This window comes from Methyloversatilis universalis FAM5, from assembly GCF_000214035.2.
Taxonomy (GTDB): domain Bacteria; phylum Pseudomonadota; class Gammaproteobacteria; order Burkholderiales; family Rhodocyclaceae; genus Methyloversatilis; species Methyloversatilis universalis.
On sequence record NZ_AFHG01000041.1, the window covers coordinates 1 to 55030 of the forward strand.

General features: G+C 67.1%; 55 protein-coding genes. 32 read left to right on the forward strand and 23 right to left on the reverse strand.

The window, feature by feature from the left end; translation table 11 throughout:
• Positions 1-414: 414 nt before the first annotated feature.
• Positions 415-1386 (reverse strand): quinoprotein relay system zinc metallohydrolase 2, encoded by a 972-nt coding sequence (locus METUNV1_RS06655; RefSeq protein WP_242059656.1) that lies wholly within the window; start codon positions 1384-1386, stop codon positions 415-417.
• Between the two features lie 71 nt (positions 1387-1457).
• On the opposite strand from METUNV1_RS06655, the gene METUNV1_RS06660 reads away from it, so the two are divergent.
• The 3 genes from METUNV1_RS06660 to METUNV1_RS06670 all read left to right on the forward strand — a co-directional run bounded on the left by METUNV1_RS06660 (position 1458) and on the right by METUNV1_RS06670 (position 7519).
• A complete protein-coding gene (locus METUNV1_RS06660; protein WP_008060109.1) occupies positions 1458-2840 on the forward strand; it encodes a TolC family protein in 1383 nt (460 codons plus the stop codon).
• Positions 2837-3883 (forward strand): hypothetical protein, encoded by a 1047-nt coding sequence (locus METUNV1_RS06665; RefSeq protein ID WP_008060111.1) that lies wholly within the window; start codon positions 2837-2839, stop codon positions 3881-3883. Before METUNV1_RS06660 ends, METUNV1_RS06665 begins: the two co-directional genes overlap by 4 nt.
• 489 nt (positions 3884-4372) lie before the next feature.
• Positions 4373-7519, forward strand: coding sequence for an efflux RND transporter permease subunit (locus METUNV1_RS06670; RefSeq protein WP_008060114.1), 3147 nt, complete (start codon positions 4373-4375; stop codon positions 7517-7519).
• Positions 7520-7544: 25 nt separating this feature from the next.
• Here METUNV1_RS06670 and METUNV1_RS06675 read toward each other — a convergent pair whose 3' ends face one another.
• The 4 genes from METUNV1_RS06675 to METUNV1_RS06690 form a co-directional block, all read right to left on the reverse strand.
• Complete coding sequence (locus tag METUNV1_RS06675) at positions 7545-8672, reverse strand: ABC transporter permease (RefSeq protein WP_008060116.1); 1128 nt, start codon at positions 8670-8672, stop codon at positions 7545-7547.
• A gap of 247 nt (positions 8673-8919) precedes the next feature.
• Entirely contained in the window at positions 8920-11688 is a 2769-nt protein-coding gene (gene rbbA / locus METUNV1_RS06680; RefSeq protein WP_008060119.1) for a ribosome-associated ATPase/putative transporter RbbA, read from the reverse strand.
• On the reverse strand, positions 11685-12776 hold the full coding sequence (locus METUNV1_RS06685; RefSeq protein ID WP_008060120.1) for an HlyD family secretion protein: 1092 nt from the start codon (positions 12774-12776) through the stop codon (positions 11685-11687). The genes rbbA and METUNV1_RS06685 overlap by 4 nt, the downstream gene beginning before the upstream one ends.
• Positions 12777-12891: 115 nt before the next feature.
• Complete coding sequence (locus METUNV1_RS06690; RefSeq protein ID WP_008060122.1) at positions 12892-13317, reverse strand: hypothetical protein; 426 nt, start codon at positions 13315-13317, stop codon at positions 12892-12894.
• Positions 13318-13429: 112 nt separating this feature from the next.
• Here METUNV1_RS06690 and METUNV1_RS06695 point away from each other — a divergent pair, with 112 nt between their 5' ends.
• Complete coding sequence (locus METUNV1_RS06695; RefSeq protein WP_008060124.1) at positions 13430-13846, forward strand: ISAs1 family transposase; 417 nt, start codon at positions 13430-13432, stop codon at positions 13844-13846.
• 25 nt (positions 13847-13871) lie between these two features.
• Positions 13872-14054: a hypothetical protein gene (locus METUNV1_RS06700; RefSeq protein WP_139026307.1), complete on the forward strand. Its 183-nt coding sequence runs from the start codon at positions 13872-13874 to the stop codon at positions 14052-14054.
• A gap of 214 nt (positions 14055-14268) precedes the next feature.
• On the opposite strand, the gene METUNV1_RS06705 is transcribed toward METUNV1_RS06700, so the two are convergent.
• The 3 genes from METUNV1_RS06705 to METUNV1_RS06715 form a co-directional block, all read right to left on the reverse strand.
• The gene (locus METUNV1_RS06705; RefSeq protein WP_139026308.1) at positions 14269-14982 is read right to left on the reverse strand and encodes a PEP-CTERM sorting domain-containing protein; all 714 of its coding nucleotides are present in this window, start codon (positions 14980-14982) and stop codon (positions 14269-14271) included.
• Between the two features lie 23 nt (positions 14983-15005).
• Positions 15006-15998 carry a hypothetical protein gene (locus tag METUNV1_RS06710; RefSeq protein WP_139026309.1) on the reverse strand — a complete coding sequence of 331 codons (993 nt, stop codon included), beginning with the start codon at positions 15996-15998 and terminating at the stop codon, positions 15006-15008.
• Between the two features lie 450 nt (positions 15999-16448).
• Complete coding sequence (locus METUNV1_RS06715) at positions 16449-16634, reverse strand: hypothetical protein (protein WP_008060129.1); 186 nt, start codon at positions 16632-16634, stop codon at positions 16449-16451.
• Between the two features lie 292 nt (positions 16635-16926).
• Here METUNV1_RS06715 and METUNV1_RS06720 point away from each other — a divergent pair, with 292 nt between their 5' ends.
• From METUNV1_RS06720 to METUNV1_RS06745, 6 genes are all read left to right on the forward strand, one after another.
• Positions 16927-18087, forward strand: coding sequence for a helix-turn-helix transcriptional regulator (locus METUNV1_RS06720; RefSeq protein WP_232416239.1), 1161 nt, complete (start codon positions 16927-16929; stop codon positions 18085-18087).
• Positions 18084-19253 carry a helix-turn-helix transcriptional regulator gene (locus tag METUNV1_RS06725; RefSeq protein WP_008060133.1) on the forward strand — a complete coding sequence of 390 codons (1170 nt, stop codon included), beginning with the start codon at positions 18084-18086 and terminating at the stop codon, positions 19251-19253. Before METUNV1_RS06720 ends, METUNV1_RS06725 begins: the two co-directional genes overlap by 4 nt.
• A gap of 39 nt (positions 19254-19292) precedes the next feature.
• Entirely contained in the window at positions 19293-19682 is a 390-nt protein-coding gene (locus METUNV1_RS06730) for a hypothetical protein (protein WP_008060135.1), read from the forward strand.
• Positions 19683-19684: 2 nt separating this feature from the next.
• Entirely contained in the window at positions 19685-20440 is a 756-nt protein-coding gene (locus METUNV1_RS06735; RefSeq protein WP_157257856.1) for a helix-turn-helix transcriptional regulator, read from the forward strand.
• A gap of 224 nt (positions 20441-20664) precedes the next feature.
• Positions 20665-21081, forward strand: coding sequence for a putative toxin-antitoxin system toxin component, PIN family (locus tag METUNV1_RS06740; RefSeq protein ID WP_008060139.1), 417 nt, complete (start codon positions 20665-20667; stop codon positions 21079-21081).
• Entirely contained in the window at positions 21078-21311 is a 234-nt protein-coding gene (locus tag METUNV1_RS06745) for a toxin-antitoxin system HicB family antitoxin (RefSeq protein WP_008060140.1), read from the forward strand. The genes METUNV1_RS06740 and METUNV1_RS06745 overlap by 4 nt, the downstream gene beginning before the upstream one ends.
• A gap of 225 nt (positions 21312-21536) precedes the next feature.
• On the opposite strand, the gene pqqA (METUNV1_RS06750) is transcribed toward METUNV1_RS06745, so the two are convergent.
• Entirely contained in the window at positions 21537-21611 is a 75-nt protein-coding gene (gene pqqA, locus METUNV1_RS06750; protein WP_008060142.1) for a pyrroloquinoline quinone precursor peptide PqqA, read from the reverse strand.
• A 180-nt stretch (positions 21612-21791) separates the two neighbouring features.
• Complete coding sequence (locus METUNV1_RS06755) at positions 21792-22220, reverse strand: organic hydroperoxide resistance protein (protein WP_008060144.1); 429 nt, start codon at positions 22218-22220, stop codon at positions 21792-21794.
• A gap of 134 nt (positions 22221-22354) precedes the next feature.
• Here METUNV1_RS06755 and METUNV1_RS06760 point away from each other — a divergent pair, with 134 nt between their 5' ends.
• The 6 genes from METUNV1_RS06760 to yddG all read left to right on the forward strand — a co-directional run bounded on the left by METUNV1_RS06760 (position 22355) and on the right by yddG (position 31100).
• A complete protein-coding gene (locus tag METUNV1_RS06760) occupies positions 22355-23212 on the forward strand; it encodes an AraC family transcriptional regulator (RefSeq protein ID WP_008060145.1) in 858 nt (285 codons plus the stop codon).
• A gap of 292 nt (positions 23213-23504) precedes the next feature.
• Positions 23505-25250: a cation:proton antiporter domain-containing protein gene (locus METUNV1_RS06765; protein ID WP_008060147.1), complete on the forward strand. Its 1746-nt coding sequence runs from the start codon at positions 23505-23507 to the stop codon at positions 25248-25250.
• 22 nt (positions 25251-25272) lie between these two features.
• A complete protein-coding gene (locus tag METUNV1_RS06770; protein WP_008060149.1) occupies positions 25273-27993 on the forward strand; it encodes a cation-translocating P-type ATPase in 2721 nt (906 codons plus the stop codon).
• Between the two features lie 18 nt (positions 27994-28011).
• The gene (locus tag METUNV1_RS06775) at positions 28012-28947 is read left to right on the forward strand and encodes a universal stress protein (protein WP_008060150.1); all 936 of its coding nucleotides are present in this window, start codon (positions 28012-28014) and stop codon (positions 28945-28947) included.
• A gap of 53 nt (positions 28948-29000) precedes the next feature.
• Entirely contained in the window at positions 29001-29969 is a 969-nt protein-coding gene (locus METUNV1_RS06780; RefSeq protein ID WP_008060151.1) for a calcium/sodium antiporter, read from the forward strand.
• A 213-nt stretch (positions 29970-30182) separates the two neighbouring features.
• On the forward strand, positions 30183-31100 hold the full coding sequence (gene yddG, locus METUNV1_RS06785; RefSeq protein ID WP_051165271.1) for an aromatic amino acid DMT transporter YddG: 918 nt from the start codon (positions 30183-30185) through the stop codon (positions 31098-31100).
• Between the two features lie 90 nt (positions 31101-31190).
• Here yddG and pqqA (METUNV1_RS06790) read toward each other — a convergent pair whose 3' ends face one another.
• Together pqqA (METUNV1_RS06790) and METUNV1_RS06795 are read right to left on the reverse strand one after the other, a co-directional pair.
• Complete coding sequence (pqqA, locus tag METUNV1_RS06790; protein ID WP_008060153.1) at positions 31191-31265, reverse strand: pyrroloquinoline quinone precursor peptide PqqA; 75 nt, start codon at positions 31263-31265, stop codon at positions 31191-31193.
• Between the two features lie 106 nt (positions 31266-31371).
• Complete coding sequence (locus tag METUNV1_RS06795; RefSeq protein ID WP_008060154.1) at positions 31372-32526, reverse strand: Eco57I restriction-modification methylase domain-containing protein; 1155 nt, start codon at positions 32524-32526, stop codon at positions 31372-31374.
• An 87-nt stretch (positions 32527-32613) separates the two neighbouring features.
• On the opposite strand from METUNV1_RS06795, the gene pip reads away from it, so the two are divergent.
• The 4 genes from pip to METUNV1_RS06815 all read left to right on the forward strand — a co-directional run bounded on the left by pip (position 32614) and on the right by METUNV1_RS06815 (position 36937).
• Positions 32614-33585 carry a prolyl aminopeptidase gene (pip, locus tag METUNV1_RS06800; protein ID WP_008060155.1) on the forward strand — a complete coding sequence of 324 codons (972 nt, stop codon included), beginning with the start codon at positions 32614-32616 and terminating at the stop codon, positions 33583-33585.
• Positions 33582-34928 (forward strand): ATP-binding protein, encoded by a 1347-nt coding sequence (locus METUNV1_RS06805; protein ID WP_008060156.1) that lies wholly within the window; start codon positions 33582-33584, stop codon positions 34926-34928. Before pip ends, METUNV1_RS06805 begins: the two co-directional genes overlap by 4 nt.
• Before the next feature lie 22 nt (positions 34929-34950).
• Positions 34951-35589 carry a response regulator gene (locus tag METUNV1_RS06810; RefSeq protein ID WP_026188076.1) on the forward strand — a complete coding sequence of 213 codons (639 nt, stop codon included), beginning with the start codon at positions 34951-34953 and terminating at the stop codon, positions 35587-35589.
• A gap of 538 nt (positions 35590-36127) precedes the next feature.
• The gene (locus METUNV1_RS06815; protein WP_008060158.1) at positions 36128-36937 is read left to right on the forward strand and encodes a S1 family peptidase; all 810 of its coding nucleotides are present in this window, start codon (positions 36128-36130) and stop codon (positions 36935-36937) included.
• A gap of 30 nt (positions 36938-36967) precedes the next feature.
• Here the strand turns inward: METUNV1_RS06815 and METUNV1_RS06820 are convergent, their stop codons facing one another.
• From METUNV1_RS06820 to METUNV1_RS06860, 9 genes are all read right to left on the reverse strand, one after another.
• Entirely contained in the window at positions 36968-37897 is a 930-nt protein-coding gene (locus tag METUNV1_RS06820; protein ID WP_232416238.1) for an amidohydrolase family protein, read from the reverse strand.
• 288 nt (positions 37898-38185) lie between these two features.
• Positions 38186-40345 carry a sodium-translocating pyrophosphatase gene (locus METUNV1_RS06825; protein WP_008060160.1) on the reverse strand — a complete coding sequence of 720 codons (2160 nt, stop codon included), beginning with the start codon at positions 40343-40345 and terminating at the stop codon, positions 38186-38188.
• A gap of 174 nt (positions 40346-40519) precedes the next feature.
• A complete protein-coding gene (locus METUNV1_RS06830) occupies positions 40520-41776 on the reverse strand; it encodes a 6-phosphofructokinase (RefSeq protein WP_008060163.1) in 1257 nt (418 codons plus the stop codon).
• Between the two features lie 5 nt (positions 41777-41781).
• On the reverse strand, positions 41782-42435 hold the full coding sequence (gene adk, locus METUNV1_RS06835; RefSeq protein WP_008060165.1) for an adenylate kinase: 654 nt from the start codon (positions 42433-42435) through the stop codon (positions 41782-41784).
• Positions 42436-42557: 122 nt separating this feature from the next.
• The gene (kdsB, locus tag METUNV1_RS06840; RefSeq protein ID WP_008060167.1) at positions 42558-43322 is read right to left on the reverse strand and encodes a 3-deoxy-manno-octulosonate cytidylyltransferase; all 765 of its coding nucleotides are present in this window, start codon (positions 43320-43322) and stop codon (positions 42558-42560) included.
• A gap of 16 nt (positions 43323-43338) precedes the next feature.
• Complete coding sequence (locus METUNV1_RS06845) at positions 43339-43548, reverse strand: Trm112 family protein (RefSeq protein ID WP_008060169.1); 210 nt, start codon at positions 43546-43548, stop codon at positions 43339-43341.
• Positions 43529-44536 carry a tetraacyldisaccharide 4'-kinase gene (gene lpxK, locus METUNV1_RS06850; RefSeq protein WP_008060170.1) on the reverse strand — a complete coding sequence of 336 codons (1008 nt, stop codon included), beginning with the start codon at positions 44534-44536 and terminating at the stop codon, positions 43529-43531. Before lpxK ends, METUNV1_RS06845 begins: the two co-directional genes overlap by 20 nt.
• Positions 44533-44961, reverse strand: coding sequence for an ExbD/TolR family protein (locus METUNV1_RS06855; RefSeq protein ID WP_008060173.1), 429 nt, complete (start codon positions 44959-44961; stop codon positions 44533-44535). The genes lpxK and METUNV1_RS06855 overlap by 4 nt, the downstream gene beginning before the upstream one ends.
• Positions 44962-44970: 9 nt before the next feature.
• On the reverse strand, positions 44971-45582 hold the full coding sequence (locus METUNV1_RS06860; protein WP_008060175.1) for a MotA/TolQ/ExbB proton channel family protein: 612 nt from the start codon (positions 45580-45582) through the stop codon (positions 44971-44973).
• A gap of 253 nt (positions 45583-45835) precedes the next feature.
• Here METUNV1_RS06860 and xseA point away from each other — a divergent pair, with 253 nt between their 5' ends.
• The 4 genes from xseA (at position 45836) to METUNV1_RS06880 (ending at position 49699) form a co-directional block, all read left to right on the forward strand.
• Positions 45836-47197: an exodeoxyribonuclease VII large subunit gene (xseA, locus tag METUNV1_RS06865; RefSeq protein ID WP_008060177.1), complete on the forward strand. Its 1362-nt coding sequence runs from the start codon at positions 45836-45838 to the stop codon at positions 47195-47197.
• 113 nt (positions 47198-47310) lie between these two features.
• The gene (locus METUNV1_RS06870) at positions 47311-47898 is read left to right on the forward strand and encodes a superoxide dismutase (RefSeq protein WP_008060179.1); all 588 of its coding nucleotides are present in this window, start codon (positions 47311-47313) and stop codon (positions 47896-47898) included.
• Between the two features lie 206 nt (positions 47899-48104).
• Positions 48105-48494, forward strand: a complete 390-nt coding sequence (locus METUNV1_RS06875; protein ID WP_008060181.1) for a 4a-hydroxytetrahydrobiopterin dehydratase — start codon at positions 48105-48107, stop codon at positions 48492-48494.
• A gap of 20 nt (positions 48495-48514) precedes the next feature.
• Positions 48515-49699: a GNAT family N-acetyltransferase gene (locus tag METUNV1_RS06880; RefSeq protein WP_008060182.1), complete on the forward strand. Its 1185-nt coding sequence runs from the start codon at positions 48515-48517 to the stop codon at positions 49697-49699.
• On the opposite strand, the gene ppa is transcribed toward METUNV1_RS06880, so the two are convergent.
• Both ppa and dmeF read right to left on the reverse strand, forming a co-directional pair.
• A complete protein-coding gene (ppa, locus tag METUNV1_RS06885) occupies positions 49693-50241 on the reverse strand; it encodes an inorganic diphosphatase (RefSeq protein WP_008060184.1) in 549 nt (182 codons plus the stop codon). The two genes, METUNV1_RS06880 and ppa, sit on opposite strands and share 7 nt — an antisense overlap.
• Positions 50242-50268: 27 nt before the next feature.
• The gene (gene dmeF / locus METUNV1_RS06890; RefSeq protein WP_008060187.1) at positions 50269-51225 is read right to left on the reverse strand and encodes a CDF family Co(II)/Ni(II) efflux transporter DmeF; all 957 of its coding nucleotides are present in this window, start codon (positions 51223-51225) and stop codon (positions 50269-50271) included.
• Between the two features lie 214 nt (positions 51226-51439).
• Here dmeF and hemP point away from each other — a divergent pair, with 214 nt between their 5' ends.
• The 7 genes from hemP to METUNV1_RS06925 all read left to right on the forward strand — a co-directional run bounded on the left by hemP (position 51440) and on the right by METUNV1_RS06925 (position 54835).
• Positions 51440-51625 carry a hemin uptake protein HemP gene (hemP, locus tag METUNV1_RS06895; protein ID WP_008060188.1) on the forward strand — a complete coding sequence of 62 codons (186 nt, stop codon included), beginning with the start codon at positions 51440-51442 and terminating at the stop codon, positions 51623-51625.
• 6 nt (positions 51626-51631) lie between these two features.
• Positions 51632-51847 carry a (2Fe-2S)-binding protein gene (locus METUNV1_RS06900; protein WP_008060190.1) on the forward strand — a complete coding sequence of 72 codons (216 nt, stop codon included), beginning with the start codon at positions 51632-51634 and terminating at the stop codon, positions 51845-51847.
• A gap of 93 nt (positions 51848-51940) precedes the next feature.
• Complete coding sequence (gene bfr, locus METUNV1_RS06905) at positions 51941-52420, forward strand: bacterioferritin (RefSeq protein WP_008060192.1); 480 nt, start codon at positions 51941-51943, stop codon at positions 52418-52420.
• A gap of 79 nt (positions 52421-52499) precedes the next feature.
• Positions 52500-52694 carry a hypothetical protein gene (locus tag METUNV1_RS06910; protein ID WP_008060194.1) on the forward strand — a complete coding sequence of 65 codons (195 nt, stop codon included), beginning with the start codon at positions 52500-52502 and terminating at the stop codon, positions 52692-52694.
• A 66-nt stretch (positions 52695-52760) separates the two neighbouring features.
• The gene (locus METUNV1_RS06915) at positions 52761-53564 is read left to right on the forward strand and encodes an energy transducer TonB (protein ID WP_008060196.1); all 804 of its coding nucleotides are present in this window, start codon (positions 52761-52763) and stop codon (positions 53562-53564) included.
• 76 nt (positions 53565-53640) lie between these two features.
• On the forward strand, positions 53641-54399 hold the full coding sequence (locus METUNV1_RS06920; RefSeq protein ID WP_008060198.1) for a MotA/TolQ/ExbB proton channel family protein: 759 nt from the start codon (positions 53641-53643) through the stop codon (positions 54397-54399).
• Positions 54400-54415: 16 nt separating this feature from the next.
• Positions 54416-54835 carry an ExbD/TolR family protein gene (locus METUNV1_RS06925; RefSeq protein WP_008060199.1) on the forward strand — a complete coding sequence of 140 codons (420 nt, stop codon included), beginning with the start codon at positions 54416-54418 and terminating at the stop codon, positions 54833-54835.
• Positions 54836-55030: the final 195 nt, after the last annotated feature.

Here is a 55030-nt window from a genome sequence, read left to right on the forward strand (position 1 = left end):
CGTCACTCACCCGTCGGGAGCGGNGCCCCCGCCGCGATGCGGCCTCAATCAATCGCCACGCTCATTCCACCGCCCGTCGCGACGAGGCGTCGNTCCCNCAAAACCCCGTCGCGCATCACTCGCACTCGGGACCCGCGCTCCAGCCGCGCATCGATCACCCGTGGGAGCGGCGCCCCCGCCGCGATGCGGCCTCAACCACCCGCCACGCTCATTCCACCGCCGCATCGCGACGAGGCGTCGCTCCCACAAAACCCCACCGCGCGTCACTCGCACTCGGGATCCGCGCTCCACCACGCGTCGCTCGACTGTGGGAGCGGCGCCCTCGCCGCGATGCGGCCTTCAATCAGGCTCTATCTCCGTTCAACCGCCCTATCGCGGCGAGGGCGCCGCTCCCACGAAAACACCGTCGGCCGATCAATCCTCCCACTCCAGCTCCGCGTACGCTGCGGTGACATTGCGGCGATGGAACAGTTCGGCCAGTTCCCAATTGCCGACCTGATCTCGCGCGACTTCGTCGGCGGCCTGGGCCAGCTTTCGGCCGGCCTTGATGGCCGCCCTCGTTTGATCGGCCAATGCCTGCAGGTAGTTCCGCTGTTTCGCAAAAGCGGCGCGCCAGTCGGTGCCCGAATCGCCGTGACCGGACACCACACGCTTCAGGTCGAGCGCGGCGATCTGGTCGCCCACCTTGAGCCAGCCGAGCAGCTTGCCGTCGACGACAGGCATGTGGCCGACGAACAGCAGGTCGCCGGCGAACAGCGTGCCGCTCGCTTCGTCGAGCACGGTGAGGTCGTTGTCGGTGTGAGCGGTCGGCCAGGCGTGCAGCCGGAGCCGGCGGTCACCGAGGTCAATGCTTTCCTCGCCCTGCACGGCGCGGGTTGGCGCCACCAGTTCGATACCGCGGCCGGCCTCGCCCATCAGGCGTTCGGCCGCTGCGACGTAGCCGCGCCCGCGTGCCGCCAGCGCCGGCAGCAGCTTCACGTGGCCGATGAAGGCGGGCGCGTCGGCGAGAAAGGCCTGATTGCCCAGCAGGTGGTCCGGATGCACGTGGGTGTTGATCACGTAGCACACCGGCAGCGCGGTTTTCTGCCGCACGCTCTCGCGCAGCGCGGCCCCCACCGCCGGCGATCCGCCGGTGTCGATCACCGCCACGCAGCGGCTGCCGACCACGAAACCGAGATTGGAAATGGCGCCGCGGTTGTGCGCGTCCTGTTCCGCGGTTTCGCCATTGAACACGAATACGCCGGGCGCGATCTCGCGCACCGGCAGCGGTTCGGCCGCCCGCGCCGGCAGCATCGCCAGCAGGCCCAGACAGCACGCCGCCAGCCCGATCCGCCACGCGCTGCGCGGCGCTGCAGATTTGCGCTCCACTGTGTCCCTCGTTAGCATGCGGCGTCTCCGGCGTTCATCTTGCGCCACTCTCCAGCCACTTTTCCTGCGGCCCAGAATAACAAATCAGGATGCAGCGCCCCACCCTTCCACTCCGCCTGCTGCTGCCGATTCTGGCGATGTCCGGTTGTGCCCTGCAGCATGTGGAGCCAGCCCCGCTGCAGCCGGAAACCACCCACGCCGCCTACCGCCAGCGCACGCTGGGTGATGCCGCCACGCGCGAACTGCTGGCGCAACGCAATATCGACGTCAGCGCCTGGCCGCCTGCGCGCTGGACGCCGGAGCTGCTGGTGCTCGCTTCGCTCGACCGCCATCCGCTCACCGCCCAGGCCCGCGCCCGCGCGCAGCTGGCCCGGGCCGAACTGCAGACCGCAGGCCTGAAGCCGCGCGTGTCGCTGTCGCCCGAACTGGAACGCAGCAATGACCGCAGCGGCGGGCAGTCGGCATGGAGCGTTGGCCTGGCGCTGGATCTGGCGGTCACCGGCCAGTCGGTGCGCGAGGCGCGCATCGAGCGCGCCCGGCTGCTGGCCGATGCGGCGGTGCTGGACGAAGCCGATGCGGTGTGGGCGATACGCGGCGCGGCCCGACGCGCCCTGCTCGATCTGTGGTCGGCCAATGCCGAACTCAAGCTGCTGGACCAGCTGGTGGTCGGCTGGCTGGACGCGCAGGCGGCGATGCAGAAGCGCTACGAGCTGGGCGCGGCCGACGCGCTGGAGCTGACCACCACCCGCACCGCGGCCGCGCAGGCCGAATCGCGCTACGTGGTGACCGAACAGCGGCAGATCCGCGCCCGCGGCGAACTGGCCCAGGCGCTCGCGCTGCCGCTGTCGGCGGTCGATGCGCTGGCGCTCGATTTCAGCGAATTCGAAAATCCGCCGCCGCTGCCGGCGGACGACGCACTGCGCGCCGCCACCCTGCTCGACCGCATTGACCTGCGCCGCGCGCTGGCGCGGCACGAAGCGGCCGAAGCGGGCCTGCGCGTTGAACTGCGCGCCCAGTATCCGGAAATCCGCATCCAGCCCGGCCTGCTGTGGGACCAGGGCGCCACCGTGTGGAAGCTGGGCGCCTCGCTGCCGCTGTTCGCCGGCGAACGCCAGGCCGGACCGATCGCCGAGGCGGTCGCGCGGCGCGAGCTGGCGGCACAGGAATTCCTCGCGCTGCAGGCGCAGTCGCTGGGCGCGCTCGACCTCGCCCGCGCCCGGGTGAAGGCGGCGGTGCTCGATACCGACGGCGCCGAAGCCGAGCACGACGAAGAAAGACTGCAGCTCACCCGCACCGAACAGCGCTACACCCGCGGCGACGCCGACCGGCTGGACCGCCAGCTGGCCCGCATCCGGCTGATCGAAGCCGACATCCGGGTGGTGCAGGCACGCACCCGCACGCTCGCCTCACGCCTGGCGCTCGAGGACGCGCTGCAACGGCCGCTGTCGGCCGTGATGGAAGGACGACCATGAAACTGATCACCCCCTACCGCGCGATGTTCGTGATGGGCCTCGTCATCATCGGCCTGGTGTGGACCGTCATCTACTACGCCCGCGACGAATGGCGGCTGCACGACGCCGCGCCGGACGACGACATCGCGGTGCCCTCTCTGGTCGATCGCGACGAAAGCGGCATGGTGAGCGTGAAGCTCACCGCGGCCGCGCAGAAGGCCAGCGGCATCGAGGTCGGCCAGCCGGTGGCGGTGCGTGCCGGCACCGAGCGCGAAGCGCAGGCCACGGTGCTGGACGTGGAACCGCTGTTCGCGCTGCGTTCGCAGCTGCACGAGGCACGCGCCGACATCGCCCGCCTCGCCTCGCAGCTCGCCCGATCCGAAGCCGAACGCGACCGCATACAGGCGCTGTACAACGACGACCGCAACGCCTCGGAGCGTGCGCTGCAGACCGCGCGCAGCCAGGCCGAACAGGACCGCGGCGCGCTGGCCGCCGCGCGCGCCCGGGCAGACGGCCTGTACGCACGCCTGGTGCAGGGCTGGGGCACGCTGGCCGGCGATGCCTCCGGCGAAGGCCCGAAAGAGCTGGAACGTCTGGCCGACCGCCGGGCATCGCTGGTGGCGATCGCGCTGCGCGGCGAAGGCGAGGCACCGCCGCTGATGCAGCTGCGCCTGCCGGACGGTGCCGACCTGATCGAGGCGCGCCGCATCGGTCTGGCGCCGCGCAGCGTCAGCTTCGCCGCCGGTGAAACCTGGCTGTACAAGACCGAGCGGGTGCTGCCCACCGGCACCCGGCTGGCCGCGCGCGGCGTGACCGGTACCGAAGTGCTGCACCTCGTGCCCAACAGCGCGGTGGTCTGGTACGCCGGCCTGCCCTGGGTCTATGTGCGCGACGACGACGAGCCGGAAGAATTCATCCGTCAGGCGCTGCCGGCGGAATCGCAGCGTCCGGACGGCTGGCTGGCCCCGGCGCTGGAAGAGGACGCGCGCGTCGTCATTCGCGGCGCCCAGCTGCTGCTGTCGGAAGAGCTGAAGCACACCCTGGCGGACGAGAACGATGACTGAGTGCCTGCCGGCCTTTTCGCCTGCGGGGCCGTGCGATGTGACCGCCGCAATCGCGGCGGGGCGCCGCTCCCACACGAACCTGCGCAGTCCGTCGCCAGAGACCCAGTGCGAGAACAACGGTCACGGCCGGAGCCTTTGTCACAAGAACCCGCACAGTCCATCGCTCCACCCCCTGTGGGAGCGGCGCCCCCGCCGCGATGCGGCCGTGGCCGGTCGCAACGGCCTTTCACATGCAGGGCAGGCGCCTGCGAACGACTTCATCGCTGGCGAGCCTGTGCACGATGCGACCGCCGCAATCGCGGCGGGGCGCCGCTCCCACATGAACCCGCACGGTCCGTCGCCAGAGACCCAGTGCGAGAACAGCGGTCACGGCCGGGGCCTTTCTCACAGGAAACCGCACAGTCCATCGCTCCACCCCCTGTGGGAGCGGCGCCCCCGCCGCGATGCGGCCGTGGCGGGTCGCGATGACACTGACTGCAGGGGCGCACGATGATTGAAACCATCGTCCGTTTCTCGGTCCGGCGGCCGGCCATCGTGCTGGCGCTGGCACTGGTGCTCACGCTGTACGCGCTCAGCCGCATGTTCGATGCGCGGCTGGACGTGTTCCCGGAATTCGCGCCGGCGCAGGTGGTGATACAGACCGAGGCGCCGGGCCTGCCGGCCGATCTGGTGGAAACCCGGGTCACCACGCCGATCGAGGCGGCGGTGTCCGGTACCCGCGGGCTGAAGGAGCTGCGCTCGCAGTCCATCCCCGGACTGTCGGTGGTCACCGTCATCTTCGACGAGAAATCGGATCTGTTCCGCAACCGGCAGCTGGTGGCCGAGCGGCTGGGCACGCTGGGTTCGCTGCTGCCGCCGCGGGTGACGCCGGTCATCACGCCGCTCACCTCGTCGGCCTCCACGCTGCTGGGCGTCGGCCTCACCTCGGACAAGCGCTCGCTGATGGACATGCGCTACCTGGTCGATTCGGTGGTGCGCCCTCACCTGCTGGCGGTACCCGGCGTGGCCGACGTGAACGTGTTCGGCGGCGACGTGCGGCAGTGGCAGATACAGCTCGACCCGGCCCGCCTGCGCACGCTGGGCGTCACGCTGGCCGACGTGGAGAACGCGGCGCGCGGCGCAGCCACCGTGGCCGGCGCCGGTTTCGTCGAGAGCGACAACCAGCGCCTGCTGATCGCGGTCGATGCCACGCCAGCCACCGCGCGCAGCCTGGAACAGCTCACCGTCACGCTGCCCGACGGCCGCTCGCTGATGCTGGGCGACATCGGCAAGGTCCGCGAAGCGCCGGCACCGGCGATCAGCGCGGCGCAGATCAATGGCACGCCGGGCGTGTTCATGATGGTGCAGGGCCAGCTCGGCGCCGACACGCTGGGCGTCACGCTGGAACTGGAAAAGGCGCTGGCCGACCTCGCGCCGCTGCTGGAGCGCGAACAGCTCACGCTGCATCCGGCGCTGTTCCGCCCGGCCAACTTCATCGAAACCGCGCTCGGCAACGTGCGGACCGACGTGCTGATCGGCGCCTCGCTGGTCATCGTGGTGCTCTTCCTCTTCCTGTACAACCTGCGCACCGCCTTCATTTCCGCGGTGGCGATTCCGCTGTCGCTGCTGGCCGCGGTGCTGGTGATGCTGGAAGCCGGCGCCAGCCTGAACATCATGGTGCTGGGCGGTCTGGCGATCGCGCTCGGCGAGGTGGTGGACGACGCCATCATCGACTGCGAGAACATCTACCGCCGGCTGCGCGAAAACCGCCACAGCGGCTCGCCGGTGGCGACCTGGAAGGTGGTGCTCGACGCCTCGATGGAGGTGCGCAGTTCGGTGGTGTACGCCACCTTCATCGTGGCGCTGGTATTCGTGCCGCTGCTCACGCTGTCGGGCGTGGCCGGCAAGCTGTTCGCGCCGCTGGGGCTGGCCTACATCCTGGCCATCATGGCCTCGCTGGTGGTGGCGCTGACGGTGACGCCGGCGATGAGCTGGCTCATGCTGGGCCAGCGCGACCTGCCCGACGACGACCCGCCGCTGATCCGCTGGCTGCGCCCGCGCTACGAGCGCACGCTGCGCGCGATCGAACGCAAACCGCAGCGGCTGATTGCGGTGGTCATGCTGGTGCTGGCCGGCGGCATCGGCGTGCTGCCGCTGTTCGGCGGCGAATTCATTCCGCCGCTGCGCGAAGGCCACTACATCGTGCACCTGTCGACCATTCCGGGCACCGCGCCGGGCGAGGTGCTGCGCGTGGGCCAGAAGGTGACCGAACAGATCCTGAAGATCGACGGCGTGAAGTCGGTGGCGCAGTGGGTGGGCCGCGCACAGAACGGCGCCGACCCCTTCGGCCCGCACTACAGCGAGGTGGAGATCGAGATCGGGCCGCTGGACGGCGCCACCCAGTCGCGCATCCTGGCCGACATCCGGCGCACCGTGACCGGCGACGACGGCGACGAGGACCGCTCGGACGAAGCGGCGCAGGCCTCGGTCGGCTTCCCCGGCCTCGCCTTCTCGGTCAATACCTTCCTGACCGAACGCATCGGCGAAACCGAATCCGGCTTCCCGGCCGCGCTGGTGGTGCAGGTGTTCGGCACCAACCTCGACCGGCTCGATGCCGACGCCACCGCGGTGGCGCAGGCGCTGGGCAAGGTGAAGGGCGCGACCGACGTGCAGGTGCTGGCACCGCCGGGCACGCCGGAAATCATCGTGCGGCCGCGTCTGGACAAGCTGGCGGTGTGGCGGCTGTCGCCGGACGATGTGCTACTCGCCGCCCAGACCGCCTTCGCCGGCAGCCGGGTGAGCGAGGTGTACCGCGGTACGCTGGCCACGCCGCTGGTGGTGACGCTGGACCCGGAGCACCGCCGCTCGCCGACCGAAATCGGCCGGCTGCCGCTGCGCACGCCGGACGGCCGGCTGATCGAACTGCGCGACGTGGCCGACATCGCGATCGAGAACGGCCGCTACAAGATCCTGCATTCGGGCGGCAAGCGGGTGCAGACCATCACCGCCAACCTCGCGGCCGGCCACGACCTGGCCCAGTTCAGCGCCGAGGTGCACCGCGCGCTGCGCGAACAGGTGAAATTCAATCCGGGCAGCTACTACAAGGTGACCGGCGCGGCCGAAGCGCAGGCGCAGGCGCGGCGCGAACTGACCACCCACTCGCTGCTGGCGGCCGCGGCCATCGCCATCCTGCTGATGCTGGCCTTCTCCAACCTGCGCAACCTGATGATCACCTTCGTGAACCTGCCGTTCGCGCTGATCGGCGGCGTGCTGGCCGCGCTGGCCGGCGGCGGCTGGCTGTCGCTCGGTTCGGTGGTCGGCTTCGTGACGCTGTTCGGCATCACGCTGCGCAACTCCATCATGCTGGCGTCGCACTACCAGCATCTGGTCGAAGTGGAAGGCCGCGTCTGGAACATCGACACCGCCATCGTCGGCGCGGCGGAGCGCCTGCCCTCCATCCTGATGACCGCGCTGGTGACCGGCCTCGGCCTGATGCCGCTGGTGCTGGGTTCGGGCGAACCCGGGCGCGAGATCGAAGGCCCGATGGCCGCCATCATCGTCGGCGGTCTGGCCACCTCCACCCTGCTGAACCTGCTGGTGCTGCCCACGCTGCTGCTGCACTACGGCCGCTTCGAGCGCCGCAGCGAACAGGCCTGAGCGCGGCGCGCCGCCGCGGCCCGGGTCAGCCCTGGGAGCGCAGGCTGCGCCGGAACATGAGCAGCGAGGCGCCGAACAGCGTGGCGGCGATGGCCGCCATCGCCAGCAGGCTGGGCCACACCACGTCCAGCCCGGCACCGCGGTAGAGCACCGCCTGCGCGAGGCTGACGAAATGCGTGGTCGGCGCGAACTGCATGATGAACTGCACCGCCTGCGGCATGCTTTCGCGCGGCGTCATGCCGCCGGACAGCAGCTCCAGCGGCAGGATGACCAGAATCATCATGAGCCCGAGCTGGGGCATGTTGCGCGACAGCGTACCGATGAAGATGCCGAGCGAGGTGGTGGCCAGCAGCTGTATCAGCGCGCCGGCCATGAACAGCGGCAGCGAGCCGGCGATCGGCACCGCCAGCGCGCCGCCGATCACGAAGTGCAGCGACAGGCCGACCGCCACCCACACCACCAGCGCCATCGCCCACACCTTGGCGAACATGATTTCGAAGGCGCCGACCGGCATCACCATCAGGTGTTCCAGCGTGCCGTGCTCGCGCTCGCGGATCAGTGCTGCGCCAGTCAGGATGACCGACAGCAGCGTCACGTTGTTGATCAGTTCCATCACGCTGCCGAACCACGCACTGGTCAGGTTGGGATTGAACAGGATGGTGGGCGCCAGCTCGATCGGCGCAACCGTTTCGGTCCGCCGGTGCTGCACGAATTCCGCCACCTCGCCGAGCACGATGTTCTGGATGTAGTTGGCGCCGATGAAGGCCTGGCTCACCCGCATCGCGTCGATATTCACCTGAATGGACGGCTGTTCGCCGGCCAGCACGTCGCGCTCGAAGTCCGGCGGAATGTCGAGCACGAAAGTCCAGCTGCCGGCATCCAGCCCGGGATCGACCGCCGGCGGCGCGATCATGTCCGGCCGCTTGAAGTACGGCCCGTAGAAGGCGCCGGCAATGCGTGCCGACAGCACAGAGCCATCCTGATCGACGATGGCGATCGGCGCGTTGTGCAGCTCCTGCGACGTGGCGGTGGCGGCGCTGTAGATGCCGCCGGAGAACGCCCACGCGATCATGATGAGCAGCACCTTGTCGTGCCACAGGCTCATCAGTTCCTTCAGCCCGAGTCGCCAGGCGTTGAGCAGGCGGCGCCTCATCCTGAAAACCCCGGCCGATCGGCGATCGGTGAAACGCAACGGGCGCGGCTGGCGGGGTGTACGGCAAGGCGCGAGGACGCGGCAGGATGGCCCCCTGCAAGGACGAGCAACACCGCCGGGCGCCCCGCCAGCCGTGCGCGCGACGTCGAAGCGGTCTCACCCGGACGATGAGCGATGCACGCTGCGGGCTCCCTTGACGGGCAGGGCATGCAGCACCTTGGCAAGCGGTCGGCCGGGGTTTTCAGGATCATTTTTCCTGCTTCTTCAGTAGCCACACGCTGAGCAGCGTGAGTACCGGCACGAAAGCGGCCATCGCCAGATAGTCGGCGTACAGGTCGCGCAGTTCGAGCGCCTTCGAGAACAGGCCGCGGCTGATGGTGAGGAAATAGGTGGCCGGGAAGAAGGTGCCCATGGTGCGGCCGGCGCCTTCCAGCGAAGACACCGGATGGGTGAGCCCGGAAAAGGTGACCGTGGCCAGCATGGTCACCACCGCGGTCGCCGCCAGCGCGGCGATCTGTGTCTGCGCGAACGAGGACATGAGCAGGCCGATGCCGGTGGTCGCGGTGACGAAGATGAGCGCCGCCAGACTGAGCGCGGCCAGGCTGCCCTTGAGCGGCACCTCGAACACGAAGATGGCGAGCAACACCAGACCGTAGAAGCTCGCCATGCTCACCGCGATATAGGGCAGCTGCTTGCCGAGCAGGAATTCCAGCCGGGTGACCGGCGTGGCGTACAGATTGGTGATCGACCCCAGCTCCTTCTCGCGCACCACGCCCACCGCCATCAGGATGGCCGGGATGAAGGTGAGCAGCAGCGGAATGACCGCCGGCACCATGGCATACACGCTGCGGAAGCCCTGGTTGTAGCGGTAGCGCATGTCCAGCTTCGCCGGGTAAGCGGTGGCCGGCAGCCCTTCGCGTACCGCCGCCTGCTGCAGGAAATCGGCGTGCAGCCCCTGCACATAGCCGAGCGTGGTTTCGGCGCGAAAGGGCATGGCGCCATCGACCCATACGCCGATCTCGACCGCGTGACCGCTGCGCAGCCGGCGACCGAATTCCGGCGGAATTTCCAGCGCCACGCTCAGTTCGCCGGCGCGCATGCGGCGGTCCAGGTCGTCGGCGCCGGCCAGCGGCGGCCGTTCGATGAAGTAGCGCGAGCCCGCCATGTTCTCGATATAGGCGCGGCTTTCCGGCGTGTCGTCGCGGTCCAGCACCGCGAACTTGAGGTCTTCCACATCCATCGAAATGCCATAGCCGAGGATGAGCACCAGGATGACCGAACCCAGCATGGCGAAGGTGAGCCGCACCGGGTCGCGCATCACTTCCAGCCACTCGCGCCGGGCGTAGGCCAGCAGCCGGCGCAGGCTGAAGGCCGGCGGCTGCGCGCGCTCCGCTGCCATCGACGTGAGGGCCGACGCGGCGTCGGCGGATGCCTCACCGCCCGCTGGCGGAAGGTCGGCGGCTGCGTCAGCGCTCGCCACTGCAGGGTCGCCGGTCGCCTCTTCCAGATACGCGATGAAAGCCTCTTCCAGACTGGCGGCGCCGCGCCGCGCGATCAGTGCGGCCGGCGTGTCGCTGGCCAGCACCCGTCCGGCATGCATCAGCGAAATGCGGTCGCAGCGCTCGCCCTCGTTCATGAAGTGGGTGGACACGAAAATGGTCACCCCGTCGCGGCGCGACAGTTCGACCAGCAGCCGCCAGAAGCCGTCGCGTGCCACCGGGTCCACGCCCGAGGTCGGTTCGTCGAGGATGAGCATGTCCGGCCGATGGATGACCGCCACCGCCAGCGACAGCCGCTGCCGTATGCCCAGCGGCAGGCCAGCCGCCTGCGCGTCCAGATATTCGGCCAGCCCGAAGCGCGCCACCATTTCGTCCACCCGGGCCGGAATGTCGGCCGCCGGCAGGTGGAACAGCCGGGCGTGCAGTTCGAGGTTCTGCCGCACGCTCAGTTCGCCGTACAGCGAGAAGGCCTGGGTCATGAAGCCCACGCGCATGCGGGTAGCCATGTCGCCCGCATTCACCTCGTGCCCGAACAGCAGCGCCCTGCCCTCGCTCGGCGGCAGCAGGCCGGTGAGCATTTTCATCGTGGTGGTCTTGCCGCAGCCGTTCGAGCCGAGGAAGCCGAAAATCTCGCCGCGGCCGATTTCGAAATCGACATGATCGACCGCGGTGAAATCGCCGAAGCGCATGGTAAGCCCCTCGGCCACGATGGCCGGGCCGTCGGTCTGGGCGCTGCGCGGCGGCACCACCAGCACTTCGTGATCGCGCCGCTTCGCCTCCGGCAGCAGCGCGATGAAGGCGGCGTCGAGATCGGCGGCGCCGGTGCGTGCGCGCAGTTCGGCCGGCGTGCCGGTGGCCAGCACGCGGCCGTCGTCCATCGCGGCCAGCCAGTCGAATCCGGCGGCCTCGCCCATGTAGGCGCTGGACACCAGCACGCTCATGCCCGGCCGGCGCGCGCGGATGCGCTCGATCAGCTGCCAGAACTGGCGCCGCGACAGCGGATCGACCCCTGTGGTCGGCTCGTCGAGGATGAGCAGATCCGGGTCATGGATGAGCGCGCAGCACAGGCCCAGCTTCTGTTTCATGCCGCCGGACAGCTTGCCCGCCGGCCGGTCGCGGAAGGCGGCCAGCCCGGTCGCGGCGAGCAGTTCGGCGATGCGCGCGGCGCGTTCCGCCCCGGCATGACCGAACAGCCGGCCGAAGAAATCGACGTTTTCGTACACCGACAGCGTCATGTACAGATTGCGGCCCAGGCCCTGCGGCATGTAGGCGATGCGCGGGCACACCGCCGCGCGATGGGCGCGGTCGGCCATGTCGCCGCCGAGCACGCTCACGCGGCCCTGCTGTATCACCCGCACGCCGGCCACCAGCGCCAGCAGGCTGGACTTGCCCACACCGTCCGGCCCGATCAGCCCGGCCATGCAGCCGGCCGGAATGTCGAGCGTGATGTCGTCCAGCGCGACGGTGTCGCCGTAGCGCAGGCCGACACCGGCGAGCCGGGCGACCGCGTCCGTCATGGCGTCGTTGACGGTTTCGGCGTACCGACCAGCGGCGGCAGCGTGGCCGGCCACGGCGCGTCCGGGTCCAGCCGCACCCAGGCCACGCCGGGCAGACCGGTCTTCACCTGCTTCGCGTGCGCCTTCAGCAGCTCGGGCGGAATCTTCACCCGCACGCGGAACATGAGCTTTTCGCGCTCGGCTTCGGTTTCTACCGACTTGGGCGTGAATTGCGCCTGCGGCGACACGAAGCTCACCGTGGCCGGAATCGAAATGTCCGGCCGCACGTCGAGCACGATGCGCGCTTCGGCGCCGATGGCCACCCGGCCGGCCTGCGAGGTCGGCAGGAAGATGGTCATGTAGACATCGGTGATGTCGAGCAGCGTGAGCACCTTGCCGCCCGCCGCCAGCACCTCGCCCGGTTCGGCCAGCCGGTACAGCACGCGGCCGTCGGCCGGCGCCAGCAGCCGGGCGTCGTGCAGGTCCACGCGGATGCGCTCGCTGCGCGCTTCGGCGGCTGCCACCGCGGCTTCGGCCTGCTTCACCGCCGCCTGCGCCGCCTCAATCGACGACTGCGCCCCGCGCAGCTGTGAGGTCGCGGCACGCTGCGCCTCTTCGGCGGAGCGGCGGTTGGTGCGGTCGACGTCCAGCTTCTGGGTCGAAATGAAGCCCTTGTCCACCAGACGCTGGGTGCGCTCGATGTCCTTCTCCGCCAGCGCGAGCTGGCTTTCGCGCTGCGACACCACCGCGCCGGCCGTGGCCATGTCGCTGCGCCGCTGCGCCACCGCGGCCACGGCGGCGGCGCGGCTGGCGCGGGCCTGCTCGATCTGTGCGTCGCTGATCTGCAGTTCGGCTTCCAGCGCACGCACGTCCATGCGCGCCACCTCCTGCCCGGCCACCACATCGTCGCCTTCGCGCACCGCCACGCTCTCCAGCCGGCCGCCGGTCTTGGCCGCCACGTCGATCTCGGTCGCCTCGATGCGCCCGTTGCCGGAGGCAAAAGCGGCGGGCGGCGGCGGCGCGTTCAGCGTCTGCCACGCGAAATAGCCGGCCACGACCGCGGCCGGCACCAGCAGCAGCAGGAAAAGACGGCGTCTGGATGCGCTCATGAATGCACGGTGCAGGATGGAGTCATGAACCGATTCTGCCGCGTACGCGTTTCAGCGTCTTGATTTTTCGCAATGCAGCAGACCGGCCTTCCGCGCCGGCCTCATCGCCGGCGTTTCAGTGACCGCTCCACGCCAGCGCAAAGAGCATCAGCAACAGCAGAGCATGCGGAAAGGCCACCGTCGGCTTCAGCGCGGCGGATGCGTACTCCGCCAGCAGACCGAGCGCGCCCGGCCGGCCCGCCTGCCACTCGCGGTGCAGCCGGAACGCGGCGCCGGCATCGGCCCCCTCGGCAATCAGTCCCTCGATCTTCAGCAGCCGCGCCCCCAGCCGCCCCTGCACCGTACGCAGCATGGCCTCGGTCACCCACACCACCGCCAGCAGCGGCGCCGCCAGTTCCAGCGGAAAGGTGAACAGCATGCAGAACACCGCCAGCGCCACCGCCGCCAGCTTCACGCCGATGGCGCAACGCTCATGGCGCTCGTGGTCCTGCTGCAGGGTGGTCCATTCGATGTGAAGGGGCGACGGAGCGGGAGCGTTCATGTGAGCAACGGTGAGACCGGAAAGAAACAGGAAAGGCCGCAATCTATCCGTTGCCGGCGCCGCGTGCCTGGGCATGCGTCAGGGTTCTGGTGTGAAAGGTCGAGAAGTAAGTATGTGCCGGTCCCGGCCCCGACATGGCCGCGCAGGCCAGACGGCGATTGCCGAGCTCATCGTCGCGCGGGGCAGCGACTACCTGCTGGCGGCCAAGGGCAACCAGCCGACCTTGTTGCGCCTGATCAAGGATGCCTTCGTCGATCTCGCTGCAGCGCAGCCTCGACATGAAGACGTCGAGAAGAGTCACGGGCGCACCCTGGGGCAGTTCGCCTGGGTTGCATCGGCAGAAGACATCGTCGATCCGGCGCAATGGCCCGGTTGCCGCACGATCCGTCGCTTCCTCACACAGCGCATCGACGGCGGGCAGTTCGCCGAACCCGAGTTGCGCTACTACATCAGCTCGCGGGAACTCAGTGCGGACGCGCTCGCAAGCGCTGCCCGTGCGCACAGGGGCATCGAGAACCCGCTGCACTAGATGCTGGATGTGCAGTTCGGCGAAGATGCCTTGCACCGAGCGAAAAGATCATGCGCCGCAGAACCTCTCACTGCTCAAGAAGATGGTGCTCAACCTGATTCGCACGGATACCTCCGACACCGCCAAGGCGAGCCTGCGACGAAAACGCAAACGCGCAACGTGGGACGACGACATTCGTATGGCCATGCTCGGAATCAAACCGTTATGACTTCCGAGTGCGACAACTCAGGGCCACCGCACTCGGATGCCATTGCTAGAAACAACATGCCAAAAAGATTAAAAGTAGAAAAACATCTGCCAAAAACGCATTCCGCATAGACAACGGTGAAAAACTTGAATCGGATCAGCAGAAACTTGATTCTGAGCGTGCAGAGTGAAGCCGTCTGCGCGTGGAAGTTGCACAAAATTTAGGCAACGTGCCATCAAAACCCGCCAATGACATCCGAGTGCTGAGACCTTGTACGACAGCCCTGTCTTTTCATGCACTTCGCCGTCTTTCGACAGACAATTGACAAAGCAAGAATACCGGCGCCGAATAACGAAAACACAGAGGGTTCAGGAACAGCAGTTATCGCATCAATCTCGACAATCCGGGGTCCGGTCGAATTCACCCTTTCAAACTCGAAAAGAAAGTAGCTGGCAATAACTTTGTCAAAGCTCGCGTTCAGCTCGACTCCTGCAGACCCATATGATTGCTTGTAATTTCCGGACAGCATCGTAGAGAAGATTTCAACCAGTGACCCAGGATCACTCCCCGCCAGCATTCTGAACTGCCCTATCCCGCGGTTTGAACTACCTGGATTGTAACTGTCGTCATATGTTGAAAGCCGGACACCCGCTATCGCCAGTGCTTCACCAGTTTCGATGACCAGAAAATCCTTTTGACCGGCAACCCCGTTATCCTGAAAGATCACTTCACCCGGAAAAAAAGATCCTGCCATGCCACCAAATGCGTCTGATGCATCGAAGCCGGCAGGATGCAGTGCAGAACTCATTACAGAAAACCCATGCATTGATACATCGAATGCATCATCGCTTGATTTGTTTGATACTGAAACACCGACTATCTCTGTATGCGTGGAAGCAACCGCACCAGAGACATAGAGCGCCATCAAAACAAGGATCATTTTTTTCATGACTTCACCCCTAATGCCAATAATTAATAGGAAATTCTCTCCAGATATCGGACTTGCGTTCTCACCTGGAAATGTAGATTTGGCCAGTCGTTAAACGGTTCAGCCCTCGTTCCGCACAACGCTATTGATCGATTCGAAATCGGTACGCTATAGGCCACATCCTGCCGAATACTCGCCCAGTTTCCCTTTTGAGTGCTGACCAGTTGGAGAGGGAAGGTCTGATTCTTCACAAGAATATCTGACGAACGCAACAGCCCGAGAGCCTGAAGGTCAAAGAGGCTACAGCTACGGAGAACACCGGGCTGCAATTCAGCGAGCGTAGACGGCGGATTCCACGCAACCGATCTCGACATATCCGATACGCAGCCGGGAGCCCCGCACCAAGTCAAGTCGAAATTTATTGTCTTTTCTCGAAAGCGAGGGCGAACGTCTGGGATGTAGAACGTTGGAGATTCGTTACCATCATAGTCGGTTGCAATGGTGACCGTGCCGCCGCCAGAGTCTGTGCGGGTGCACTTTAAGATAACGCCGCCAGGATCTACCCTCGTAAAATTGGATCGATCGCAACTCACGTTCTCGGTTGTCTCTACCTGCCGAACAGTAACAACAGGCAGATTGACGCTGGGAGTACGATAGGTTGCGTGGATAAAAAACGTCTTTCCATCGCCACCAATCACGAACTTGTAGTCAAGACCGCGCCGGCTTAGGCACTGCCCAATAAGGGTGGCAGCAGACGAAGAAATCGTATTTGAATACTCGCGCAAGAACTTGGAAGAATCACTCGCGATCGCCGTATTTGTCTGCGAAGCGGCCAAATGGTAGTCCATTTCGCTCTTGTTCTTTCCTGTTTTCCCGCCTGCGCTGCCATAGCCGATAGCGTCGATGGCGACTTCGCTGCTCTCAGCTTCCGCTCGCTGTCCGAGATTCGTCAGCAGGGAACTGTAGAAGGCACTAGCTGCGCTGCTCTCCGTAGATGCGGCCGCGGACTCTCGGATGTCTCGGAGATATGGAACCATGCTTGTACACACGTCCGCAGTCGCGCTTGATGAGATAGCGCAGAGTGCTATGGGTAGAGCCCATTGACACGAGGCCCTCAAACGCTTCCTGTTCATCATTTTCTCCTTCGTTGTCAAAACCGGTGATTTTTTGCAGCGCCGAAAATGTTTGGTGCGAACCCACCCATCAGCTCGCGATAAAAAACGTATAAAATCCGCGCCCCGCGATTCTACCCCTGGAAAAATTTCCTCATAAATTCACTCACCTAAACATCTGATTTCTGTATTTACCCCCCTCTAGAATCAACAGGTTGGGTCATAAAATTCTCACACCTAGCGGCCCTCGACGCGAAAAACTCGAAAACAGCGAAGCCAATCTGTCATTTAATTTGAGCGGTCGCGCGCTTCTGAACAGCTCATTAATCCCACAGGAACGAGGGGTTAAACCAACATTTTTCCAGGAAAAACAAACTACTTTGTCCGCGCGTAGTTCGCATCCGCTAACCACGTCACATCCAGCACGTCGTCGTACACCAGACCGCCGCCCCGGTCATGCAAGGGGGCTTGTGCCACGCCGCTTGCCAGCGTTCCTGCTCCCGCCTTCTTCCTTATCGATTGACGTGTGTTTGCGCTGCGCGTGAATTTTTGATTTTTCATGCTGACCTCGACTCCTTGCGCCTGTTGGCGGTTCTTTCAGGATTGACTATCGCATATCCATCCCGGTTTTCCAGGACGGTGCGCAACAAATAGCAAGGCCACCAACGACGACGCATCCCTCAAATGGGTGAAACAGCTCAGAGTTCGTGGGACGCCCCATCCCGCACGTCGCCTTCCGCAACACCCACTCCTCATCGACACCCAAACGACGCCCTCCTTTCACCAGTTCGTCATGACACACCATGCCGAAGTGCATATGATTCCCGGCTATCACCTGCCCCGGGAGTCACCCGTGACTGACGCCGAATTCGACGATTGCGTAGCCGGCTTCTATCGCGCTGCCTCCGGCACGTTTGACTGGGGAGCGGCCTTGCGGCCGATGCACGAGCGCTTCCGCAACTGGGTGACGCACGTACTGGCGCTGGACCTGGCCAGCGGCAGCATCGCGTTCTCGTTCGAGGTGGGCGATTCATCGCCCGAAGCCTTCGTCGATTTCGCGCGGGAGTGGCATCGGCGGGATCCGCGCACTCAGCTCGCGCTTTCAATGAACGAGGGCGAGTGGCTGAACTGCTCGCGACATTTCGACGAGAACTTCGTTGCCCACGACCCGTTCTTCCAGGAGTTCATGATTCCTTACGGCGGGCGTTGGGTGAGTGGCATGAAGCTCATCCACGAGGGCGATTTCGTGGCCATGCTTGCGCTGATGCGTGGTGTCAGCCAGCTGCCCTATACGGCCGCCGAGGACGAGCTGGCGCAGCGCCTCGCTCGTCATCTGGCGCAGGCGCTGCGGCTGTATCGCAGCAACGCGATGCTGGCCGGTCAGGCTTCGAGCGGTCTGGCGCTTCTCGCCAATCTGCGTACGCCGGTTGCGCTGGTCGATGAACAGCGGCAGATTCATTACGCGAACCCGGCGGCGTCGGCACTGTTGAAGCAGGGCAACGTAATCGGCGATCACGGCGGGCGTCTGGTCTGCCGGCGGCACCATGACGATGCGGAGTTGCTGATCGCTCTTCGCAGCCTGCGGCTGTCGCCGGGGGCCTATCTCGGCGAAGGGCGACTGCCGGTCGACCGCGCCTGCGTGCACTGTGCCTTGCCGGACAGCCATCTGCACCTGAACGTCTTCCTGCAGGCCGTGCGACCGGAAAGCTCACTCGGCGCTTTCGGGCGCATTCCGCTGGCGATGGCGCTGCTGCACGACCCACGTCAGCGGCTGGAACTGGACCCGTTCATGGTGGCAGCAGCGTTCCAGTTGACCCCGGCCGAGGCTCAACTTGCCGTACGCCTCGCACGCGGCGAAACAGTGGCCGACGTCGCCGCGGGACGCCGTGTGTCGCAGGAGACGGTGCGCAGCCAATTGAAGTCGGTCTTCTCGAAGACTGGCGCGGTTCAGCAGTCGGATCTGGTGAGCTTGCTGGCGACGCTGCCCGCAGCCGGACGGACTGCCCTGTCATGACTGGCACGTACGTCGACGCCACGATGACTGAGAAGGAATTCGACCGTTGCGTGGCCGGCTTTCACGCTGCGGCGGCCGGCGCCATGGATTGGGGCCAGGCCTTGCGCCCCTTGCACGACACCTTCGGTCTTTGGGTCACCCAGTTGTTCGGCATGGATATCGGCGCAGGCTCCATCCTGTTCTCGTTCGAGGTCGGCGACACCCAACCCGAAGCCTTCGTCGACTTCGCGCGCGTCTGGCACCGGTACGACCCGCGCACGCTGAAGTCCTTCGGCATGGGCGAAGGCGAATGGATGAACTGCCGCGAGCACTTCGACGATGCTTTCGTCGAGCGCGACCCGTTCTACCAGCAGTTCCTGATTCCGTACGGCGGGCGCTGGGCAAGCGGCACCAAGCTCGTGCACGACGGCTCTTTCGTCGCGATCGTCGGCTTGCTCCGGGGTGTGCACAGCCGGCCGTTCTCCAAGGAGGAAGATCGCCTGGGCCAACGTTTGGCACGCCATCTGGCGGAAGCGGTGCGCAGCTACCGCTCCACCCTGCTGCTGAGCAGTCGGGCGGCGGGCGCCGCGGCCGTGCTTGAGCGCGTGTCCAGTCCGCTGCTGCTCGTCGACGAGCAACGCCGCATCCATTACGCCAACCCGGCTGTGCAGCGCATTCTGGCGGACGAGGGCGCCGTACTCATCGACCGCGCCGGCAAGCTGCAGGCCGTCGACCCCGACGACGACACGCGCCTGTTGCTTGCGCTGCGCCAATTGAGACTGTCGCGGGATTCCTATCTCGGAGAGGGAAGCGAGCCTCAGGAACGTACGACGCTACGACTGCCCCTGCCGGCGTCTCACCTGCATCTGAACCTCTATCTGTTCGCACTGCGGCCCGAAGCGTCGCTGGGCGCCTTCGGCCCGGCACCACTCGCAATGGCGCTGTTGCACGACCCGCGCCAGCGGCTGGATCTGGACCCTTTCATGGTGGCCGCAGCTTTCGACCTCACACCTGCCGAATCGCAGCTCGCGGTCGGTCTGGCCCGCGGTGCGGCCATCGCCGATCTCGCCGAACAACGTGGGGTTTCGGTAGAAACCATGCGAAGCCAGTTGAAATCGGTGTTCCAGAAAACCGGAACCGGGCGCCAGTCGGAACTGGTCAGTCTGCTCGCAACACTGCCGGAATGAATACGGAACCCTGCGCACTGGAAGGCGAAGGACATGACGATGGACAGATCGCAGGACGAAATCATTTCAGGCTTCTATGCCGCAGCGGCCGGCGAAAAGCGCTGGCCGGATGCGCTGGCGACCCTGCTGAAGCCTTTCGACGCGTGGGCGATCACGCTTTTCGGAATCGACCTTCAGATGGGGGCCGTCGATTTCAGTTTCGAAGCGGGGAACTCGCCGCCCGAGGCGTCGATTGACTACATACGCGTCTGGCACCGACACGACCCGCGGGGTGCCATCGTGCAGGGCATGCCGGTCGGTCCATGGGGCAGCTGCCATCACCACTTCGACGAAGGCTTTGTCGAGCGCGATCCGTTCTTCCAGCAGTTTCTGATTCCCTACGGGGGCGCTGGACTTCGGGCGGCAACGTCTATCGCGACGAGCGTGTGAACGTGGTGATGTCCATCCACCGCGGCCCCGAGGTCGGGCCACTGCCGGACACCGAACTGCCCGAGTGCGAAAGGCTGGGCCTGCACATGGGCAAAGCACTGTCCTTGTGGCTGTCTCGCCGCCAGCGCGAAGCGCATGCAGCGCTCGGCATGGAAATCGTCCAGCGATTGCCACAGCCGGTTGCCATCGTCGACGCCGCACGTCGCATCGTCGGCATGAACCCCGCCGCGCAGAGATTCCTGGCGGGTTCGCCGCTGTTGCGCGACAACGCCGGCAGCCTCGGCGCGCGCAACGCAGCCGACGACGCACGACTGCTGATCGCACTGCGCTCCCTGCGCTTGTCTGAATCGGATACGCATTCGCCGGATCGGGTGTTTCTTGGTCTCGGTGATCGTGGCGGCAACAGACGGACGGGCCTGTGCCTGCTCAGACTCGTACCGTCATCGACCATGGGCGCGTTCGGGCCGGATGCTCTGGCAATGGTCATGTTCCATGATGCGGACAGCCGACCACATCCGGACAGCTTCGTGCTGGCGGCAATGTACGACCTGTCGCCCGCCGAGGCTCGCGTCGCAACCGCGCTGTGTGCCGGTGAGGCACTGGCCGACATCGCGCAGAAACAGAAAGTGTCGATCCACACGGTGCGCTCCCAGGTCAAGACGGTGTTCGACAAGACCGGGTGCAGCCGACAGGCTGAATTGGTGGGCAAGTTGGCAGGACTGCCCCAGATAGCGGGCGAATCTGGCGCATCTCGCTGAGGCTGATGCAGGCGTTCGCCGCATCGCCCCCCTTCAGTACAAGCTCGAAAGCGTGCTCGCGGGAGAGCCAAGGGTCGGTCATCCATATCGGACTGCACGCGCCCCACTCGAGTGGCGTCAAGCCGCACGACTCTGCAAATTGCGTGACGGGCATCCGGTGGGAGGGCGTCGTGGCTCACCCCGAACGGCCTTGACAAAGAAATGGCATCACATACGATACCAAAATGAACAAGAACATCGTCCTCGATACGAACGTCCTGCTGACAGCGCTGACGTCTTCACGCGGGACTTCACATCGGCTTGTCGCGATGATCGAGGACGACCGTTTTCGGCTTCATGTGTCGACACCGCTGGTCGCCGAATATGAATCGGTGCTGAAGCGCGGAAGACTTGCCTTGAGTGAGTCGCAGATCGACGACGTGATCGACTTCATCTGCGCCCGCGCCACTCATCACCAGATCTTCTACCTGTGGCGCCCGGCCCTGAAGGACCCTGACGACGATTTTGTTCTCGAACTTGCAGTCAAAGCCGGCGCCGACATCGTTACCTGGAACGAGGGCGATTTCAAACGGGCCGCCCAGTTCGGCGTCAAAGCCGTCAACCCGCGGATATTTCTCGAACAACTGGAGAAGACACCATGAGCACGATCAGCGTCCGCCTCCCCGATTCACTGCACCGGATGGCGAAGAGCATTGCCGCCGAAGATCACGTTTCGATGAATCAGTTCATCGCCTCCGCAGTCGCCGAAAAGGTCGCTGCGTTGACGACGGAAAGCTATCTGAAGGAACGCGCAGAACGGGCCTCGGCGGAGAAGTTCCGGGCCGCGATGGCCGCAGTGCCGGCAGTTCCTCCGAAAGAGTTCGATCGCTGAACGGCTTCGTCTTGCCCGCAAGGATGGATGCTCCGATTCTCCTCATCCCGAGGCTGGTTCAGGCTGGCTTCAGGTCGCACCCGGTCACGGAGTCGGACTGCAAGCTTCCGGTTTGAAGGGCTTTGCGCCAGGGAACGTTGCTGTCCATCCCGTAACAGCGCAACCGGCCGCACAAAAGAAAACGGCGGGCACGAGGCCCGCCGTTTTCCTTGCCACCCGAAGAACTTAGCGGTTGGCGACGTACATGGTGATTTCGAAGCCGAAACGCAGGTCGGTGGCCTTCGGGGTTTCCCAGCTCATATTGATCTCCTCGGTTGTGAATAGGCTCTTTCGCAGGCCGGGCGGGGCGCGGTGGCGTTCCGCCTGACCTGCACTGCCAGTATCGTCAGCCGCTGCGGCGTCGGCCTCGGCAGAGGTCTGAACTCAGTCTAAGGAAATTCATGAAGCCATGATCCGGAAGACTTTTCGGCGCGGTCTCGCTCAGTCGGCCAGCACCAGCTTCACGTCGATGTTGCCGCGGGTGGCGTTGGAGTACGGGCACACGATGTGGGCGCGATCCACCAGGCCTTGCAGCTGTTCGCGCGGCAGGCCGGGCACCGAAATGGTCAGTTCGACCTCGATGCCGAAGCCGGTCGGGATGGCGCCGATGCCGACGCGGCCGGTGATGCGGGCGTCGGCCGGGATCGCCACCTTGTCCTGACCGGCGACGAACTTCAGCGCGCCCAGGAAGCAGGCGGAATAGCCGGCCGCGAACAGCTGTTCCGGGTTGGTGCCCGGGCCGCCGCCGCCGCCCAGTTCCTTCGGCGTGGACAGCTGGATGTCGAGCACGCCGTCGGACGACACGGCACGACCTTCGCGGCCGCCGGTGGCGCTGGCCTGGGCGGTATACAGAACCTGTTCAATCGACATGAGGGTCTCCTGGGTATGAGGTGGAATCGGGTACCGCCCCGGACGGGCCGGTGAACCCGGTGACCGCACTATGCGCCGCTCATCCGCACCGATGGAGATAATATGTATCGAATACTTGACCCATCGTATCGATCATGACGAATGAAGCCCCCAGCGGCGCTGCGGCACCGGACCGGCTCGAAGCCCTGCTGCAGCATTTTTCGGTCAGCGCGCGGGTATTCAATACCGGGGCGCTGTGCGGGGTGACCGACATCGGCGAGGCCGATGCGGCCGGTCGCGTGCATCTGGTGCGCGCCGGCGCGGTCGAGGTGCACCACCCGGGCCGCCCGGTGCTGCACCTCAGCGAACCGAGCCTGCTGCTCTATCCGCGACCGCAGGCCAGCCGCTTCGTGACCGACCCGGTGCGGGGCGCGGATTTCGCCTGCGCCCGCCTGCACTTTTCCGGCGGGGACGCGAACCCGATCGCCGCCGCGCTGCCGGATGTCACCTGTCTGCCGCTGGCGGCGCTCGACGGCGCCGGCGCGGTGCTGGCGCTGCTATTCGATGAGGCGGGCCGGCAGTACTGCGGCCGGCAGGCGGTACTCGACCGGCTGTTCGAAGTGCTGCTGATCCAGGTGCTGCGCCACCTGATGGAAAACGGCGAAACCGGTTTCGGCATGCTGGCCGGACTGTCGCACCCGCGGCTGCGCCGGGCGCTGGTGGCGATGCACGCCGAGCCGGCCCGGCCGTGGTCGCTGGACGCGCTGGCCGCCACCTGCGGCATGTCGCGCAGCGTCTTCGCGAACGCCTTCCGCAACACCGTGGGCTGCACGCCAGGCGCCTACCTGCAGCGCTGGCGCATCGGCCTGGCGCAACGCGCGCTGCGCCAGGGCCGCGCGCTCAAGCTGATCGCGGACGAAGTGGGTTATGGCAGCGAAGCGGCGCTGTCGCGCGCCTTCCGCGCACAGACCGGACAGTCGCCGCGGCAGTGGCGGGGACGGCCGGTCGCCTGATCCGGTCGCGCTGGTCCGCATCGATCGGCGCACACGGATGTGCCCGAAAATGACAGAGTACTGGTGCGTGACCGTCGCCCACTTCTTTGATCTAATCGTAAGCACACGAATAAAACAGACTGCACACTTCGCGTGGCGTCGCGCACGGCACCCGGCATCTCAGCACCGGATTCCACGCCGCCGCACTCAGGGGCTGATGACTGCCTGACACCACCCCTGCCGCGCGAAGCCGACAGACCGGGACGCACACCGGCACCGGACACCGGTGGCGCCCCACCCGCCTTTCACCGCCATGCCTCACGACATCAGTCTTATCGCCACCATTGCGGCCGGTTTCGGCCTCGCCATGATTTTCGGCCTGCTCGCGGTCCGGCTGCGACTGCCGCCCCTGGTCGGCTATCTGCTCGCCGGCGTGCTGGTCAGTCCGAGCACACCAGGCTTCGTCGCCGATGTCGGCCTCGCCGGCCAGCTGGCCGAGATCGGCGTCATGCTGCTCATGTTCGGCGTCGGCCTGCATTTTTCGCTGGACGAACTGATGGCGGTGCGGCGCATCGCGATACCGGGCGCCATCGTGCAGATCGCGGTGGCCACGGTGCTCGGCATGGCGGCCGCCCATCTGTGGGACTGGCCGCTGGGCGGCGCCATGGTGTTCGGCCTCTGCCTGTCGGTCGCCAGCACGGTGGTGCTGCTGCGGGCGCTCGAATCGCGCGGCCTGCTGAAGTCGGTGAACGGGCAGATCGCGGTCGGCTGGCTGGTGGTCGAGGATCTGGTGATGGTGCTGGTGCTGGTCATGCTGCCGGCGCTGGCCGATGTGCTCGGCGGCAGCGCTGGCGGCAAGGCCGCGCACGCCTCCGGCCTCGGGCTGTGGCCGGCGCTGGCGCTGACGCTGGCCAAAGTGGTGGCCTTCATCGTGCTGATGCTGGTGGTGGGCCGGCGGGTGCTGCCGCGCCTGCTGTGGTGGGTGGCGCGCACCGGCTCGCAGGAGCTGTTCCGTCTGGCGGTGATCGCGATCGCGGTCGGCGTCGCCTTCGGCGCGGCCACGCTGTTCGACGTGTCGTTCGCGCTGGGCGCCTTCTTCGCCGGCATGATGATGCGCGAATCCGAATTCAGTCATCGCGCGGCGGACGAATCGCTGCCGCTGCGCGACGCCTTCGCGGTGCTGTTCTTCGTGTCGGTGGGCATGCTGTTCGACCCGGCGGTGGTGTGGAACCAGCCGCTCAAGCTGCTCATCGTGGTGGCCATCGTCATGCTGGGCAAGACGGTGGCCGCCATGCTGCTGGTGCTGGCTTTCCGCTACCCGCTGAACACCGCGCTCACGGTGGGCGTGAGTCTGGCGCAGATCGGCGAGTTCTCCTTCATCCTGGCCGGGCTGGGCGTGTCACTGGGCGTGATGCCGGCGGAAGGCCAGAGCCTGGTGCTGGCCGCCGCGCTGCTGTCGATCGCCGCCAATACCGCGCTGTTCTCGGCGATCGAGCCGCTGCGCGCCTGGGTGACCGCGCGCTCGGCCCTTGCACGACGGCTGGAACAGCGCGACGACCCGCTGGCGGCGCTGCCGATGAGCACCGACAGCCGGCTGCTGCACGAACAGGTGGTGCTGGTCGGCTACGGCCGGGTAGGCCAGCGCATCGCCGCCTCGCTGCAGGCGCAGCAGATTCCCTATGTGGTGGCGGAAATGAACCGCGAACGCGTCGACCAGCTGCGCCAGCAGGGCATTCCTGCGGTGTATGGCGACGCGCAGTCGCCCGAGGTGCTGATCCAGGCGCATATCGCGCGTGCTGCGGTGCTGGTGATCGCGCTGCCGGAAACCCTGCACGTGCGCACCATGGTCGAGGTCGCCCGCACGCTGAACCCGGACATCGCGGTGGTGATGCGCAGCCACAACGAGGACGAAGCCGAACTGCTGCGCCGGGAAAAGCTCGGCACCGTGCTGGTCGGCGAACACGAACTGGCGCGCGGCATGGCCGAACACGTGGCGCGCCATTTCGGCCGCACGGTCAGCACCGACAGCACCGCCATCCATCCCCCTTCCGGCCACTGACGCCGCCTCAGCGAAACACGCCATGTCCTCCGCACCACCGCACCGCCCCGCCTCCCCCGATACCCCGCCCTGGCATGCACTGACCGCAGACGCGGTCTGTGCAGCGCTGGAGGTTGATCCGCACACCGGCCTGTCGGCCGCCGAAGCGGCCGCGCGGCGCGTGCGTCACGGCGAGAACCGGCTGCCGGAGCCGCAGCGGCGGCCGCCCTGGCTGCGCTTCCTGCTGCAGTTCCACAACCCGCTCATCTATGTGCTGCTGGCGGCCGGTCTGGTCACGCTGGCGCTGGGCAGCCATGTGGACGCCGGCGTCATCCTCGGCGTGGTGCTCATCAATGCGCTGATCGGCCACATCCAGGAAGGCAAGGCCGAGCGCGCGCTGGACGCGGTGCGCGGCATGCTGGCCGCCCGCGCCACCGTGCTGCGCGACGGCGAGCGTCACCCGGTGGATGCGGCCGAACTGGTGCCCGGCGACATCGTGCTGCTGGAGCCGGGTGACAAGGTGCCGGCCGATCTGCGGCTGCTGCAGGCGCACAACCTGCGCACGGTGGAAGCGGCGCTGACCGGCGAGTCGGCGCCGGTGGACAAGACGCTGGAGCCGGTCGACGCCGGCGCCGGCATCGGTGACCGTCATCCGGTCTGTCATTCGGGCACGCTGGTCGCCTTCGGTCAGGGGCGCGGCGTGGTGGTGGCGACCGGCGCGCGCACCGAGATCGGCCGCATCGGCACGCTGGTGTCCGAGGTGGACACGCTGGCCACGCCGCTCACCCGCCGGCTGGACCAGTTCGCGCGCCAGATCACCGGCTTCATCCTCGCGGTGTCGGCGCTGACCGTGGCCTACGGCCTGTTCGTCGCGCACATGCCGCTGCTCGACCTGTTCCTCGCGGTGGTGGGCATCGCGGTGGCCGCCATCCCGGAAGGCATGCCGGCGGTGGTGACCATCGTGCTCGCCATCGGCACCCGCACCATGGCGCGCAAGAAAGCCATCGTGCGCCGGCTGCCCGCGGTGGAAACCCTGGGTTCGGTCACCGTCATCTGCACCGACAAGACCGGCACCCTGACCCGCAATGAAATGAGCGCGGTGCGGCTGGTGCTGCCCGGCGGCCGCACCCTGCGCGTGAGCGGCGGCGGCTATGCGCCGGAAGGCGGCTTTCACGACGGCAGCCGGCCGGTGGATCCGGAAGCCGACGAAGCCCTCGCCGCGGCAGCGCACTGCGCGTTGCTGTGCAATGACGCGCAGATCGGGCCGGATGGCGCCGGCGGCTGGAGCCTGGTGGGCGACCCGACCGAAGGCGCGCTGCTGGCGCTGGCGCGCAAGGCCGGGCTGGACCCGCAGGACAGCACGCGCGCCTGGCCGCGGCTCGACACCCTGCCCTTCGATTCGGCGCGCCAGTTCATGGCCACGCTGCACCACGACCACGACGGCCACGCCCGCGTGCTGCTCAAGGGCGCGCCGGAGCGCGTGCTGGCGCGCTGCGACCGGCTGGCCGGCGGCGGCGCCTTCGATCCGGACGGCTGGGCGGCCGAGGTGGCCCGCGCCGCCGGTGACGGCGAGCGGGTACTCGCGCTGGCGCGTGCGCCGGTCGCCCGCGGCACGGTGAGCCTGGAAGCGGCGCATCTGGACGCACCGTTCGAACTGCTGGGTCTGGTCGGCATCATCGACCCGCCGCGCGAAGAGGCGATTGCCGCGGTCGCGCAGTGCCGTGACGCCGGCATACGGGTGAAGATGATCACCGGCGACCACGCGGTCACCGCCGCCGCCATCGGCAGCGAACTCGGCCTGCAGGCGGAAGGCACGCTGACCGGCGAACAGATGGACAGGCTGGACGACGCCGCGCTGCGGGCGCGTGCGCTCGACACCGACGTGATCGCGCGTGCCAGCCCGGAGCACAAGCTGCGGCTGATCGCCGCGCTGCGCGCCGAAGGCCATCTCGTGGCGATGACCGGCGACGGCGTGAATGACGCGCCGGCGCTGAAGTCGGCCGACATCGGCGTGGCCATGGGCGGCAAGGGCACCGACGCGGCGCGCGAGGCGTCGGACCTGGTGCTGACCGACGACAACTTCGCCACCATCGCCCGCGCGGTACGCGAAGGCCGCGTGGTGTTCGACAACATCAAGAAGTCGCTGATGCACATGCTGCCCACCAATGGCGGCGAGGCCGGCGTCATCCTGCTGGCCATCTTCGCCGGGCTGCCGCTGCCGGTGACCGCCGGCCAGATCCTGTGGGTGAACACGGTCACCTCGGTCACGCTGGCGCTGTCGCTGGCGTTCGAACCGGCCGAGCACGGCGTCATGCAGCATCCGCCGCGACCGCCGTCCGAGGCGCTGATCACGCGCGCGCTGGGGCTGCGCATCCTGTTCGTGATCGCGCTGATGGTGGCAGCCACCTTCGGCGTGTTCCACTGGGAACTGGCGCGCGGCAGCAGTCTGGAACTGGCGCGTACCGCCGCGGTGAACACCATCGTCATGTGCGAACTGTTCTACCTGTTCAACGTGCGCCACTTCACCGCCCACGCCTTCCGGCTCGAAACGCTGACCGGCAACCGGGTCGCGCTCGGTGTCGGCGCGCTGCTCATCGTGCTGCAGCTGCTGTTCACCTACGCCCCGCCGATGCACGCCCTGTTCCGCAGCGCGCCGCTGGACCTGCAGTCATGGAGCGTGATTGCGGTCAGCGGACTGCTGCTCTTCATCGCGGTCGAAGCCGAGAAGGCCCTGCTTCGCCGCCTGCGCATCCACCGTCTTTAAGCCCGTCAGGAGGACACCATGCCGACCATCCGCCGCCTCATTGCCGCCACCGACCTGTCGGACGCCTCGCTGCACGCGGTCGACCGCGGTTTCGAACTGGCCGCGCGCCATGGCGCGCACTACACCCTGCTCCACGCCCTCGGACTGGACGCGCTCGGCCCGCTGCGCGATCTGCTCGGCGACGAGGCCGAACTGGTGGCCGAAAAGGCGATACAGCACCAGTTCGACGCGCTGGCCGCCGTGGCCGGCGATCCGGCGCGCAATGCCGGCGTGGTGGCCGACGTGAAGATAGAACCGGGCCTGGCGACCCGCGTGCTGGCCGACTATGCCGCGTCCGAACAGGCCGATCTGGTGCTGGTGGGCGCACGCGGCGCCAGCGTGCTGAGCCGGCTGCTGGTCGGCTCGACCGCCTCGCGCCTGCTGCGCAAGTGCGCCAGCCCGGTGCTGGTGGTGAAGAAACCGGGCCGCACGCCTTACCGCCGGGTGCTGGCGCCGGTCGATTTCTCGCCCGGTTCGCTGGCCACGCTGCGCATGGCCGCGCAGATCGCGCCTGACGCGGACGTGCTGCTGCTGCACAGCTTCGATGTGCCGTTCGAGGGCATGCTGCAGTACGCCGGCATCGAACAGGCGGTCATCCACCGCTACCGCGCGGAAGCCCGCGAACGCGCGCTGCGCCGGCTGCACGAACTGGCGGAAGAAGCGGGTCTGGAGCGCGGCCGCTATTCGGTGCGGATCGAGCACGGCGAAGCGACGCGTCACATCCTGGACGCGCAGACCGAATGCCGCTGCGACCTGGTCGCAATGGGCAAGCACGGCACCCATGTGACCGAAGAACTGCTGCTGGGCAGCGTGACCAAGCACGTGCTGTCGGAAGCCGATGCCGACGTGCTGGTGGTGGTGGACCGGCGCGGCCCCACCCTGCCGCCTCCGTTCTCCGGCGAGGACTTCGTCTGATCGCGGGCATCGCGCTGCCGCCGGCAGCGGTATTCGCGGCCGGCCTGGTCATCGTGCTGCTGGGCGCCGAAATGGTGCTGCGCGCCGCCGCCCGGATCGCGAACCGCCTGCGCGTGCCGCCGATCCTGATCGGCCTCACCGTGGTGTCGGTCGGCACCAGCGTGCCGGAACTGGGCGTCGGCCTGGCCGCGGTGGCCGAGAACAAGGGGCCGCTGGCGGTGGGCAACATCGCCGGCACCAATATGCTGAACATCCTGTTCATCCTTGGCCTCAGCGCGCTCATCCGTCCGCTGCCCACCCGCATGCTCAGCGTACGGCTGGACGTGCCGGTCATGATCGCGTCCGCACTCGCGCTGGTCGCGATGGCCTGGGACGGCCGGCTGGACCGCGGCGAGGGATCGATGCTGCTGATCGCGGCGGTGCTCTACACGGTGGCGCTGATCCATCTCAGCCGCGCCGAAGGCCCGGCACTGCAGCGCGAGTTCAGTCAGGAGTTCGGCCGGGAGTTCAGCCAGGAAGGTGCGCCCGCCCCGGCCATCGCTGCCCGACAGGGCATCCTCGAAGCACCCGCCGCACAGGGCGTGCTGCTGGCGGCCGGCATCGCGCTCACGCTGGTCGGTGCCGACCTGCTGGTCAATGGTGCATCGAGCATGGCCCGCACCTGGGGCGTGTCCGACGCCTTCATCGGGCTCACCGTCGTCGCCATCGGCACCTCGGCGCCGGAACTGGTCACCACGCTGCTGGCCACCCTGAAGAACGACCGCGACGTGGCGATCGGCAACCTGATCGGCAGCAGCATCTACAACATCCTGGTCATTCTCGGCCTCACCGTGGTGGCCGCGCCCGGCGGCGTAGAGGTGGGCAGCGAGGTGCTGCGCATCGACCTGCCGCTGGCGGCGCTGGTGGCCCTCGTGTGCCTGCCGGTATTCCGCAGCGAAGGACGGGTGTCGCGCAGCGAGGGCGCGGTGTTCGTGATCGCCTATCTGGTGTATCTGTCGCTGCTGCTGCTCGTCCGGCACTGAGGAGCGGCACCGCAAGGAAAGTTGAGCTGGATCATGGCGGCGCGGCCGGTGGCGACCATACTGGAATCAGTTACTTCTCCTCCTTGTCCTGTATTTCAGGGCATTCGAACCGGCCACCGGATCGCTCCCTGGCCGGTCTTCTTTTGCGCGGCCGGCAGCGCGCGCAAAGATTCACATAAAGAATCTAAGTTTCACCCATGGCATCATGACGCGATGTCATCGCCCGCCTCGTCCATTCCCCTGCCCCATCCTTCTTCCCGCAGGGCCACGCTGTATGGCTTGGTCGCCATCGCGCTGTGGAGCGTCACGATAGGCATGCTGCGCTCGGTCAGCGAACGCGCGGGTCCGGTCGGCGGCGCGGCGCTGATCTACGGCGCGGGTGCGCTGTGCCTGCTGGCGCTGTTCCGCCCGCCGCCGGCGCGTCTGTTCGCGCCGCGCTACCTGCTGGTCGGCGGCGGCCTGTTCGTGCTGTACGAACTGCTGCTGTCGCTGTCGGTCGGGCTGGCGGTCAGCCGGGAGCAAGCGCTGGTGGTGGGGCTGATCAACTATCTGTGGCCGCTGCTGACGGTGCTGTGCGCGGTGCTGCTCAATGGCGAACGCCTCGGGCTGCTGGCCCTGCCCGGCTTCGCGCTGAGCCTGTACGGCGTGGCCTGCGTATTCGCCGGATCGATGACGCCGGCGCTGGCGCCGCTGGTCGAGGCGGTGCGCGACGCGCCGCTGAGCCCGGCCATGGCGCTCGCCGGCGCGCTGTGCTGGGCGCTGTACTGCGCACTGACCCGGCGCTGGGCGGGCGGGCGCAATGGCGTGACCTGGTTCTTCTGCGCCACGGCGGCAGTGCTGCTGGCGATGGCGGTGGCTACCGGCGCCCTGACTGCGCTGCCGGACGCGGTCACGCTGCTGCAGGCGGTGCTGGCCGGCGCGGCTTTGAGTACCGGTTACGCGCTGTGGAATGTGGCCATGCTGCACGGCCGGGTCACACTGATCACCGGCGCCGCCTACGCAACCCCGGTGCTGTCGTCGGCCTTTGCGGCGGTATGGCTGGGCGCATCGACCAGTCCGGCCTTCTGGTGGGGTGCGCTGCTGGTCAGCGTCGGCGCGCTGCTGTGCTGGCAGGCCGGGCGCAGGCGCTGACGCCGGCGTCCGCACCGGTTGCGGATGTACCGGAGGACGGACGAAAAAAAAGCGGGCCGAAGCCCGCCTTTCCTGCTCAGCCGCGAGTGATCAGCGGTTGGCGACGTACATGGTGATTTCGAAGCCGAAACGCAGGTCGGTGGCCTTCGGGGTTTCCCAGTTCATGTCAGTCTCCTTGGAGGTGTTCGCTCATTCACTGCGGATGCAGTGCATGGATCGAATACTGCGCCGGACCGGCAGCGGCCACCTCCACGCAGTCTGGAAAGACGGCTCATGATTTTCCTGAGCGCAGGCTTTCGAACACCGCCGGCAGCATGCAGTTCTGCAGGCTGCGCTGCGCGAACAGATAGCGGCCGTCGCAGACGAAACCCAGTTCCTGCCAGTCGACCGCGTCGTTCAGCAGTTCGGCGGCGCGTGCCAGATCGCTCACTTCGGGCCGCGCGAACAGCGCCAGCACCGAGCCGTCGTAATCCGGGCAGTCGTGCAGGAAGAAAGGCCGCGGCTTGCGGGTCTTGCCATTCACGTAGATGCGCGGTCCGCCGCTGCGGTGGTGCATGCGGCCCCACTGCCACCAGTTGTGTTCGCCGAAGCTGCGCACCCGACGCGCCAGCAGCCGCGGCTTGTGGCGCTCCAGCCAGTCGTTGCGCAGGTCGAAAAAGGCGCGCCGGGTCCGGCCGGTGTCCACGGTGCTGGAACAGACGAATTCCATATTGCCGTCCGGATGCACGAATACGTCGTCGGCACCGGACACCGCGCCCACCCGCACGTCGAACAGCGAAGCGAGCGGCACCGTGTAGTCGCCGCGCAGGAACATGAGCTGGCCGCGTTCGCAGTGGAAGCGCCGGCCGTCGCTCATGCGCCGGTCCATGCGTCCCTTCTCGAAACGGAATACGGCGCAGTTCGGCACGAAGGCACCGAACACCCGGCTATCGCCGGTCTCGATGAAGTCGGTGATGCTGCCCTGGGCGTACAGCCAGTCGTTGAGCCGGCGCGCGGCGGTGAGCTTGATGAAGTCGCGCGGCACGATGAAGATGAGTTCGCCGCCCGGCTTCAGATGGCGTACGCACTTCTCGATGAAGAACAGGTAGAGGTTGCTGCGGCGGTCGAACAGTTCGCCGGGCAGACGCGCCCGGGTGTCTGGCAGGATGTCCTGGTGGCGCACATAGGGCGGATTGCCGATCACGGTGTCGAACTGCTCGCTGACCGGATAGGCGAAGAAGTCCATCACCTGTGCGCCGGCCGGCGCGACCGAAGGATCGATCTCGATGGCGGTGCAGCCGGGAATGCGCGACGCGAAGGCGCCGTCACCCGCCGACGGTTCCAGCGTGCGTCCGCGATTGCGGCGCAGCGCCAGCATCAGCTCGACCACATCGCTCCGGGTGAAGACCTGTCCGAGTATTTCGACCCGGTGATTCCTTTCGTTCATGAGTCAATTGTCCCATGCGGCGCAGCATGTGAGGCGGCCGGGCATGGGCTAACATCGCTCCCCCGCGCACTTTCCCTGCATCCGCCCATGCTGCACGCCCCGATGGAACCGTTCGATCACGGCTGGCTGGAGGTCGGCCACGGCCATCGCGTGTACTACGAACAGTGCGGCAACCCGGACGGACGGCCGGCGCTGTATCTGCACGGCGGACCGGGCTCCGGCTGCTCGCCGCGCCAGCGCCGCTTCTTCGATCCGGAAAAGTGGCGCGTGGTGCTGTTCGACCAGCGCGGCTGCGGACGCAGCACGCCGCTCGGCCACACCGAACACAATCACAGCGACGCACTGATCGCCGACATCGAGGCGCTGCGCCACCACCTCGGCATCGCGCAGTGGCTGGTGTTCGGCGGCTCATGGGGCGCGACGCTGGCCGCCGCCTACGCCGCGGCTCACCGCGAGGCCTGCAGCGGCGTGCTGCTGCGCGGGCTGTTCCTCGGCGGCCGCGAGGACATCGAATGGTTCTTCCACGGTGCGGCCGCCCTCGCCCCCGAAGCGCACGACGCCTTCATGCAGGCGGTGCCGGCCCGCTGGCGCCGGCGCGTCGTCACCTGGCTGGACCGCGTGTTCTCGGCCGGTGAGCTCGCGCGCATCGACCCCGCGGTGCGGGCCTGGCGCGCCTGGGAGCACGCGCTCGGCGTCTGGCCGGAACGCACGGTGCCGGCCGAACCGACGCAGGACGAATGGCCGCTGCTGCGCGCCCGCTACCGGGTGCAGAGCCATTACCTCGCGCGCCGCTGCTTCTTCGGCGAAGCGCGGGTGCTGGACGCGATCGCGCGGCTGCGCGGCCTGCCGGTGGCCTTCATCCATGGCACCAATGACCTGATCTGCCGGCCGCAGAACGCCGCACGCGCCCACCGCTCGCTGGCCGGCAGTCGGCTCGCCTGGGCGCAGGGCGCGGGCCACGACCCCTTCCATCCGGCCAGTCTGGCGCTGATCGGATCGGCGCTGGACGCGCACGCGCGCGACGGCCATTTCGACGCCTGGCCCGGAGACCGCGCATGAGCCTGCGGCTGAAGCTGAACCTGCTGATCGCGCTGGTCATCCTCACCTTCACCAGCACCATGCTCACGCTGGAACTGATGGGCACCCGGCGCGCGGTGGGCGAGGAAATCGAGGCCGCCAACCGGGTGGCCACCCAGCTGCTGTCGCGGGTGGCGCTGGTGTACGCCAACATGGGCTCGCCGGCGCTGGTGGACTTCCTGCACCGGCTGGGCCGGGTGCGCGCCACCGAAATCCATCTGCTGGACGGCGGCGGCAACCTGCTCTACACCTCGCCGCCCTCGCCCTACAAGGCGGGCCGCGACGCGCCGGACTGGTACTCGAACGCCATCCTGCCGAAGCGGCCGCTGCAGGAAATCACGCTGAGCGACGGCGCGCGACTGGTGATCGCGGCCGACGCCTCGCGCGCCATCCTCGACGGCTGGGACGACGCGGTGCAGCTGCTCATCGTCGGCTCGATCGCGCTGCTGCTCGGCAACGGCATCGTGTTCTGGCTGGTCGGGCGCGAGGTGCGGCCCTTCAGCACCATCGTGCGTGGCCTGGAACAGATGCGCGCCGGCGACTACCACACCCGGCTGCCGCCGCTGCCCGGCAAGGAAGCCAGTTCGATGGCCCAGGCCTTCAACCGCATGGCGCAGTCGATCGAGGACAACATGAACGCCCGGCAGGAGGCGCTGGAGGCGCGCAGCAATCTGGAAGAGAACCGCGAACTGACCCAGTTCATTCAGAGCCGCATCGAAGAGGAGCGGCGCGATATCGCGCGCGAGCTGCACGACGAAATGGGTCAGGCGGTCACCGCGATCAAGAGCATGGGGCTGGCCATCGCGCGCCGCGACGCACAGACCGACCCGCGCAGCGCCGAGGCCGCCAACCTGATCGTGGATACCGCCAATCACCTGTACGACGTGATGCACAGCATCATCCCGAAACTGCGCCCGCTGGCGCTGGACAATCTCGGGCTGGAAGACGCGCTGGAGGATCTGGTGTCTGAGTGGCGACGCCACCATCCGGACATGGAATTTGCACTGACATTGCGCGATCTGCCCGAATCGCCCGGGGATTCGTTCAAGCTGGCGGCCTACCGCATCGTGCAGGAAGCGGTGACCAATGCGCTGAAGCACGCCCATGCCCGGAAAATCATGATTTCGCTGGCCGGCACGGAACACGGGCTGCAGGTGCGGGTCGAGGACGACGGCGCCGGACTGGCTGACGGCTGGGCGCAGAAGCGTGGCCATCATGGCGTGCGCGGCATGCGCGAACGCGCCCAGGCGCTGGGTGGCGATCTGGCGCTGGAACCGCGTGAAGGCGGCGGCACCTGCGTCAGTGCGCGACTGCCGATGGATTGAAGGGGGAAAACGAATGGGCGCGATGGGACCGATCAAAGTCATGCTGGTGGACGATCACGCGGTCGTCCGCATGGGATTCAAGCTGCTGCTCGCGGCCTGTGAGGACATCGAGGTGATCGGCGAGGCGGACAGCGGCGAAGCGGCCTACCAGCGCTACGCCGAACTGAAGCCGGACGTGATCGTGATGGACCTGTCCATGCCCGGCATGGGCGGCATCGAGGCGGTGCGCCGGCTCACCGCGCGCGACAAGGGCGTGCGCATCCTGGCGCTGTCGGCGCACGAGGACACCGCGCATCCGAAACGGGTGCTCAAGGCCGGCGCCACCGGCTATCTGTCGAAGCGCGGCGCGCCGGAAGCGCTGATCGACGCGGTGCGCACGGTGGCCGCCGGGCGCATGTATCTGGACGCCGAAATCGCGCAGAAGCTGGCGATGCAGGACGTGACCGGTACCCAGAACCCGGTCGAGGCGCTGTCGGAGCGCGAGTTCGAGGTGTTCATCCATCTGGCGCGCGGTCAGTCGGTGAATCAGATCGCCGAAACCCTGCACCTGTCGACCTCCACGGTCGGCACCCATCTTTACAACGTGAAGCAGAAGCTCGGCGCGTCCAACCAGGCCGAACTGACGCTGATCGCGCTGCGAAATGGGCTTATTGAGGCCTGATCGAAGCCCAGACAAAGTCCTGTGCGCAATCTGAGCCAGGCCCGGACGCGCCGGCTTCAGGCGTTCGGGAACGGACACACGCTGGCGCTCCGCCCCATCCCCGCCGCTACTCCGGCACCTCACTGAGCGCCCTGTAAGCACCTCAGCACGCACCGCCCCGGTGCGTACTCCTGGCAATCTGCCGCCCGTCTGTGCGCTCCGCAGCACCTCGACGTGCGGATTGCAACGGCCGCGCCCACTCCATGCCGGTTTCTCCGTTGAAGCCTGAAACATCGTTTCACCCGGGCTGGATGCTGCACCGCACACATCAACCACCGTCCGTCGGCGCCAGACGGCGCACCCCGGGCTGCTCCGATGAATGCGGCATGCGCCGGTACCCAAAGGTCACCGCCCTCTGACGCACTCTGGCACGGATCACGCTTTGATTTGTGCAATGCACCATCGAATATCCACTCACACAGGTTTGCCCTACATGTCCCGTTAGTCCATCTGTCACCGCCCGACGCTCAGGCCAAGGGCGGCTCAACTGGAGATCATCATGCGTATCCTCGGCCTGCTGCTCATGCTCACCCTTGCGCCCGGCGCCCACGCCGACGCGGAGCGCTACCTCCAGCTGTCCATGCACATGGTGAAAGTGCTGGCCGCGGGCGCTGACGGCCGGATCAACACCGGCACTGGCGTCCAGCTGGACGCGCACACCCTGGTCACCAACTGCCACGTGGTGGGCAGCGCCCATCACGTGATCGCCGCCCGCGGCAGTAGTGGCGTGCCGGCCACCGCCCGCACCGCAGACCGCCGTCACGACCTGTGCGTGATGAACACCCCGGTCGCCGCCGGCCGCCCCGCCGCCCTCGCCTCCAGCACCGGCCTGAAGGTGGGCGACGCGGTCTACGCGGTGGGCTTTTCCGGCGGCAAGTCACTGTCGATGAGCGAGGGCCGCGTGATGGCGCTGCATGACATGGACGGCGCGCGGGTGATCGAGACCGACGCTTCCTTCCAGCAGGGGGCGTCCGGCGGCGCGCTGTTCGACGGTGAAGGCCGCATGGTGGGCGTGCTCACCTTCTTCATTCCCGGCCTGAAACGGCATTTCGCGGTGCCGGCCGACTGGCTGTCCGAGGCGCTGGCGGCCTCCGGCGAACTGCCGCTGCCGCTGGACACCGGCGCGCCCCCGTTCTGGGCGGCGGCGGACGAGGACAAACCCTATTTCCTGCGCGCCATCCAGCACGAGAACGACGGCAACTGGGGCCGCCTGCAGGCGGTGGCGAAGGAATGGGTGGAAGCCGAGCCGAACAACCGTGCCGCGATCGAAGCCGCGGTGCGCGCCAGCCACCTGCCCGCGCCGCACTGAAGTTCGCGGGAAGCGGTCACGTGCATCGTTTCAGCCGTACCGTCGCAATGTCGGCAGCAGGGCCTGCGCGTTATCGCGGGTGATGGCGCGCACCGCGCTGTCCGGCAGACCGACCGACTGCAGGTCGCGAACGGTTTCGGCCAGCGGCACGAATGGATTGTCGCTGCCAAGCAGGATCTGAGACACCGGAACGAAGCTGGTCAGCGCCGCGAGGGCCGGCCTGTTCGCCGTACCGGCCAGATCGAACCAGTGCCGGGCCAGTTCCTGCTCAACGCCGTGCGGAGCGAGGGACGCCAGATTCGACGGACCGTACTGCTTCATGCGGCCCACCATCATGGGCATGGTGCCGCCTGCGTGGGTGAAGATGAAGCGGATGTCGCGATAGCGCGAGAACGTACCGGTAAACAGCATGTTGGTGATCGCCCGCGCGGTGTCCTGAGGGACCTCGGCGATCATGGGCGCCACGTCAGGCATCAGGCTGCGACAGCACAGGGGCGCTGTCGGATGGACGAACACGACCGCCTTCCTGCGGTTAAGCGCCTCGAACACCGTGTCGTAGGCCGGATTGCCCAGCCACTTGTCGCCATAGCTGGTCATCAGGCCGATGCCGTCGGCCTTCAGCACGTCCAGCGCGTGCTCGATCTCCTTCAGGCTTCCTTCCTGATCCGGCAGCGGCAGCACGCCGAACAGACCGAAACGGCCCCGGTGCTTCGCACCCAGTTCCGCTGCGTAGTCATTCACCTGACGGGCGGTACGGCGGGCGGCCGCGACGTCCCCGAACCACACGCCGGGCGAGGTCAGCGACAGCACTGCGGTCGCCACGCCCGCGGCATCCATGGCGTCGATCGCCTTTTCAGGCGTCCAGGTGAGCCAGGCCTGGCTCAGCCCGCCGCCGCGCACACCGGCAACCTTGTCACGATACTGATCGAGATAGAACGGCGGGATATGGTGATGATGCACATCGATCGCTCCGCGCTCGTGACCGGAGACGGTCGACGCGGAACGGCATGCAGACAGGCCTGCAGCGAGACCCACGCCGACCAGGCCTGACAGGATGCGGCGCCTCGGCGCGACGTCTGCAGCACGTTCACCGCTGCAGGGCGCAAACCGGACGTTCCGGAAAGCATCCTCGCCCATCGCTCACCTCCACGGCTCTGAAGTCAGGCGGACGCACGGGTCCGCGATGCATGCGAGCGGCAGGCAGGTCACACGCACAGACCTGCGCGTGTGACCCGATGACGCGGGAACCTACTTCTGCACCGCCACCGCGACCTTCTGCGGCTGGGCATCCGGCGCCGCGGAATGCGCGGCGGTGCCGGCAGCCGACGGCAGCAGCGGCACGATGAGCAGCGCGACGATGTTGATGATCTTGATCAGCGGGTTCACTGCGGGGCCTGCGGTGTCCTTGTACGGATCACCGACCGTGTCACCGGTTACCGCCGCCTTGTGCGCCTCGGAACCCTTGCCGCCGAAGTGGCCGTCCTCGATGTACTTCTTCGCGTTGTCCCAGGCGCCACCGCCTGTGGTCATCGAGATCGCGACGAACAGCCCGGTCACGATGGTGCCCATCAGCACACCGCCCAGCGCCTGCACGCCGGCCTGCGGCCCCATCAGGAAGGCGATGCCGAAGGCCACGACCACCGGCACCAGTACCGGCAGCAGCGAAGGCACCATCATTTCCTTGATCGCTGCCACGGTGAGCATGTCGACCGCGCGTGAGTAGTCGGGCTTGGCCGTGCCTTCCATGATGCCGGCGATCTCCTTGAACTGGCGACGTACCTCGACCACCACCGCACCCGCTGAACGGCCGACCGCTTCCATCGCCATCGCGCCGAACAGGTAGGGAATCAGGCCGCCGATGAACAGGCCGATGATGACCGCCGGGTTGGCCAGATCGAAGGCCACGCTGTGGCCGACCGCTTCCAGCGCATGGGTGTAGTCGGCGAACAGCACCAGCGCCGCCAAACCGGCCGAGCCGATGGCATAGCCCTTGGTCACCGCCTTGGTGGTGTTGCCCACCGCGTCCAGCGGGTCGGTCACCGCGCGCACCGAATCCGGCAGTTCCGCCATTTCGGCGATGCCACCGGCGTTGTCGGTGATCGGGCCATAGGCGTCGAGCGCGACGATGATGCCGGACATGCTGAGCATCGAGGTCGCCGCGATCGCGATGCCGTACAGGCCGCCCAGCGTGTAGGCCGCCCAGATCGCCGCGCACACGGCCAGCACCGGCCAGGCGCAGGACTTCATCGACACGCCGAGGCCGGCGATGATGTTGGTGCCGTGCCCTGTGGTCGAGGCTTCCGCGATGTGTTTCACGGGCTTGAAATCGGTGCCGGTGTAGTACTCGGTGATCACCACCATCAGGCCGGTCAGCACCAGACCCACGACCGCCGCGCCGTACAGCCGCATCTGGGCGCCGTCGGAGATGCCCATCGAGGCGTTCAGCGCGTCGTCAGGCATCAGCATCGTGGTGAGCGGGTAGAAGGCGATCAGCGCAAGCACGCCGGCGACGATGAGGCCGCGGTAGAGGCCGTTCATGATCTTCTGGCCCGGCTTGGTCTTGACGAACATGCAGCCGATGATGGACGCAATGATGGAGAAGCCGCCCAGCGCCAGCGGATAGATCACCGCCGCCTCGGCGTTCGACTTCAGCATCAGCGCGCCGAGCAGCATGGTGGCCACCGTGGTCACCGCGTAGGTTTCGAACAGGTCGGCCGCCATGCCCGCGCAGTCGCCGACGTTGTCACCGACGTTGTCGGCGATCACCGCCGGATTGCGCGGATCGTCTTCCGGAATGCCGGCTTCGACCTTGCCCACCAGATCGGCGCCGACGTCTGCACCCTTGGTGAAGATGCCGCCGCCCAGACGGGCGAAGATCGAAATCAGCGACGAGCCGAAGCCCAGGCCGATCAGCGGATGGATGATCTGGTCGATCGCTGCGCCATGCGCCGCCGAACCCTTCAGGATGGCGTAGTAGCCGGCCACCCCGAGCAGGCCCAGACCGACCACCAGCATGCCGGTGATGGCCCCGCCGCGGAAGGCAACGTCAAACGCTTCGGAAATGCCCTTGCGCGCGGCCTCCGCGGTGCGCACGTTGGAGCGCACCGACACGTTCATGCCGATGTAGCCGGCCGCGCCCGACAGCACCGCGCCGATGACGAAACCGGCGGCGGTCGATACGCCGAGCGTGACAGCGAGCAGGACGGTGAGGATGACGCCGACGATGCCGATGGTGCGGTACTGCCTGTTGAGGTAGGCCTTCGCCCCCTCCTGCACCGCATCGGCAATCTCGCGCATGCGCGGATTGCCTGTGGGTTGGGCAAGAATCCACTTGCTGGATACGGCGCCATAGACAATGGCCACCACGGAGCACACGAGTGCGAACCACAGACCGAAAGACGACGACATCACCCCTCCTCTTGTTTTGACTGCGTGCAACGAAAGGACGGCGCTTTCACGTCGCCCCCGAAAGCAGCGAGCAACCTTGTGGGCTGCCGGTCAGCCGCCCCTGCGGCGCCTGACCTGGTATGTCATCCGCACGCCGGGGAGCGTGCGGCTACAAGCGGTGCGTCTTCGACCCGGTCAGCCTGCGAACGGCGGCAGCGTGCGCGGCACGCTTTCGTTCTTCAGACTGACATAGGCCGGCAGTCCATTCACGTAAGGCGGATAGTCCTCGCCTTCGATCAGGGGCTGCAGGTATTTCCGGCAGGCGTCGGTGATGCCGAAGCCGTCGTCGGAAATGAAATGCCTGGGCATCATCTTCTCGCGGTTCGCAACGTCCTGCAGTTGCGCCACATCAATCTTCCATGCATAGGGCGTGTCGGACAGCCGCACGATGGCGGGCATGACCGCATTGCGGCCCTCGATCGCCAGTTCGACCGCACGGCGGCCGAGCGCGTAGGCCTGCTGCGCGTCGGTGCCGGAGGCGATGTGGCGGCCGCTGCGCTGCAGGTAGTCCGGCAGCGCCCAGTGGTATTTGTGGCCAAGCTTCGTCTTGATCAGCTCGGCGATCTGCTGGCCGACGCCGCCCAGCTGGGCGTGGCCGAAGGCGTCGCGCGTGCCGGATTCGGCCAGCAGTCTGCCGTCGCTGCCGCGCAGGCCCTCGGACACCGCGATGGCGCAGAAGTCGTGCTCGCGCACGCAGGCGTCGACGCGCGCCAGGAAGGCCGCCTCGTCGAACGGAATTTCGGGGAACAGCAGGATGTGCGGCGCCTCGGCCGGCGTACGCGCGGCGAGACCCGCCGCGGCGGTGATCCAGCCGGCATGACGGCCCATCACTTCCATCACGAAGATCTTGGTGGACGTGCGCGCCATCGAGGCGACGTCCAGACCGGCTTCCATCATCGACACCGCAACGTATTTCGCGACCGAACCGAAGCCCGGGCAGTTGTCGGTTTCGACCAGATCGTTGTCCACCGTCTTCGGAATGCCGACGCAGGTAAGCGGGTAGTGCAGCTTTTCCGCGATCTGCGACACCTTCCACGCGGTGTCCATCGAATCGTTGCCGCCGTTGTAGAGGAACCAGCGGATATCGTGCGCGCGGAACACCTCGATCAGCCGCTCGTACTGCGCGCGGCTTTCTTCGAGGCCCTTCAGCTTGTAGCGACAGGAGCCGAAGGCGCCGCCCGGCGTGTGGCGCAGGGCGGCGATGGCCGCATCGCTTTCCAGCGAGGTGTCGATCAGGTCTTCGTGCAGCGCGCCGAGGATGCCGTTGCGCCCGGCGAACACCTTGCCGATCACGTCACCATGCTCACGCGCCGCCTGGATGACGCCGCAGGCAGTCGTGTTGATGACTGCCGTGACGCCACCGGACTGCGCGTAGAACAGGTTTGCAGCCATGCGGATCAGGCCAGTGCGTCGAAGGCGCGCTGTTTCACTTCATCGACCGGACCGACGCCGGAAATGGCGCGGTACTTCGGTGCGCCCGGCTCGCCGCGCTGCGCCCAGCCCGAGTAGTACTCGACCAGCGGACGGGTCTGCGAGTGATAGACGTCCAGACGCTTGCGCACCACTTCCTCGCGGTCGTCGTCGCGCTGCACCAGCGGCTCGCCGGTCACGTCGTCGACGCCCTCGACCTTGGGCGGATTGAACACCACGTGATAGGTGCGGCCCGACGCGATGTGGGCACGGCGACCGCTCATGCGGGTGATGATGTCCTGGTCCGGCACCTGGATTTCGAGCACGAAATCGATCGGCACGCCGGCCGCCTTCATCGCGTCGGCCTGCGGAATCGTGCGCGGGAAGCCGTCGAACATGTAGCCGGCCTTGCAGTCGTCTTCCTTCAGGCGGTCCTTGACCAGATTGATGATGAGGTCGTCGGACACGAGACCGCCGGCGTCCATCACCTTTTTCGCCTCGATGCCCAGCGGCGTGCCGGCCTTGACCGCGGCGCGCAGCATGTCACCGGTGGAAATCTGGGGGATGTTGAAGCGTTCCTTGATGAAGGTCGCCTGAGTGCCCTTGCCTGCGCCCGGGGGGCCCAGAAGTATGAGACGCATGTCCTCTCCTGATGTGAGTCTGTTTTTGGATTCTGTTCGAACAGTGCGCGCACCTTGGCAAACGCAATGCCAGCGGGCGCGACGTTACCGCGCAACCGTGTGCGCGGTCAAACCGCAATGCGTCAGACCTGGCCGCCGGCAAACAGCGCGCGGACGCGTTCGAGGTCGTCCGGCGTATCGACGCCGGCATGCGGCATCGGCACGTCAGCCATCACGCGGATGCGGTAGCCATGCCACAGCGCACGCAGCTGTTCGAGCGCCTCGACCTGTTCCATCGGTGCCGGATCGAGGCGGGCATTGCGCTGCAGGAAACGCACCCGGTAGGCATAGATGCCGATATGCCGCTGGGCACCCAGAGCGGCCGGCAGCGTGTCGCGCGACGCGGCGAAGGCGTCGCGTGCCCAGGGGATCGGGGCTCGGGAGAAATACATCGCGCGGCCGTGGATGTCGCAGATCACCTTCACCACCGCCGGATTGAAGAAATCCGCGCTGTCGGTGATCGCGCTGCTGGCGGTTGCGATCGACGATTCCGGATCCTGGTCCAGTGCCTGCGCGACCTGACGGATGAGATCCGGGTCGATCAACGGTTCGTCACCCTGCACATTCACCACCACGGTGGCCGGCGACCAGCCCAGCTGTTCCGCCACTTCGGCGATGCGGTCGGTGCCGGTGGCGTGGTCACTGCGGGTCATCACCGCCTCGAAGCCGTGGGCACGCACCGCGTCGGCGATGCCTGCGTGGTCGGTGGCGACCACCAGCGCGTCGGCACCGCTCTGCGCCGCGCGCTGCGCCACCCGCACGATCATGGGCAGTCCGCCGATGTCGAGCAGCGGCTTGCCGGGCAGTCGGGTCGAGGCGTGGCGTGCGGGAATGACGACCTTGAACATGATGCCTCCCTGCGACTCAGGCGCTGCGGCCGGACGGCTCGCGCAGCGCGGCGACCTCGTCCTCGCTCATTTCGCGCGCCTCGTCCTCCAGCATGACCGGAATGCCGTCACGGATGGGGTAGGCGAGGCGGCTGGCCTTGCACTGCAGCTCGTTGCGCGCGCGGTCCAACACCAGAGGCGCCTTGGTGACCGGGCAGACGAGAATTTCAAGAAGACGTGGATCCATGCTTCAACTCCGCGAGGCGACCCAGGACAAAAGCCGCCAGATCAGGGTCGAGGCGAGCCTCGACCGGCAGCACCCAGATCGGGGTGCGCGACAAACCGTGACATTTTACCGCGTCCTTCTCGGTCAGCAGCAGCGCATCGCAGTCCGGGAACGCGACATCCTGCGGCTGATACACGTGATGGTCGGGGAACGGATGCGCGACGAAATCCAGCCCGAGCGCGCGCAGGTGGTCGAAGAAGCGCGCGGGCTCGCCGATCCCGGCCAGCGCGTGCAGGCGCAGGCCGCGCAGATCCCCGGCATCCGCGGTACGTTCCGGCGCATCGAGAAGATGGAAAACGCGGCCTTCCAGCGTCATCCGGAAGACCGGCGCTGCGCCGGCCAGCGCCTCCGCCGCGCCATTCAGCACCACCGCGTCCACCGAACGCAGCCGCGAAGGCGGTTCGCGCAGCGGGCCGGCTGGCAGCAGCAGGCGGTTCATCAGGCCGCGCCGGTCCACCACCGCGATCTCGATGTCGCGCGCCAGCGCGTAGTGCTGCAGGCCGTCGTCGCACAGCACCAGATCGCATTCGGGGTGGGCGGCCAGCCCGGCCATCGCCGCATCGGCGCGCCGTCGGCCCTGCCACACCGGTACGCCGGCGCGGCGGGCGAGCAGCACTGCTTCGTCACCCGAACGCGCCGCGTCACCCTCGGCGGTCACCGGATGCGGCGTATCAGCGTCGCCACCGTACCCGCGGGTTACGATCAGCGGCCGGCGGCCGCGCGCGCTCAGTGCGCGCGCCAGATGCAGCGTGAGCGGTGTCTTGCCGGCACCGCCGGCGATGATGTTGCCGACCACCACCACCGGCACCGGCAGGCGGGTACGTCTGAGCAGACCGGCGGCGAAGGCCGCGCGGTGCAGCGCCGCCACGAGACCGAACAGCAGGGACAGCGGCCACAGCAGCCAGGCGGCGATGCCACGGCTGCGCCACAGCGCGGGCGCGCTGTTCATCGGCCGCCGGACGCGTCCGACTGGGTGGCGAATGAAATGCCGGCGATGCCGGCCCGCTGGGCCGCCTGCATCACGTCGATGGACGACTGCAGGCGTGCGTCGCGGTCGGACGAAATGATGACCACCGGGTCCTTGCGGCCCGCCGCCGCCCGACTCAGCGCCTCGGCCAGCGCGTCGCTGCCGCGGCCGGCCACCGGCTGGCGGTTGATCAGGATTTCGCCGCGCGCGGTGATGAGCACGTTGATCTCGCGGTCATTCGCCTGCGACTCCGGCGCCTCCGCGCTGGGCAGCGTGATCTCCAGGCCGGCGGTCTTCGAGTAGGTGGTGGTCACCATCAGGAAGATGAGGATGACCAGCAGCACGTCGATCAGCGGGATCAGATTGATTTCGAGCTCTTCGCGCCCGCGGCCGCGTCGGAAATTCATCGCCGGTCCTTACTTCGCCGCACGCTCGCCGTGCACCACCTCGACCAGCTTCACCGCCTGCTGCTCCATGTCGACCACGAAGTCGTCGACCCGGCCGCGGAAGTAGCGGTGGAAGATGAGCGCCGGAATCGCCACCAGCAGACCGAAACCGGTGTTGTACAGCGCGATCGAGATGCCGCTGGCGAGCTGCTGCGGATTGCTGCCGGTCGCGGTCTGCGAGCCGAAGATTTCGATCATGCCGACCACGGTACCGAACAGGCCCATCAGCGGCGCCGCGGCGGCGATGGTGCCCAGGGTGTTCAGGTAGCGCTCGAGAAAGTGCGCGACCGCGCGGCCTTCCTCCTCGATCGCCTCTTTCATCACCTCACGGGTGCTGCGCACATTGCGCAGACCGGCCGCGAACACCCGGCCGAGCGGCGAGTGCGCGGCGACGCGGCGTATCATGTCCGGGTCGGGCTGCTTGCCCTTGAGGTCGGTCAGGATGGATTCCAGCAGCGCCTCCGGCACCACCTTGCTGCGGCGCAGGCTGGCGAGGCGTTCGATGATCAGCGCGACGGCGATGACGGAAGCCGCGATCAGCGGCCAGATCGGCCAACCGGCCGCGCGGATGATGTCGAACACGTGCGCTTTCCTTCGCTGAACAAGCCGCGAAATGTAGCCTGAGCGGATACGGGGCGGCAACCCTGCAGAAGCGGGCGTCCATGAAGGCGGTCAGGTTATCCACAGAAATTGTGGATAACTGTGTGGGTTTCGTCTGGGCGGATACGCTAAACCGGCCGCCGAAAAGATGTTTTCTTACGCCGATCAAAAATTAAGCTTCGATGACAGCCGGGTCGGATGCGCCGACACCCGACCTGCACACACTCCGGATTCCATGTCTTCCGATTTTGCTCACCCCGCCGCGGACCCGCGCGGAGAAACCGCCGCCATTGCGGTGTCCGAGCTCGCACGACGCGCCCGCATCACGCTGGAACGCCAGTTTCCGGTGCTCTGGGTACGCGGTGAGCTGTCCGGCGTCACCCGTGCGGCCTCCGGTCACCTCTACTTCTCTCTGAAGGACGACGCGGCGCAACTGCGCTGCGTCATGTTCCGCAGCCGCAGCCAGCTGCTGCCCTTCGAACCGCGTGCCGGACTGCAGGTCGAGGTGCGCGCCCAGGTTTCGCTGTACGAACCGCGCGGCGACTTCCAGCTCACGGTGGACGCGATGCGTCAGGCCGGTGTCGGCGGGCTGTTCGAAGCCTTCCTGCGCCTGAAGGCGAAGCTGGAAGCGGAAGGCCTGTTCGACGCTGCACGCAAGCGGCCGCTGCCGCAGCTGCCAGCCCGCATCGCGGTGGTCACCTCCCCCGCGGCGGCCGCGCTGCGCGACGTGCTGGCGACGCTCGCGCGACGCGCCCCGCACGTCGAACTCGTGCTGCTGCCCTGCCTGGTACAGGGCGCCGAAGCACCGGCCCGGATCGCCGCCGCGCTGGCCGCGGCTGGCCGCTGCGACGCCGATCTGGTGCTGCTGGTGCGCGGTGGCGGATCAGCCGAGGATCTGGCGGCCTTCAACGACGAGCGGGTGGCCCGCGCCATTGCCGCCTGCCCGCTGCCGGTGGTCAGCGGCGTCGGCCATGAAACCGATTTCTCGATCGCCGACTTCGTCGCCGATCTGCGCGCCGCCACACCGACCGCCGCCGCCGAAATCGTCAGCGCGGGCCATGTGGATGCCGCGCGCCGGCTGCGTGCGCTGGCCGAACGGCTGGGCCGCGCTCAGCACGACAGGCTGGACCGGCTCGGACGCCGGCTGGACGATCTGGCCGAGCGCCTGCATCCGCCGTCTCGTCAGCTCGCGCTGGCCAGCGAGCGACTGCACGCGCTGCATGCGCGGATGCGTCGCGCCGGCAGCAGCCAGCTCGGTCAGGCACACAACCGGATCGAAGGCCTGACGCTCCGACTGCGCGGCAGCCGGCCGGCACTGGACATGCGGCGGGCCGGACTGGCCCGGCTACGGGATCATCTGCAGCAGGCGGCCGGCAGCCACCTCGACGAGGCAGGTCAGCGACTGCGGCTGGCGGCGGCCCAGCTCGTACAGCTCGATCCGGGCGCCGTCCTGTCTCGCGGCTACGCGCTGGTGCGCGACGGCGAAGGCCGCATCGTGCGCGACGCGGCCACGCTCGCGGTCGGCCAGCCGGTGCGGCTGCAGTTCGGCCAGGGCAGCGCCGACGCCGACATCACCCGGCTGCGGGACAGCGATTGACCGGGACTGAAAACCTCCAGCCGCGAATGGGGGCCGAAACCGCCTTGTACTCGCAACACGCCCGACCTAAACTCTCGCCCTTGCATTGAACCGACTGACCGGGAGAACACAATATGGAACACACCCTGCCCCCCCTGCCGTACGCACTTGACGCACTGGCTCCGCACATTTCGCGTGAAACCCTGGAATTCCACTACGGCAAGCATCATCAGGCTTACGCCACCAACCTGAACAATCTGGTCAAGGGCACCGAATACGAAGCGCTCGACCTCGAAGCCATCATCAAGAAGGCCCCGGCCGGCGGCGTGTTCAACAACTCGGCCCAGGTGTGGAACCACACCTTCTTCTGGAACAGCATGAAGCCGGCAGGCGGCGGCGCACCGACCGGCGCGCTGGCTGCAGCCATCGATGCCAAGTGGGGCAGCTTCGACGAATTCAAGAAGGCGTTCAAGACCTCGGCAGTCGGCAACTTCGGCTCCGGCTGGACCTGGCTGGTCAAGAAGGCGGACGGCTCGCTGGACATCGTGAACACCTCGGGTGCCGGCACCCCGCTGACCTCGGACGCCAAGGCGCTGCTGACCATCGACGTGTGGGAACACGCCTACTACATCGACTACCGCAACCGTCGTCCGGACTTCGTCGACACCTTCCTCGCCAGCCTGGCGAACTGGGATTTCGCGGCCGCGAATTTCGCCGGCTGAACGGCCCCACGGGTTAGCCGGTGAGCCGTCGGTTCCGCCGGCCCGGTGAACCCCGCCGTCGGTGAACGGCACGAACGACGCGCTGCATGCGAACCTGCCTGCAGCGCGTTTTTCTTTGCGGCCGGTGAAACGCGGCGGGCGCGAAGGGGTCGGAGCGCAGACGTGTCCCGCCCGGGGATGCTCAGGAACAGCACAAGGAGACAGCCATGTCGCAATGGAGAAAAGCCGGCCCGAACGAGGCCTTCACGCCGGAAGAGATCGATGCCCGCCTGAAGGCGGAACTTCCGAAGTGGTATTACGAGGACGGCTGGATACGCCGCAAGTACAAGACCAGCGGCTGGAAGGGCACGCTGATGGTGGTCAATACGGTCGGCCATCTGGCCGAAGCCGCCTTCCATCATCCGGACCTCACGGTGTCCTACGCCTTCGTGATCGTGAAACTGGTGAATCACGAAGCCAAGGGCGTGACCGAGCGCGACTTCCAACTGGCAAAGAAGATCGAGGAGGTCATCATGTGGCAGCCGGGCGCGGAAGAAGGCAGCGCGCTGGCCGGTACGCCGGACGACCCGCGCTTCAAGTACATCAAGTACGACTGACTGCAGCACGCGGAGGCCGCTTGACCGACACCGGCTTGCGCATCGCGCGCCACACGGCGATCGCCGACATCGACGCCGCCGCGTGGAACGCGCTGGGCGGCGGTCATGCGACGCTGTCGCACGCCTTTCTCGATGCGCTGGAATCGTCCGGCTGCGTCAGCGCGGAGACCGGCTGGCAGCCGGACCATCTGGCGCTGTACGACGGCGACACGCTGGTGGCCGCCCTGCCCGGCTATCTGAAGTCGCACAGCTACGGCGAGTACGTGTTCGACTGGGCGTGGGCGGAGGCGCTGGAACGCACCGGCCGCAGCTACTACCCGAAACAGCTGTCCGCCATCCCCTACACCCCGGTGCCCGGCCCCCGGCTGCTGGCCCGAGACGACGCAGCCCGCACGCGACTGGTCGATACCTGGCTGCAGCAGGCCGAAAGCTCGGGCCTGTCGTCCGCCCACCTGCTGTTTCCGGATGCGGTATCGCTGGCCGCGCTGCGGGACCGGCCCGGCCTGCTGCTGCGCGAATCGGTGCAGTTCCACTGGCACAACGCCGGCTACGCCGACTACGAAGCCTTCCTGGCGACGCTGAGCAGGGACAAACGCAAGAAGATCCGCCAGGAGCGGCGGCGGGTGCGCGATGCCGGCGTCACGCTGAGGCGGGTGGACGGTGCCGACCTGGACGACGCGGCGCTGGCGCTGTTCATCACCTGCTACCGCAACACCTACCGCGTGCGCGGACAGCGGCCCTACCTCAACGCCCGCTTCTTCGAAACGCTGCGCAGCCGCACACCCTCGTCACTGATGATGGTGATCGCGTCGCGCGACGGACATGACATCGCGTGCGCACTGAGCCTGCGCGACGAAAGGCGGCTGTACGGCCGCTGGTGGGGAGAGATGGAATACGTGCCCTGCCTGCATTTCGAGGCCTGTTACCACCAGGGCATCGAATACGCGATCGAGCGCGGTCTGGAAGCGTTCGAAGGCGGTGCCCAGGGCGAGCACAAGATGGCGCGCGGCTTCGAGCCGGTGCGCACCGCGTCGGCGCATTGGCTGCGCGACGCGGATTTCGCGGATGCCGTGGCGCGCTACCTGCAGAGGGAGCGGGCCGGCATGGCACTGCATATCAACGAGCTTGAGGAACGCTCCCCGTACCGGGACGGCAGCCGCGCCACCGTCGGGCAGGAGGGCGCCCCGCCCGCCGACCTTCAGTAGTTGGGCTTTTCTTCGGCCTGCTGGTAACGCTCGACGCCGGTCATGATTTCCTTCTTGGCGTCTTCGATGTCGGCCCAGCCCTGGACCTTGACGAACTTGCCCGGCTCCAGATCTTTGTAGTGCTCGAAGAAGTGCGAGATCTGGTCCAGCAGGATCTGCGGAAGATCGCGCGGGCTCTGCACCGAGCGGTACATCGGCGTGAGCTTGTCCACCGGCACCGCCAGCAGCTTCGCGTCTTCGCCCGCCTCATCGACCATCTTCAGCATGCCGATCGGGCGGCAGCGCACCACCACGCCCGGCGGCAGCGCGAACTGGGTCAGCACCAGCACGTCGACCGGGTCACCGTCACCGGCGATGGTGTGCGGGATGTAGCCGTAGTTGCACGGGTAGTGCATGGCGGTCGACATGAAGCGGTCGACGAAAATGGCGCCCGATTCCTTGTCGACCTCGTACTTGACCGGGTCAGAATGCATCGGGATTTCGATCACAACGTTGAAATCGTTGGGCAGATCCTTGCCCGACGGAACTCGTTCCAGACCCATGTCTCGCTCCTTGTGAAAAGCCCGCGATTATAGCGATTGTTGCGGCGCAACAGAAGAATCGTGTCGCAACCTCAGGTCAAGCGTCACATGGGCCAGCGACGGTTCGCCGTCCAGCGCAACACGCAGCTGCTCCAGATCCGCGGCCGGCCCGGCCTCCACCGTCAGCGAAAGCGCGTGGCGACCGGGCGCCAGCAGCCACAGATGCAGGTCCAGCGTCACGCCGCCCCAGCGCTCGACGTGCGCATGCACCGCGCGCGCCACCGGCCCACCGATCTGCCGGTCCAGCAGCACCGAGGCACTGTCGCGCGCCAGCTGCCAGGCCCAGCGCAGGATGAGCAGGCCGCCGGCCGCCGCCACGATCGGGTCCAGCCAGTCCATGCCGGCCCACTTGCCGGCCAGCAGCGCGCCGATGGCGGCGATCGAGGTCAGCGCGTCGGCCAGCACATGCAGATAGGCGGCACGCAGGTTGTGATCGTGGTGATGGTGGTGATGCCGCTCGTGCTCGTCGTCATGGTCGTGCCCCGGGTGAGCGTGATGATGATGCGTACCGTGTCCTTCGCGGCCGTGCAGCAGCCAGGCGCTGACCAGATTGACCGCCAGACCGATCAGCGCCACCACCAGTGCCTCCTCGTGCCGGATGGCATGCGGCGAATGCAGGCGGCTGGCCGCCTCGAACAGCATGAACACCGCCACACCGGCCAGCAGCAGGCTGGAGGTGTAGCTGGCCAGATAGGACACCTTGCCCGGACCGAAACTGTAGAAGGCCTGGCCGGCGTGGCGCCTCATATAGCGGTAGGCATAGGCACTGATGGCCATCGCCGCCACATGGGTGCCCATATGCCAGCCGTCGGCCAGCAGCGCCATCGACCCGGACAGATGGCCGGTCACGATCTCCGCAACCATGGCCAGCGCGCTGAGCCACAGCACATGCTCGATGGCGCGGCCGGACTGTTCCGGGTGAGGCAGGAAATCCGGGTCATGCACCGGGCAGAACGGCTTTGCGGTGCGATCCGGGTGAGCGGCGGGAGCAGGTCGGGCGGACGTACGGGAAGCGTGTCGGGTCATGGCGCGATTGTAGGCGTTCGCGCGCCGGGCGCCGCGTTTGCAGATTCTTGCGTTGGCTCAAACTGGAGCGCTTGACAGGCACCCTGCACTGTGAATTAATGCGAACCATTCTCATTCCTATGATTATTGCCGAATGTCGCAGCCTTCCAGCACACAGGTAACGGTACCGAGCCCGCGTCCGGCTGCCGACCTCGTGCAGCGACCCGCCCTCGATTCCACCACCCTGCTTGCAGGCCAGAAGCAGGTGGCGATCCGGCATGGCGACGAGCTGTATTCGCTGCGCCTGACCCGCAACGGCAAACTCATCCTGACCAAGTAGGACGACATGTACATCTGCCTGTGCGAACCGGTCACCGACCGGGACATCCGAGCCGCCGTCCAGACCGGCTGCCGCACCCTGCGCGACGTGGCCGGCCAGCTCGGCTGCTGCCGCGACTGCGGGCGCTGCGCCAAGGCGGCGAAGGAAGTGATCGACGCCACGCGCGCCGAGATGCGGCCGATACGGTTGCAGCGCAACACCCAGCCGGCGATGGCCGCCTGAAAATCGGACGCCGGCGGACGCAGAGCGCACACGACAGCCTAGAATCCGGTCAGGCGTCACCGTTTGTGGCACCGCCTGACTGGGAGAATCCAAATGAAGGGCGACAAGAAGGTTCTGCAGTACCTGAACAAGCAGCTGGTCAATGAACTGACCGCGATCAACCAGTACTTCCTGCATGCACGCATGTACAAGAACTGGGGACTGAACAAGCTCGGCGACCACGAGTATCACGAGTCGATCGAGGAAATGAAGCATGCGGACATGCTGATCGAGCGCATCCTGATGCTCGACGGCCTGCCCAATCTGCAGGACCTGCACAAGCTGCTGATCGGCGAGAACGTGCCGGAAATGCTGGGCGGCGACCTGAAGGTCGAACAGCTGTCGCACGCGACGCTGAAGGAAGCGATCGCCTGCAGCGAAACTGCCGGTGACTACGTGTCGCGCGACCTGTTCCGCAAGATTCTCGCCGACACCGAAGAACACATCGACTGGCTGGAAACCCAGCTGGACCTGATCGACAAGATGGGACTGCAGAACTACACGCAGTCCGCCATGGGAGAACTCGGCAGCTGATGCACCGGGCGGTTTCGTACTGAACTGCCCGCGACCCGCCCTCGGCGGGTCACGCAACTCCGGACGATACGAAACCGCCATGAAAGCGCTGAACGCCCCCGCGCGGACCGCCGGCCGGTCCGCCTCCGCCTCCCGCACCCTGCTGTCGGTGCTCGCCAGTGTGGCCGCCGCCTGGCTGCTGGTGTCCCTCCCCGATGTCGCCGCGCTCCGGAATGCCGCCTTGGCAGGCGCTGTACCGGCCGTCTCCCTCCAGCCGTCGCCGCGCCCACTCTGATTCACGACACGCACCGATGCCGATGCACACCGCCTCCATCCTTCGTCTGACCGTCCGGGTGCCCGCATGAGCAGCGCCGTCCTGCGCCCGGACGCACCTGAATTCGTTTCTCCCGCGCCTGCACTCGGCCCGGCCGCCGCGCGCCTGGTGCGCCGCATCGCGATCAGCGGCATCCCGCGTACCGGGCTCACGCTGCGCGGCGCCGCCCTGGCCGGCGCACTGCTGCTGCATGTGCTGGCCCTGCTGTGGATCGTGCATGGCCCGGCGCCGGTCGACGCGCCGCAGATCGTCATGCACGCCGCGCTGATCGCGCCCGAGCCGCTGCCGATGACGGCGCCGGAGCCGCCGAAGGAACAGCCGCGCATCGAGCCCGAACAGCCCAAGCCGCTGAAGCAGCCCAAGCCGCAGCGCAAGGAAACCGCGCTGCCGGTGCTGGCCGCCGCCAGCGACGCGCCGACCGCGGCCACCGTAGCGCCGCAGCCGCCGGCACCACCCGAACCGGTGGCCATCGACGCGGCCCCCGCCCGCCCGGCGCCTCCCAGCGCCGCGCCTGAAAGTGCGCCCGCCGCGGCACCGGTCATTCCGCCGCGCCACGATGCGGCCTATCTGCAGAATCCAACCCCGCCCTATCCGCCGATGGCCAAGCGCCAGAACCAGACCGGCCGCGTGATACTGCGGGTGATGGTCAGCGCGGAAGGGCTGCCGACCAGCGTGACGGTGCTGACCTCCAGCGGCTACGAGCTGCTGGACCAGGCCGCGCTCGATGTGGTGCGCAACCGCTGGAAATTCGTACCGGCCAAGCGCGGCGACCAGGCGGTGGCCGGCCAGGTCGACGTGCCGCTGTCCTTCCGCCTCGGCCCCGGCACATGATTTGACCCGGCCCGCCGCAAGCGTACACTGCGCGGCGGCCGATTTACGACTCAGGCTTCCATCAGGAGACAATTGAATGAACGATTCCCTCGGTTTTGCGCACTTTCTGTCGAATGCAGACGGTGTCGCGACCACCATCCTCGTGCTGATGGTGCTGGCCTCCATCGGCACCTGGTTCCTCATCGTGCTGAAAGGCATCGTCGCGGTGCGCCAGCGCCGTGCCAGCGGCGCCTTCCTCGACCGCTTCTGGAATGCCTCGTCGCTGGAAGACGTGGCGCGCGACATGCGTTCGCACGGCGTGACCGATCCGTTCTCGCACCTGGTGCATGAAGGTTTCAGCGCAGTCGAAACCCTGCGCAGCGGCAACGCCGGCACCCGCGGCCTGATAGCCACCGGCAGCGCCGACGAATTCCTGACCCGCGCGCTGAAGCGCTCGATCGAGCGCGACCGCAGCCGCATGGAATATGGTCAGACCTTCCTGGCGTCGGTCGCCTCCAGCGCGCCCTTCATCGGCCTGCTCGGCACCGTGTGGGGCATCTATCACGCTCTGCTGGCCATCGGCATGTCCGGCCAGGGCACGCTGGACAAGGTGGCCGGCCCGGTCGGCGAGGCGCTCATCATGACCGCCATCGGTCTGGCCACCGCCATCCCGGCGGCACTGGCGTTCAACTTCTTCGCCCGTTCGACCCGCAACGTGATGGCCGAACTGAACAGCTTCGCGCATGACGTGTTCGTCATGCTGTCGACCGGCGTCAAGGACAGCGGCTCGAACGACCCGAAGGCCACCGGCGATCGCGTGCTGTCGCTGGTCGAACGCGCCCGCGGCAACCACTGAGCGGGAGCGCTGAACCATGGCTTTTGCAAGTTTCGAGCAGGACGACGACGGCCCGATGGCGGAAATCAACATGATTCCGCTGATCGACGTGATGCTGGTGCTGCTCATCATTTTCATGGTGACCGCGCCGCTGCTCACCCACGCGGTCAAGGTCGACCTGCCCAAGGAATCGACCAGCGCCAACCAGCTGCCGCCGGAAAACATCCAGATCGCCATCGGTCCTGACGAACAGCTGTACTGGGCCGGCGAGAAGGTAGACGCCGACACGCTGAAGGCGCGTCTGCAGGAAGCAGCCGCCAAGGACAAGAATGCCGAGATCCAGCTGCGTGCCGACCAGAACGTGCCCTACCGCTCGGTGGCGCACGTGATGAGCGAGGCAGCCCGCCTGGGTCTCACCCGCATCGGCTTCGTCACCGATCCGTCGGCGGCCAAGTAATCAGCTGCTGCCCGGTCACGAACGGCCGCCCCATGGGGCGGCCGTTCTGCTTTGTAGCCCCCCCTGCACATATTCCGGACAGATGCGCTTGACAGCTCGATCCGGTATTGATGTAATGCGAATCGTTCTCATGTAGAACAAAACCGCAGCGCTGCTGCGCACCTGCCAGCCCGCCCCGCGACACTCCGCGGTCCG

What these genes read in the sequence shown, in the direction of transcription:
- METUNV1_RS06655 (WP_242059656.1), bottom strand. Translation starts at nt 1,386, where the DNA reads ATGCTAACGAGGGACACAGTGGAGCGCAAATCTGCAGCGCCGCGCAGC.
- METUNV1_RS06660 (WP_008060109.1), top strand. Translation starts at nt 1,458, where the DNA reads ATGCAGCGCCCCACCCTTCCACTCCGCCTGCTGCTGCCGATTCTGGCG.
- METUNV1_RS06665 (WP_008060111.1), top strand. Translation starts at nt 2,837, where the DNA reads ATGAAACTGATCACCCCCTACCGCGCGATGTTCGTGATGGGCCTCGTC.
- METUNV1_RS06670 (WP_008060114.1), top strand. Translation starts at nt 4,373, where the DNA reads ATGATTGAAACCATCGTCCGTTTCTCGGTCCGGCGGCCGGCCATCGTG.
- METUNV1_RS06675 (WP_008060116.1), bottom strand. Translation starts at nt 8,672, where the DNA reads ATGAGGCGCCGCCTGCTCAACGCCTGGCGACTCGGGCTGAAGGAACTG.
- rbbA (WP_008060119.1), bottom strand. Translation starts at nt 11,688, where the DNA reads ATGACGGACGCGGTCGCCCGGCTCGCCGGTGTCGGCCTGCGCTACGGC.
- METUNV1_RS06685 (WP_008060120.1), bottom strand. Translation starts at nt 12,776, where the DNA reads ATGAGCGCATCCAGACGCCGTCTTTTCCTGCTGCTGCTGGTGCCGGCC.
- METUNV1_RS06690 (WP_008060122.1), bottom strand. Translation starts at nt 13,317, where the DNA reads ATGAACGCTCCCGCTCCGTCGCCCCTTCACATCGAATGGACCACCCTG.
- METUNV1_RS06695 (WP_008060124.1), top strand. Translation starts at nt 13,430, where the DNA reads ATGTGCCGGTCCCGGCCCCGACATGGCCGCGCAGGCCAGACGGCGATT.
- METUNV1_RS06700 (WP_139026307.1), top strand. Translation starts at nt 13,872, where the DNA reads ATGCCTTGCACCGAGCGAAAAGATCATGCGCCGCAGAACCTCTCACTG.
- METUNV1_RS06705 (WP_139026308.1), bottom strand. Translation starts at nt 14,982, where the DNA reads ATGAAAAAAATGATCCTTGTTTTGATGGCGCTCTATGTCTCTGGTGCG.
- METUNV1_RS06710 (WP_139026309.1), bottom strand. Translation starts at nt 15,998, where the DNA reads ATGGTTCCATATCTCCGAGACATCCGAGAGTCCGCGGCCGCATCTACG.
- METUNV1_RS06715 (WP_008060129.1), bottom strand. Translation starts at nt 16,634, where the DNA reads ATGAAAAATCAAAAATTCACGCGCAGCGCAAACACACGTCAATCGATA.
- METUNV1_RS06725 (WP_008060133.1), top strand. Translation starts at nt 18,084, where the DNA reads ATGACTGGCACGTACGTCGACGCCACGATGACTGAGAAGGAATTCGAC.
- METUNV1_RS06730 (WP_008060135.1), top strand. Translation starts at nt 19,293, where the DNA reads ATGGACAGATCGCAGGACGAAATCATTTCAGGCTTCTATGCCGCAGCG.
- METUNV1_RS06740 (WP_008060139.1), top strand. Translation starts at nt 20,665, where the DNA reads ATGAACAAGAACATCGTCCTCGATACGAACGTCCTGCTGACAGCGCTG.
- METUNV1_RS06745 (WP_008060140.1), top strand. Translation starts at nt 21,078, where the DNA reads ATGAGCACGATCAGCGTCCGCCTCCCCGATTCACTGCACCGGATGGCG.
- METUNV1_RS06755 (WP_008060144.1), bottom strand. Translation starts at nt 22,220, where the DNA reads ATGTCGATTGAACAGGTTCTGTATACCGCCCAGGCCAGCGCCACCGGC.
- METUNV1_RS06760 (WP_008060145.1), top strand. Translation starts at nt 22,355, where the DNA reads ATGACGAATGAAGCCCCCAGCGGCGCTGCGGCACCGGACCGGCTCGAA.
- METUNV1_RS06765 (WP_008060147.1), top strand. Translation starts at nt 23,505, where the DNA reads ATGCCTCACGACATCAGTCTTATCGCCACCATTGCGGCCGGTTTCGGC.
- METUNV1_RS06770 (WP_008060149.1), top strand. Translation starts at nt 25,273, where the DNA reads ATGTCCTCCGCACCACCGCACCGCCCCGCCTCCCCCGATACCCCGCCC.
- METUNV1_RS06775 (WP_008060150.1), top strand. Translation starts at nt 28,012, where the DNA reads ATGCCGACCATCCGCCGCCTCATTGCCGCCACCGACCTGTCGGACGCC.
- yddG (WP_051165271.1), top strand. Translation starts at nt 30,183, where the DNA reads ATGTCATCGCCCGCCTCGTCCATTCCCCTGCCCCATCCTTCTTCCCGC.
- METUNV1_RS06795 (WP_008060154.1), bottom strand. Translation starts at nt 32,526, where the DNA reads ATGAACGAAAGGAATCACCGGGTCGAAATACTCGGACAGGTCTTCACC.
- pip (WP_008060155.1), top strand. Translation starts at nt 32,614, where the DNA reads ATGCTGCACGCCCCGATGGAACCGTTCGATCACGGCTGGCTGGAGGTC.
- METUNV1_RS06805 (WP_008060156.1), top strand. Translation starts at nt 33,582, where the DNA reads ATGAGCCTGCGGCTGAAGCTGAACCTGCTGATCGCGCTGGTCATCCTC.
- METUNV1_RS06810 (WP_026188076.1), top strand. Translation starts at nt 34,951, where the DNA reads ATGGGACCGATCAAAGTCATGCTGGTGGACGATCACGCGGTCGTCCGC.
- METUNV1_RS06815 (WP_008060158.1), top strand. Translation starts at nt 36,128, where the DNA reads ATGCGTATCCTCGGCCTGCTGCTCATGCTCACCCTTGCGCCCGGCGCC.
- METUNV1_RS06825 (WP_008060160.1), bottom strand. Translation starts at nt 40,345, where the DNA reads ATGTCGTCGTCTTTCGGTCTGTGGTTCGCACTCGTGTGCTCCGTGGTG.
- METUNV1_RS06830 (WP_008060163.1), bottom strand. Translation starts at nt 41,776, where the DNA reads ATGGCTGCAAACCTGTTCTACGCGCAGTCCGGTGGCGTCACGGCAGTC.
- adk (WP_008060165.1), bottom strand. Translation starts at nt 42,435, where the DNA reads ATGCGTCTCATACTTCTGGGCCCCCCGGGCGCAGGCAAGGGCACTCAG.
- kdsB (WP_008060167.1), bottom strand. Translation starts at nt 43,322, where the DNA reads ATGTTCAAGGTCGTCATTCCCGCACGCCACGCCTCGACCCGACTGCCC.
- METUNV1_RS06845 (WP_008060169.1), bottom strand. Translation starts at nt 43,548, where the DNA reads ATGGATCCACGTCTTCTTGAAATTCTCGTCTGCCCGGTCACCAAGGCG.
- lpxK (WP_008060170.1), bottom strand. Translation starts at nt 44,536, where the DNA reads ATGAACAGCGCGCCCGCGCTGTGGCGCAGCCGTGGCATCGCCGCCTGG.
- METUNV1_RS06855 (WP_008060173.1), bottom strand. Translation starts at nt 44,961, where the DNA reads ATGAATTTCCGACGCGGCCGCGGGCGCGAAGAGCTCGAAATCAATCTG.
- xseA (WP_008060177.1), top strand. Translation starts at nt 45,836, where the DNA reads ATGTCTTCCGATTTTGCTCACCCCGCCGCGGACCCGCGCGGAGAAACC.
- METUNV1_RS06870 (WP_008060179.1), top strand. Translation starts at nt 47,311, where the DNA reads ATGGAACACACCCTGCCCCCCCTGCCGTACGCACTTGACGCACTGGCT.
- METUNV1_RS06875 (WP_008060181.1), top strand. Translation starts at nt 48,105, where the DNA reads ATGTCGCAATGGAGAAAAGCCGGCCCGAACGAGGCCTTCACGCCGGAA.
- ppa (WP_008060184.1), bottom strand. Translation starts at nt 50,241, where the DNA reads ATGGGTCTGGAACGAGTTCCGTCGGGCAAGGATCTGCCCAACGATTTC.
- hemP (WP_008060188.1), top strand. Translation starts at nt 51,440, where the DNA reads ATGTCGCAGCCTTCCAGCACACAGGTAACGGTACCGAGCCCGCGTCCG.
- METUNV1_RS06900 (WP_008060190.1), top strand. Translation starts at nt 51,632, where the DNA reads ATGTACATCTGCCTGTGCGAACCGGTCACCGACCGGGACATCCGAGCC.
- bfr (WP_008060192.1), top strand. Translation starts at nt 51,941, where the DNA reads ATGAAGGGCGACAAGAAGGTTCTGCAGTACCTGAACAAGCAGCTGGTC.
- METUNV1_RS06910 (WP_008060194.1), top strand. Translation starts at nt 52,500, where the DNA reads ATGAAAGCGCTGAACGCCCCCGCGCGGACCGCCGGCCGGTCCGCCTCC.
- METUNV1_RS06915 (WP_008060196.1), top strand. Translation starts at nt 52,761, where the DNA reads ATGAGCAGCGCCGTCCTGCGCCCGGACGCACCTGAATTCGTTTCTCCC.
- METUNV1_RS06920 (WP_008060198.1), top strand. Translation starts at nt 53,641, where the DNA reads ATGAACGATTCCCTCGGTTTTGCGCACTTTCTGTCGAATGCAGACGGT.
- METUNV1_RS06925 (WP_008060199.1), top strand. Translation starts at nt 54,416, where the DNA reads ATGGCTTTTGCAAGTTTCGAGCAGGACGACGACGGCCCGATGGCGGAA.